Consider the following 57,209-nt stretch of genomic DNA (forward strand, 5'->3'; position numbering starts at 1 on the left):
AGGGCCAGGGCGGTGCCGAGGCGATGCTCGCCGACGGCTTGCTGGAGCGCTTCCCCTGTGATGCCCTGTTCGGCATGCACAACATGCCGGGGCTGCCGGCAGGGCACCTGGGCTTTCGTGAGGGGCCGATGATGGCCTCGCAGGATTTGCTCAGCGTAACCCTCGAAGGCGTCGGCGGGCATGGCTCGATGCCGCACCTGACCGTCGACCCGCTGGTGGCAGCGGCCAGTGTGGTGATGGCGTTGCAGACGGTAGTGGCGCGCAATATCGATGCCCAGGAAGCCGCGGTGGTCACTGTGGGGGCACTGCAGGCGGGCGAGGCGGCCAATGTGATTCCGCAGCAGGCAGTGCTGCGCCTCAGCCTGCGGGCGCTGAATGCCGAGGTGCGGGCGCAGACCCTGGCGCGGGTACGCGCGATCATCGTTAGCCAAGCCGAGAGTTTTGGCTGCAGCGCCAGCATCGAACACCGGCCGGCGTACCCGGTACTGGTCAACCATGCCGCAGAGAACGCCTTCGCCCAACAAGTGGGCGAGGAGCTGCTCGGTGCCGACGCGGTGGACGGCAACACCCGCAAATTGATGGGCAGCGAGGATTTCGCCTGGATGCTGCAACGTTGCCCAGGTGCCTACCTGTTCATCGGCAATGGCCTGTCGCGGCCGATGGTGCACAACCCGGCCTATGACTTCAACGATGACATCCTGCTGACCGGCGCCGCCTATTGGGGCGCGCTTGCCGAGCGCTGGCTCGAACCCGCCTGACCTTTCTTTGACGACTGCCGCTGGAACCTGGGCGCGGCTGCGCCTGGGTCATCACCCAACAGATGAATGGAGTGTTCCCTATGCAGACTTCGAGCACAGGCGTGTCGCGTACCCGGCAGGTGGTCGCTGCCGTCATCGGCAATGCGCTGGAGTGGTATGACTTTATCGTGTACGGCTTTCTGGCGAGCATCATCGCCCGGCAGTTCTTCCCCTCCGACGACGAATACGCCTCGCTGCTGATGGCCCTGGCCACCTTCGGCGTGGGCTTTTTCATGCGCCCGGTGGGCGGCGTGCTGCTGGGCATGTACGCCGACCGCAAAGGCCGCAAGGCGGCCATGCAGCTGATCATCCGCCTGATGACCGTGTCCATCGCCATGATCGCCTTTGCGCCCAACTACCTCGCCATCGGCATGGGCGCGCCGTTGCTGATCGTGGTGGCGCGCATGCTCCAGGGCTTCGCCACAGGGGGCGAATACGCCAGCGCAACAGCGTTTCTGGTGGAAAGCGCACCCGCCCATCGCAAAGGCCTGTATGGCTCCTGGCAACTGGTGGGGCAGTGCCTGGCGGTGTTCTCGGGGGCAGCGATGGTGGCGTTGGTGACGCACCTGTGCACGCCTGAGGCGCTGGACAGCTGGGGCTGGCGAATCCCGTTCGTGCTTGGCCTGCTGATTGGCCCGGTGGGGTTGTGGATTCGCAAGCACATGGAAGAACCCGAAGAGTTCCTCGAGGCGCGTAAACAGGCCAAGGGCCAGGCGCCGGGCCTGTGGCAGGTACTGCGTGAACACCGCCGCAGCCTGCTGGTGTCGATGGGCCTGGCGTGTGGCGCCACGGTATCGTTCTACGTGGTGCTGGTGAACATGCCGACCTTCGCCCACAAGAACCTCGGGTTGCCGCTGGACCAGGTATTGCTGGTGCAGATGCTTGCGGTGGGGCTGATGACCGTGGTCATCCCGCTGGCGGGGGCCTTGTCTGACCGGCTGGGCCGGCGCCCGGTACTGATGGCCTTCACCCTGGCCTTCTTCGTGATGGTCTATCCGTTGTACGTGTGGGTGGCGGCGGCGCCGTCGATCGAGCGCCTGCTGGTGATGCAGCTGCTGCTGTGCACCGCCATCGGCGGGTTCTTTGGCCCGGCGCCGACTGCCCTCGCCGAGCAGTTCCCGGTCGAGGTGCGTTCGACCGGGGTATCGGTGGCCTACAACGTGGCGGTGATGGTGTTCGGCGGCTTTGCGCCGCTGATCGTCACCTGGCTGAGCAAAGCCCTGAACACGCCGGTGGCGCCGTCTTTCTATGTACTGTTCGCTTGCCTGCTGACGCTGTTGGGCACTTACTGCCTGAAAGAAGCGCCACGTGCGGGTAAAGCTGTCGCGTTCAACCTTGGAGTGAAACCGTGAAGCCGCTAGCCATCGACCCAATCGTAGCGCTGGATGCCGAGGCGTTGTCCCGCGCAATTCATGCCCGCCAAGTATCGTGCCGTGAGGTGATGCTGGCGTACCTCGCCCATCTCGAGCGTTTCAACCCGCAGGTCAATGCGCTGGTGTCGCTGCGTTCGGCCGAGGCTCTGCTGGCCGAAGCCGATGAGCGCGACGGTGAGCTGGCGCGGGGGCAGTCAAGGGGCTGGATGCATGGCATGCCCCAGGCAATCAAGGACCTGGCTGCCACGGCCGGGCTGCGCACCACGTTGGGCTCGCCGCTGTTCGCCGAGCAGGTGCCCAAGTACGATGCGGTAAGCGTGGCGCGGGTCAGGGCCAGTGGGGCGATCATCGTCGGCAAGAGCAACGTGCCGGAGTTCGGCCTGGGCTCGCAGAGCTACAACACCCTGTTCGGCACCACCCTCAATGCTTACGACCCAAGCCGGGTGGCCGGTGGCAGCAGTGGCGGGGCCGCGGCGGCCTTGGCCCTGCGATTGCTGCCGGTGGCCGATGGCAGCGACATGATGGGCTCGCTGCGCAACCCGGCGGCGTTCAACAACGTGTTCGGCCTGCGCCCGTCCCAGGGGCGGGTGCCGCATGGACCGGCGCCGGAGGTGTTCCTGCAGCAACTGGCCACCGAAGGGCCGATGGGGCGCAGCGTGGTCGATGTCGCGCGGTTGTTGACGACCCAGGCAGGCTTCGATGCACGGGTGCCGTTGTCGCTGAGTGGCGGCAAGGTTGATTTCGCTGAAGGGTTGCAGCGCGACTTCAAGGGCGCGCGGCTGTGCTGGCTGGGCGATTATGACGGCTACCTGCCGATGGAAGACGGGGTGCTGAGCTTGTGCGAGTCGGCCCTGGCGGATTTTGCCGAGCTGGGTTGCCAGGTCGAGGCCTGCCAGCCGGCCTTTGATTTGGCGCGCCTGTGGCAATGCTGGCTGACGCACCGCCACTTCCTGGTGCACGGTACCCTCGGCGCGGCCTATGCCGACCCCGGCAAGCGCGCCCTGCTCAAGCCTGAGGCGCAGTGGGAAGTCGAGGGCGGTTTGCACCTGAGTGCGGCGCAGGTGTACCAGGCTTCTATAGACCGCAGTGCGTGGTACCAGGCTCTCGGTAGGTTGTTCGAACGTTACGATTTCCTGCTGTTGCCCTCGGCCCAAGTGTTCCCTTTCGATGCACAGCAGGCGTGGCCGAAGACGGTCGCAGGGCGAACGATGGACACGTATCACCGCTGGATGGAGGTGGTAATCGGGCCGACCCTGGCAGGGCTGCCGAGCATCAGTGTACCGGTGGGCTTCAGTACCACGGGGTTGCCGATGGGCCTGCAAATCATTGGCCCGGCCCAGGCGGACCACGCGGTGTTGCAACTGGCCCATGCCCATGAGCAACTGACCCACTGGGTCGAACGGCGGCCGCCGCCGTGCTTGCAACTTGCGTAAAGGCCCTGGGCAGGCGCGGTTCTTGCTGTGCATGATGACCAACCCGCCAAGTGACAGGGAGGTCAGACACATGGGCAACATGACAGACAGTGGTGGCGTACGCTCGGTGGAGCGGGCGCTGGCCATCGTCGACTTGCTGGGCGAACACCAGGCATTGGGGCTTGAAGAACTGCACTACCTGACGGCGCTGCCCAAGGCCACGGTCTCGCGCATGCTCGCCACCTTACAGGAGCAGGGGTGGGTCTACCGGGGCTTGAGCGACCGGCGCTATCGCCTGTGTGCTCGGCGCCTGTTCGGCGACCGCCAACTGCGCTTCAAGCGGCGCCTGGTGGAGCAGGCGGCGCCCTGGCTGCTGGAACTGAGCGAACGCACCGGGCTGGTGGCAGACCTGTCGTGCTTCGATGGCGAGCGGCTGGAGGTGATGGAAAGCGCCATCCCTCAGGTGTTGCGCAAGCGCTACCCGAACAACTGCCAGATCGTCGGCCACCATGCCAGCCTGTTCCATTCGGCGATGGGGCGCGCGTGCCTGGGGGAGCTGGACGGCGACGAAGTGCAGCGCTTGGCCAGCCACCAACGGTTGGGTGATGACAGCCTGTTGCGCGATATCGAGGAGGATGCGCACAAGGGCTTCGGCCAGCGAACCGAGGGGCATTGGGAATACCCGGTGCGGTTGCCATTTCTGATCCGGGCGATCGCCTTGCCGGTGCGGGTCGAGGGGCAACTGGCGGGCAGCATCGCCCTGCATTGGCCGGTGGACCAGGCGCCGGTGGAGCGGGTGTTGAGCCTGCACCTGGACCGATTGGCGGCGACAGTGGGCCAGGTGCAGCATGCGCTAGAGGCTTGAAGAAAGCCTTGGACTGGCCCGCGAAGAGGCCAACGCAGCGTCGCGAAACCCGCTCGGGCTCACCCCCGAGTGCTTGCGAAAAAACCGGCTGAAATACCCCACATCGACAAACCCCAGGTCGTGGGCAATCTCTTTCACGCTGAGGCTTGAATGCCCCAGCGCCCGTTTGGCCTCCAGCACCAACCGGGCATTGATGACATTCATCGGGGTCATGCCCAGGTGTTCCTGGCACAGCCGCCCCAGCGTGGCCAACGTCAGCCCGAGTTCAGCGGCATAAGCCCCCAACGACCAATGCTCGCGAAAGTGCATGTCCACCAGCTCGCGGAACCCGGTCAGTTGCTGGCTGCGCCTGGACGGTGGGCGACGCCCGTTACCACTGGCCTGTGGTTCGTGGCGCAGCGCCTGGATCAGCAGCGCCAGCAACAGTGACATGCTGCTGGCCACATGCTCGCGCGCGCGGTTGTGGTATTCCTCGTGCAGGGCCCGGCACAACGGCAACAGGGGGTCTTCGTCGGCTTCCCAGTGGGGCAGGGCGATCACCTGCGGTTTGCGGACCGTTGCCAGCAGGTTCGGCGCCAGTACCTGGGCGATGCTTTCCAGCGGGTGCTGCGCCGCCGTGATCACCTGGCCCTCGACCGCACCGGCCCAGTGGAAGCCATGCACCACCTGCGCCGGCACGTACACCACGCAGGGCGCCTGGGCCTGAATGCGGTCACTGTCGAACAGCACTTCACCGCCGCCGCGTTGCAGGTACAGCAACTGCAGCAGGCCTTCGTGACGGTGCGCGGCGATCTCCCAGTTGTGGGCACCGGAGCGTTTGGAGATCGACTCCACATGCAGCGACTCGTGCCACACCGGCTGTGCAGTCTCACCGTACAGGGCGTAATTGGGGATCTTGTTCATGGTGTTGTAATTGTTTTGATCGGTACCCGGCTACTGTGCCACAGCCGCTGAACAGGTTCAGGGGCGGTGCAGCAAATTGTCGGGAATGTGGGGCTGGTTGCAGGTTTTGTCCATTCTGCACGGGTGCCTGTCAGCCCTAGGCTGTTCGCCAGATGAAGCGACACTCTGGAGAGCAGCATGCATAACAACAAGATTAGCGCTCACTGGCTGGGCCTGGATTCAGCCGTTTGTGTAGTGACCGGCGCGGCCGGCGGCATTGGCGCGGCACTGGCTGCCGCGTTGGTCGAACAGCAAGCCCATGTGGTGTTGCTGGACCGCGACCTGGGCAAGTGCCGTGAGCTGGCGGCCAGCTTGGGCGAGCACAGTGTCGGCGAGGTCAGCGCGCTGGGATGCGACATCGCCGACCCCGATAGCGTAAGCCAGGCCGCCGCACAGGTGCAGGCGCTGCACGGCCGCTGCGATGTACTGATAAACAACGCCAGTGTGCTGCGCCCGGGTTCGCTCGACGTGCTGACCCTGGAGCAATGGAACCAGGTGTTGGCGGTCAACCTCAGCGGCTATCTGCTGTGTTCGCAGGCCTTCGGCAGCTTGATGCTTGCCCGAGGCCAGGGGCGCATCGTGCATGTAGCGTCGATCGCGGCCCATTACCCTCAACCCAACAGTGGTGCCTACAGCGCGGCCAAGGCCGGGGTCAGCATGCTGTCCCGGCAGATTGCCGTGGAGTGGGGGCCGCGCGGGGTACGCAGCAACGCGGTGTGCCCGGGGTTGATCCGTACGCCGCTGTCGGCGGCGTTTTACGCGGACCCGCACATCGAACGCCAGCGCAGCGCCATGACCGCCAACCAGCGCATCGGCGAGCCGCAGGACATCGCCGAGGCGGTGCTGTTTCTTGCCAGCCCGCGTGCCGACTACATCAACGGCGCCGAGCTGACGGTCGATGGTGGGCTGGAGAGCATGCCCATGGCGTTGATCCCGCGCCCCGGTTTCGAGGGCGTACGCGCATGAACACACGCACCTGCGATGTACTGGTGGTGGGGGCGGGGGCCGGCGGCCTGGCGACGGCGATCACTGCGAAAAAACACGGCCTGGATGTGGTCGTCATCGAAAAGGACGACTGCTTCGGCGGCACCACGGCGTTCTCCGGTGGGGTGCTGTGGGTGCCGGGCAACCGGCATGGGATGAACGACAGCGATGAGGCGGCGCTGACCTACCTGCGCAACGAAACCGGCGACTGTTTCGACGAAGTGGCGGTCAAGGCGTTTCTGCGTCACGGGCCAGACATGGTCGAGTTCTTCGAGCGCGAGACCGCCGTCAAATTCGTCCCCACGCTGTACCCCGACTATCACCCACACGTGGAAGGTGGCGTCGATGTCGGGCGCTCGATACTGGCAGCGCCCTACGACATCCGCGGCCTTGGGCCCGACATGGCACGCCTGCGGCCACCGCTCAAGACCATCACCTTCATCGGCATGATGTTCAATTCGTCGAATGCCGACCTCAAGCACTTCTTCAATGCCACCCGCTCGCTGACGTCGTTCGTGTATGTGGCCAAGCGCTTGCTGACCCACCTCAAGGAGTTGGCGCTGTACCGGCGCGGCACTCAGGTGACCAGCGGCAATGCCCTGGCGGCGCGGCTGGTGAAGTCGGCGCTGGACCTGGGCATTCCGATTTTGACCGGGACCCCGGCCAGGCACCTGTTGCGTGAAGGCAATCGGGTCACTGGCGTGTTGGCGAAACAAGGCGACAGCGAACTGCGCATCGAGGCGCGGCGCGGCGTGGTGCTGGCCTGTGGTGGGTTTTCCCATGACGTGCAGCGGTTGAAGCAGGCCTACCCGCATGTGCGTCGGGGTGGCGAGCACTTTTCGCCGGTGCCAGCAGGCAACACGGGTGATGGTGCGCGCATGGCTGAAACGATGGGCGCCAAGGTCGATATCCGCCTGCAAGCGGCGGCGGCGTGGATGCCGGTGTCCAAGGTGCCGATGGGGGCAGGGCGATTTGTCGCGTTCCCCCATTTGCTCGACCGTTACAAGCCCGGTGTGATCGGCGTGTTGCGCTCGGGCAAGCGCTTTACCAACGAATCCAATTCCTACCACGACGTGGGCGCCGCTTTGATCGAGGCGTGTGCAGAGCAAGCGGAAACCGCCATGTGGCTTGTCTGTGACCGGCGCACCCTGGCCAAGTACGGGCTGGGTTTCGCCAAGCCCTCGCCGATGCCGCTGGGGCCGTTGTTGCGTAACGGCTACTTGCTCAAGGGCAGCAGCCTCGCCGAGCTGGCGCGCAAGGCCGGGATCGATGCCGCCGGGCTGGAGCAGACCGTACGTGAGTACAACCTGGGCGCCGTTCAGGGTGAGGACCGCCAGTTTGGGCGAGGTACCACGCGTTTCAATCGCTACCTGGCCGACCCGCAGCACACGCCCAACCCGTGCGTGGCCCCAGTGGCCGAGGGGCCTTACTTTGCCGTGAAGGTGATCATGGGTGATCTGGGCACCTTCGACGGCATCCGCACCAGCGTGGTCGGCGAAGTGCTGGGTGCCGATCAGCAGGCCATCGACGGCCTGTACGCCGTCGGCAACGACCGCGCCAGCATCATGGGCGGCAATTACCCCGGTGCGGGCATCACCCTGGGGCCAATCATGACCTTTGGCTACATCACCGGGCGCCACCTGGCGGGCGTCGAACAAGGCCTGGCGACAGCGGGCAACGCGCGGGAGGTTGCATGATGGACAAGCCTGTCGTCGATCACAGGGTCTACACCATCCGCCCACGTGGCATGGCGGCCTTTCTCGAAGCCTTCGACCAGCTGGCGATGCCGATTCTGCTGCGCCATCTCGGTGCGCCGCTGGCGTTCTACACCAGCAGCATCGGCCCGCTCAACCAGGTGGTGCACTTGTGGGGCTATGACAGCCTCGATGACTTCGAAAAACGCAGCGCCGCGCGGGACGCTGACCCGGACTTCGCAGCCTACCTGCAGGCCACCCGCGATCTGGTCGTGGCCCAAGAGACCCGGATCATCCGGCCTGTGCGGTTGCCCAGCCTCGTTAACCGGTAATGCTGCCTGGGCCGCATGGCGGCCCACTGCCGATGCACCTTCATAAAAACAACAACAGGTGATACCCCATGAGCAACGCCATTGATGTGCGCCAACTGATCGACCAGCAACCCATCGGCCGCTACCAGAAATGGGTAGTCTTCCTGGGCTTTCTGATCATCGCCCTGGATGGGCTGGACGTCGCCCTCATCGGTTTCATCGCACCGCAACTGAAAAGCGATTGGGGCCTGGGCGCACAAAGCCTGGGCCCGGTGTTGAGCGCGGCCCTTATCGGCCTGGCGCTCGGGGCATTGATCGCCGGCCCCTTGGCCGACCGCTATGGGCGCAAGGCGGTCTTGCTGGGCAGTGTCCTGCTGTTTGGTGTGTGGACCTTGGCCTCGGCATTCTCGCCCGACCTCGAGACCCTTGTTGCTCTGCGTTTTCTGACCGGCCTGGGCTTGGGCGCTGCCATGCCCAATGCCAGTACCTTGGTCAGTGAATACGCGCCGGCGCGCAGCCGCTCGCTGCTGATCACCTTGGCCTTCTGTGGTTTCTCACTGGGTGCGGCGGCAGGCGGCTTTGTCAGTGCCTGGATGATCCCCAACCTGGGCTGGCGCAGCGTGCTGGTGCTGGGCGGCGTGCTGCCGCTGCTGACAGTGCCGTTGCTGTGCTGGCGGTTGCCCGAGTCGGTCACCTTCCTGGTCAGCAAGGGTGCTGACAAGCGTCGCATCCACGCCATCGTCAGCTGCCTGGCACCGGAGCGTGTCAACGCCGACAGTACCTTCATCGTACCGGCCAGCGCGCCCAGCAGTGGTGGGGCGATTGCGACCATTCTCTCGCCGCGCTACCGCTTTGGCACCTTGATGCTTTGGGCTGGCTACGTGCTGGCGCTGTTTCTGGTTTACCTGTTCAGCGGCTGGTTGCCCACCTTGGTCAAGGAGGGGGGCGGCTTCTCGGTAGCCGAAGCGGCCATCGTCACCGCCTGTTTCCAGATCGGCGGGCCGCTGGGGGCGATCTCGGTGGGCTGGGCCATGGACCGCTGCAACCCGCAACGGGTACTGATGCTGACCTTCTTGTTCAGCGGTGCGGTGATCTTTGCCATTGGCCAGGTGGCGGGGGATTTTGCCTGGCTGTGCGCGATTGCCTGGGCCGTGGGCTTTGGCCTCAATGGCGCGAGTGTGGGCATGAATGCTTTGGCGGCGGCGTTCTACCCCACCGAAGCGCGGGCGACCGGTGCCAGCTGGATGAGCGGCATCGGCCGCTTCGGCGCTATTCTCAGTGCGTTTGCCGGCGCCCAGATGCTGGCCATGGGCTGGAGCTTTGCACAGGTGTTCGCGTCGTTGCTGATCCCGGCGGTATTGGCTGCGCTGGCGGTGTTGTTGCAAGGGCGCCATGCTGGTTCAGGCCGGCGCGCCACCCGGCAAGCGGTGTAAATGTCGCTGGAACATGAACACCTGCAGGCCTTCGTTCAGTTTTCGCGGCTGTACATTCTGCATTCAGCCAGCAACGCCAGCAGGTTCGGCTCTCGTTCCCGCGCCTTCAAAAACACCACGCCAATGTGCTGTTGCAGGCGATAGCGTGGTTGCAGGGCGATCAACTTCACCCGGTTCTCGTAGACCGCAGCGATTCGCCCTGGCAGCAGGGCAAAGCCAACGCCGGAGCTGACCATGCTCAGCAGGGTGAAGATATCGTTCACCTGCATGGCCACCTTCGGTTCGAACCCTGCCTGCTCGAATACCCGCGCACCATCACGGTGGGTGGCAAAGCCTTGGGTCAGGGTGATGAAAGTGGAGTCGGCGAGGTCGGCCAGGTCCACCTCGGCGTGTTCGGCAAAGGGCGAGTCGGTGGGGACGGCAAGGAAGATGTCGTCGGAGAACAGCGGCAATTGCTCGCAGGCGGGGTCGCTGACGCTTTCGTCCAGCGACACCAGGATGGCCTCCAGTTCGTGGTTTTTCAGGCGTTGCAGCAGGTCGACGTTCGAGCCCAGGGTCAGGTCGATATTGAGTGCGCTACGGCGCAGTTTCAGGCCCATGACCAGCTTTGGCACGGTCTTTACCGTTAGTGAGTACAGGGCGCCCAAGCGGAAACGTTCGGCATAGAACCCCGCAGCCTCACGGGTCTGGCGGACCATCTGCTCGGCGTCCTGGATCAGCTGGCGGGCTTTTTTCTCCAGCACGTAGGCGCTTTCCAGCGGGATCAGTTGCCGGCCTTCGTGCTTGAACAGGGGGCAACGCAAGGCGCTTTCCAGCGAGTGGATGGCGCGGTGCACGCTGACAGCACTGGTGGACAGCTCGGCGGCGGCGCGGCCGAGGTTGCCACTGCGCATGAAGGCGAGGAAGGTTTCCAGCTTTTTGAGGGTCAGTTCTTCGTCGATGAGCATGGGCGGCCTGAGAGGTGGGGCAGCGGTTGAAGGTTATAGCATCGAGGTGCAGGGGGTTGAGTGTTGTGGCGTTTGTGAGATCGAGCGCCGCCCCCGCGGCGCTCGATCTCACGGGGGCCATAAACCTCAAGGCATGCACCAGCGCATCCAGCACACCTCACCCCATCGATTCAATCAACGCCCACAACCGCGCATCATCAAAGTCCTCGATCACCAGCCCAGCCCCCGCGTCCATCAGGCGTTCGGCAGTCTGTGTAGTCGCAACCCCAACCGTAAATATCCCCGCACCACTGGCAGCCTTGACCCCAGGCAACGAGTCCTCGAAGGCCAGCGACTGCCCGGCCTCGGCCCCGAGCCGCTGTAGCCCGGTGAGGTAGGGCAGCGGGTCTGGTTTGGCTCGCTCAAGCTCCTCGGCCACCAACACATGCTCGAAGCGGGCCCTCAGCCCCATGGCCTGCAACATGTGCTCGGCATTGAGCCGGGGGGCGTTGGTCACCACGCACATCCCCAGGCCACAGGCCTGGCCGTGCTCCAGCAAGCGCAACAGGCCGGGCATGGGCGCGAGCGACGGCGCCAGCGAGCGGAACAACGCCTCTTTGCGATCCGCCAGGGCCAGGCATTGCTGCGGGCTGGCATCGGCAAACAACTCGGCGAACAGTTCGCCGTTGGCCCGGCCACTGACCTGTGCATCGAACTGGGCCTGGCTCAGTTCACGGCCGTCATGCTCGCGCAGCAACTGGCGGAAAGCCTGCAGGTGCAGGGTATCGGTGTCGGTGAGGGTTCCGTCTAGGTCGAACAGCAGGGCAGTCAGCATCAGGTATCCAGGTATGAAAAATCACAAGCCCGACGATCATAACCAAAGCGGACGACGAAGGGGGCTGTTCAGTGTGTTGCGAAAAGAGTACAAATGTACTCCATGGACAATCTCACCCCCAAACGCCGCGCCATTCTCGAATTCATTCGTGAGCGCATTGCTGACCACGGCCAGCCACCGAGCCTTGCCGACATCGCCACGCGCTTCGGCTTCGCCTCGCGCAGCGTCGCGCGCAAACACATCACCGCCCTGTGCCAGGCCGGCCATATCGACGTCACGCCGAACCAGGCGCGAGGTATTCGCCTGGCTCAACCGCTGCGCCGCCCGGAAATCCTCGAAGTGCCGGTGCTGGGCCAGGTCGCGGCAGGTGCCCCGATCGGCCCGGACCTCGACATCCACGAGCAGTTGCTGCTCGACCCCAGCCTGTTCCGGCGCACGCCCGATTACCTGTTGAAAGTGCGCGGCGACTCGATGGTCGATGACGGCATCTTCGACGGTGATCTGGTCGGCATTCGGCAACAGGGCGAAGCCCGTGACGGGCAGGTCGTGGTCGCCCGCCTGGACAGCGAGGTGACCATCAAGCGCTTGCAGCGTCAGCCTGGCGGTTATCGGCTGTTGCCGCGCAACCCGGCCTATGCGCCGATCGATGTGGGCCCTGAACAGGAGTTCTTCATTGAAGGCGTGTTCTGCGGCCTGCTGAGGCGCGACTGATGGGCGCGGTGGTCGATCTCGACAGGCTGCTCGACCAGCGTCAGGTCTGGCGCGGGCGGCAGGTTCAGGCCCGGCCCCTGGGGTTGCAGCCGACCGGGCATGCCGCGCTCGACCAACGCCTGCCCGAGGGCGGCTGGCCGGCCGCGGCACTCAGCGAACTGTTGCTGGCCAGCCCGGGGTGCGGTGAGCTGCAACTGTTGTGGCCCTCACTGGCGCGCCTGACCGCAGACGGTGGTCGCGTGGTGCTGGTCGCGCCGCCGTTCATTCCCTATGCCCCGGCCTGGCAGGCAGCGGGGGTGGATCTACGCTGGCTGGCCCAGGTTAGCGCCACGCCTGCCGATGCACTGTGGGCGGCTGAGCAATGCCTGCGTTCAGGCAGTTGCGCCGCCGTGTTGTGCTGGCCAGAGCGCGCCGATGACCGGGCACTGCGGCGCCTGCAGGTGGCCGCCGAGACCGGCCAGGCGCTGGCGTTCGCCTGTCGCCCACAGCAGGCGGCACACAACCCGTCGCCGGCCGCTCTGCGTATTGCCATCGACACTCGGCCGGCACAGTGGCGTGTGCTCAAGAGCCGGGGCGGCATGCCGCCAGCGCTGCCCATCGCGCTGCCCGGCTGAGGCTGATGCACCATGCTCTGGGCCTGCATTCTGCTGCCACAGCTGGCGCTGGACACTGTTCTGCGCGAGCGTGACGACCCTGAAACGCCCCTGGTAGTGATTGGCGGCCCGACGCAGCGCCGTGTGCTACAGGCGGTCAACCCCGCTGCCGCAGCGCTCGGCCTGCGTGCCGGGCAAACCCTGACCACGGCGCGTGCCTTGGCCGATGGCTTCACCTGCGTAGAGGCCAATGACAAACGCATCGAGCAGTTGCAACAGCTGCTGGCAGCCTGGGCCTATCGCTTCAGCGCCCAGGTGAGCCTGCATTACCCAAGGGCTTTGTTGTTGGAGGTCGGCTCCAGCCTGCAGCTGTTTGGCCCCTGGCCGTTGTTCGAGGCACGCCTGCGCCAGGAGCTCAGCGCGTTGGGCTTGCGGCAGCGCATCGTGCTGGCCAGCAACCCGGTGGCGGCCCGCATGCTCGCCAACGGCCACGATGGCCTTGCGGTGACCTGTGCCGACGCCACCCGCGCCGTGCTGGCACAGATGCCCATCGACCGTATCGGCTTGCCGCTGGAGGCCGCCGAGGCCTTTGCCCGCATGGGGTTGCGCCAGTTGGGCCAAGTGCTGGCCTTGCCGCGCGATGCCCTGGCCAAGCGCTTTTCTGCGCAGGTCCAGTTGCACCTGGACCAACTGCTCGGCCTGCGCACCCTGGGGCTGGGCTTCTACCAGCCGCCGGACCGCTTCGAGTCGCGCCTGGAGCTGAACTTCGACGTGGAATCGCACCAGGCGTTGCTGTTCCCGCTGCGCAGAATGCTCAACGACCTCGGCGCGTTCCTGGCTGGGCGCGATTGTGGCGTGCAGCGTTTTTGCCTGCACCTGGAGCATGCCGAAGGGCCGGACACGTTGCTCAAGGTTGGCCTGCTGGCGGCCGAACGTGACCCTGCCATGCTCTTCGAACTGGCTAAAGGACGCCTGGAGCCGCTGCAAATCCCCGCCCCGGTACGCAACCTGTGCTTGGTCGCCGATGACCTGCCACCCTTCGTGCCCCAGCACCAGGCGCTGTTCGACCCCCGCGCCCAGCAGGCGCAGCCCTGGGAGCAGTTGCGTGAACGCTTGCGCGCACGGTTGGGCGATGAGGCCGTCAAGGGGCTGAGCGCCGAGGCCGATCACCGCCCCGAATGTGCCTGGCAGGCGGCAGAGCAGGGCGCACAAGGCAGCCTGCCGGTGTTGCCGGGTAGCCGCCCCGGCTGGCTGTTGCCGGCGCCCGTGGCGCTGGAAGCGGCCGGCCACCGTGTGCTGGGGCATGCCGAGCGCATCGAGTCGGGCTGGTGGGACGGGGGCGACGTGCGCCGTGACTACTACCGCATCGAAACCCGCGACGGTCTGCGCGGCTGGGCCTACCGCGACCTCAGCCAGCCAGGCCCTTTGTGGTTGCAAGGCTGGTTTGCATGAGCCGGTTCGGGTATGCCGAATTGCACTGCCTGTCGAACTTCAGCTTCCAGCGGGGTGCGTCGAGTGCCGATGAGTTGTTCAAGCGTGCGCGCGAGCAGGGCTATGACGCCCTGGCGATCACCGATGAGTGCACCTTGGCCGGTATCGTCCGCGCCTGGCAGGCCGCCAAGGCGCACCAACTGCGGCTGATTATCGGCAGCGAAGTCCGCTTGCAGGATGGCCCGAAACTGGTGCTGCTGGCGGAAAACCTCACCGGTTACCAGAGCCTGTGCGCGCTGATTACCCGTGCGCGACGGCGGGCGGAAAAGGGCGACTACCAACTGTTCAGCGAGGACCTGCGCGAGCATCATCAAGGCTTGCTGGCGCTGTGGGTTGCCGAGGATGCCGACGACCCTGCACCCGGTGAGGGTTTGCGCACGCTGTTCGCCGAGCGGCTGTGGCTGGCCGTGCACCTGCACCGTGGCAGTGATGACGAGGTGCGGCTTGGCAAACTGCGGCAGTTGGCGAGCAAGGCCGGTATACGCGCAGTGGCCTGCGGTGACGTGCACATGCATGCACGTGGTCGCCGTGCCTTGCAGGATTGCATGACTGCCATCCGCCAGCATTGCCAGGTGGCCGAAGCGGGTCGCTACCTGTACGCCAATGGCGAGCGTCACCTGCGCAGCCCTGAGCAGTTGCAGGAACTGTACCCGGCCGACCTGCTGGCCGAGACCCTGGTCATCGCCGAGCGCTGCCGTTTCGACTTGAGCGAACTGAAGTACCAGTACCCGCGTGAATTGGTGCCAGACAGCCACACCCCAGCGAGCTGGCTGCGCGAGCTGTGCGAGCGCGGCTTGCCGATGCGCTGGCCGGGCGGGCCGAGCGACAAGGTGCGCGAGGTGCTGGCAAAGGAGCTGGCGCTGATCGAGGAACTGGCCTACGAAAGCTATTTTTTGACCGTGCACGATATCGTCGCCTTTGCCCGCAGCCAGCATATCCTCTGCCAGGGCCGGGGCTCGGCCGCCAACTCGGTGGTGTGTTTCGTGCTGGGGATTACCGAACTCGACCCCATGGAGCACCGTTTGCTGTTCGAGCGCTTTCTGTCCCGCGAACGCAATGAGCCGCCCGACATCGACGTGGACTTCGAGCACGACCGCCGCGAAGAGGTGATCCAGTATGTGTTCCGGCGCTATGGCCGGCACCGGGCCGCACTCACCGCCGTGGTCAACACCTACCATGCTGCCGGTGCGGTGCGTGATGTGGCGCGGGTACTGGGGCTGCCGGCCGACCAGGTGGATGCGCTGGCCAAGTGCTGTGGCCGCTGGAGTGATCGCATCCCCGATGCGCAACGCCTGGCCGAGGCCGGTTTCGAGGCCAGCAGCCCGTCGCTGCGGCGGGTGCTGGTCCTGGCCGGTGAGCTGATCGGTTTTCCCCGGCACCTGTCGCAACACCCTGGCGGTTTTGTCATCTCGCAGCAGCCGCTGGATCAACTGGTGCCAGTGGAAAACGCCGCCATGCAAGACCGCACCGTGATCCAGTGGGACAAGGACGACCTGGACATGGTCGGTTTGCTCAAGGTCGATGTGCTGGCGCTGGGCATGCTCAGTGCCTTGCGCCGTTGCTTCGACCTGCTGCAGCGCCACCGGGGCCGGCAATTGACGCTGGCAAGCATCCCGGGGGAGGACCCAGCCACCTATGCGATGATCAGCCGAGCCGAAACCATGGGCGTGTTCCAGATCGAGTCTCGGGCGCAGATGGCCATGTTGCCACGGCTCAAGCCCGTCACGTTCTACGATCTGGTCATCGAGGTGGCCATCGTGCGCCCCGGGCCGATTCAGGGTGATATGGTCCACCCGTATTTGCGCCGGCGCCTGAAGCAGGAGCCCGTGACGTACCCCTCGCCTAAATTGCAGGAAGTGTTCGAGCGCACCCTGGGTGTGCCGTTGTTTCAGGAACAGGTGATGGAGCTGGCGATGGTGGCTGCCGACTACAGCCCGGGCGAGGCCGACCAGCTACGCCGCAGCATGGCGGCCTGGAAGCGCCACGGCGGGCTAGAGCCGCACCGCGAACGGCTGATTCAAGGCATGTTGCGCAATGGTTACGAACGGTCGTTCGCCGAGCGCATCTTCGAGCAGATCAAGGGGTTTGGCAGCTATGGCTTCCCCGAGTCCCACGCGGCCAGTTTCGCCTTGCTGTGTTACGCGAGCAGCTGGCTCAAATGCCATGAGCCGGCCATTTTCACCTGCGCGCTGGTCAACAGTTGGCCGATGGGCTTTTACAGCCCCGACCAGCTGCTGCAGGACGCCCGTCGCCAAGGCGTCGAGGTGCGGCCGGTGGATGTGTTTCACAGCGAATGGGATTGCACGCTTGAACCGGTGGGTGAACAGGCGCTGGCCATACGCTTGGGGCTGCGGCAGGTCCGTGGTTTTGCCGAAGCCGATGCTCATCGTCTGGAGCAGGCGAGGGCGCAACGGCCTTGGCGCGATGTTGAAGACTTGTGCCTGCGTGCAGGGCTCGACCACCGCGCCCGTGCCCGCCTGGCTGACGCCGGGGCCCTGAGGGCTTTGGCACGTGACCGTCATCAGGCGCGTTGGCAGGTGGCGGCGGTGCAGCCACAGTTGCCCTTGTTCGCCGAGGTCGAAGCGTTGCCTGAGGCCGTGGTAGCGCTGCCTGCACCGACTGTCGGCGAGGACCTGGTTGCCGACTACCAGACCCTGGGCACCACGCTTGGGCCCCACCCGTTGCGGCTGCTGCGCCCTCGTTTGCGAGCGTTGGGTTGCCGCAGTTCGCACGAGCTGTCAGCTGTCGAGCATGGCGACAACATTGCCGTGGCCGGGCTGGTGGTGGGCAGGCAACGTCCGCAGACGGCCAGTGGGGTGACGTTCGTGACGCTGGAGGATGAGTACGGCATGGTCAACGTGGTGGTCTGGCGTGACTTGGCCGAGCGGCAGAGGCGGGCGTTGGTGGGGGCGCAATTGCTCAAGGTGAGCGGGCGGCTGGAGCAGGAGAACGGGGTGCGTCACCTGATTGCAAGGCGGCTGGAGGATATCAGCCCCTTGCTGCAGGGGCTGGATGTGCGCAGCCGCGATTTTCATTAGCCTGCCACCAAGGGCTTCAGACCATCGCCAAGCGTTGCTTGCGGGTCGGTGCGGGGAATGCCCGGTCAATCGCCCGCAGGTCTTCGCTGCTCAGGGTCAGCAAGCCGGCCGCCGCATTCAGTCGCACATGCTCTGGGTCTACCGCCTTGGGAATGGCAATCACCCCCTCATCACGGGTCACCCAGGCCAGGCTGACCTGGGCCGGTGTCGCACCGTGGTGCTCGGCGATCTCGGCCAGCACAGGGTGCTGCAACAACTGCCCGGCCTGGGCCAATGGGCAATATGCCATGGTCGGCAAGGCGCGTTTCTGGCTCCACGGCAGCAGGTCGAATTCGATGCCGCGTTGCACCGGGTTGTACAGCACTTGGTTAGTGGCGCAATCGGGGTTGTGCAATTCGCGCAAGTCATCGACATCGAAATTGGACACCCCCCAACGCTTGACCTTGCCTTGTTCGCGCAAACGCTCGAACGCTTCGACGGTTTCCTCCAGCGGATGCTGGCCACGCCAGTGCAGCAGGTACAGGTCGATGCAGTCAGTGCCCAGGCGTTTGAGGCTACGCTCGCAGGCGGCAGGCACGCTGCGCTGGCCGGCATTGTGCGGGTAGACCTTGCTGACCAGGAACACCTGGTCGCGGCGCCCGGCGATGGCGTGGCCAACCACCTGCTCCGCGCCGCCCTCGGCATACATTTCAGCCGTATCGATCAGGCTCAGGCCCAGCTCGATACCTTGTTGCAGGGCTGCCACTTCGGCGGCCCGGCGGCCAGGGTCTTCACCCATGTACCACGTGCCCTGGCCTATGGCCGGCACCTTCGAACCTGCCAGTTTCACGTATCGCATGTCACCTCCGGGATCTGGGTATGGGAAAGCAGTACCTCGAGCAGCGCTTGCGCTGCGGTGGACAGTTTGTGCTCACTGAGCGCGATGACCCCCATGCGCCGCTCCACGGCGGGCTCGACCAGCGGCACGCAGCGGGCACCGAGCTCCTGCATCTGGTTGATGCACAGGGCCGGCACCGCGCTGACGCCCAGGCCGCTGGCGACCATGCGGCCAACGGTCGACAGTTGATGGCTCTCGAATGCCACCGCCAGCTTGCCATGGCTGGCCGCGACGTTCTGTTCCATCAACAGGCGGACCGCCGACGGGCGCTGCAAGGCGATGAAGTCTTCGGCCAGCAGTTGCGTCCAACTGACCTGGGGCAGCACGGCCAGGGGCGAGTCGGCGGGCACCACGGCGACGAAGCGGTCCATGTACAGGGGGTAGAAGTCCAGGCCATCGGTGTTGTCCGGTTCGAAGCCGATGCCCAGTTCGACGCGACGGTGGCGCACCAGTTCCTGTACCTGCTCGTTGATCACGTCATGCACGGTGACGTTGACTTTCGGGTAGCGCTGGCGAAACACCTTGAGGGCGTGCGGCAGCAGGTTACCGGCGAAGGCCGGTATGGCCGCCACCGAAACACGCCCCAGTTGCAGGGTGAAACGCTGGCGCAGCATTTCTTCGGTGTCGTCCCAGTCGGCCAGCAGGCGCCGGGCCAGCGGCAGCAGCACCTCACCTTCGGCAGTCAGGCTGACACTGCGGGTGGTCCGGCTGAGCAGGGCGCCGCCGAGGTTTTCCTCTAGCGCCTTGATGGTCAGGCTCAACGCCGGTTGCGATACATGCAGGTGTTCACCCGCTTGGGCGAAGCTCTGGTACTTGGCCACGGCGACGAAGGCGCGGAGTTGCTTGACGTTCATGACGGCCCTGATCGTTGTTTTGAAAAAGTTATCAATCGATGATGAAAACAAAATTAACAAATCAGTCGACTAAGGTGAAGATGGGGACACACGCTCACCGACAGCCTCGTCGGTTCAACAACTACAAAAGGCGGATCAACATGGCCGGACTGGACAAGCGCGTAGCAACGTATGAAGAGGCCCTCGACGGCCTGACCGACAACATGACGGTATTGGCCGGTGGTTTTGGCCTGTGTGGCATCCCGGAAAACCTCATCAACGAGATCAAGCGCCGGGGCGTCAAGGGCTTGACCGTGGTGTCGAACAACTGCGGTGTCGACGGTTTCGGCCTCGGCGTATTGCTGCAAGACCGGCAGATCCGCAAGATGATCGCCTCCTATGTCGGCGAAAACGCCGAATTCGAACGCCAACTGCTCAGTGGTGAGCTCGAAGTCGAACTGACCCCGCAAGGCACCCTCGCCGAGAAAATGCGCGCCGGTGGCGCTGGCATTCCGGCGTTCTACACCGCCACTGGCTACGGCACCCCGGTCGCCGATGGTAAAGAGGTGCGTGAATTCAAGGGCCGCCACTACATTCTCGAAGAGTCCATCACCGGCGACTTCGCCATCGTCAAGGGCTGGAAGGCCGACCACTACGGCAACGTGGTGTACCGCAACACCGCGCAAAACTTCAACCCGCTGGCGGCCACGGCCGGCAAGATCACCGTGGTCGAAGTGGAAGAGATCGTCGAGCCGGGCGTGCTGCTGCCCAGCGAGATCCACACCCCGGGTATTTTCGTTGACCGCGTGATTGTCGGCACCTTCGAAAAGCGTATCGAAAAGCGCACCGTAAAGGCCTGAGCGCCATCCTTCAGAACAACAAAGAGATCCTGACCATGGCACTGACCCGCGAACAGATGGCGCAACGCGTCGCCCGTGAACTGAAGGACGGCTACTACGTCAACCTCGGCATCGGCATCCCGACCTTGGTGGCCAATTACGTACCCGCTGACATGGATGTGATGTTGCAGTCGGAAAACGGCTTGCTCGGCATGGGCGAATTCCCCACCGAGAGCACGATCGATGCCGACATGATCAACGCCGGCAAGCAGACCGTCACCGCCCGCCGTGGCGCGTCGATCTTCGATTCGGCGCAATCGTTCGCCATGATCCGCGGTGGCCACGTCGACCTCACCGTGCTCGGCGCCTTCGAAGTGGATGTGCAAGGCAACATCGCGTCGTGGATGATCCCCGGCAAGCTGGTCAAGGGCATGGGCGGCGCCATGGACCTGGTGGCCGGTGCCGACAACATCATCGTGACCATGACCCACGCGTCGAAGGACGGCGAGTCCAAGCTGCTGCCGCGCTGCAGCCTGCCGCTGACCGGTGCCGGTTGCATCCGCAAGGTGCTGACCGACCTGGCCTACCTGGAAATCGACAATGGCGCCTTCATCCTGCGCGAGACAGCGCCGGGGGTGAGCGTTGAAGAAATCATCGAGAAGACCGCCGGCAAGCTGATCGTGCCGGATGATGTGAAAGAAATGACCTTCTAACCCGCAAGCGGGTCATTCAACCTGTAGGGGCAGCACAAGGCTGCGCCTACAGGTTTTTTGCGTTGCTGTAGAAATGTCCGATAAAACCAATAAAAGGAAGTTGATCGTGGCCGCTGAAATCCAAGACAGCCGCTCCGCCCGCTTTGCCCTGCGCTGCTCCAACTGGGCCGAACGCTGGTTCCCTGATTCCTGGGTATTCGCTGCCCTGGCCGTCGTACTGGTGTGCGTGGGGGCCCTGGCCATGGGCGCCAAACCGACCGACACCGCCAAGGCCTTTGGTGATGGCTTCTGGAGCCTGATCCCGTTCACCATGCAGATGGCATTCGTGGTCATCGGCGGCTACGTGGTGGCAAGCTCACCGCCTGCCGCGCGGCTGATCGACCGTTTGGCCCGCATTCCCAAGAACGGCCGCTCGGCCGTGTGCTGGGTGGCGCTGATCTCGATGCTGGCCTCGTTGCTCAACTGGGGCCTGTCGCTGGTGTTCGGTGGCTTGCTGGTGCGCGCCCTGGCTCGGCGCAGCGACCTGAGCATGGATTACCGTGCAGCCGGTGCTGCGGCATACCTGGGCCTTGGCGCGGTATGGGCATTGGGCCTGTCGTCTTCGGCGGCGCAATTGCAGGCCAACCCGGCTAGTTTGCCACCGTCGATTCTGTCGATCACCGGGGTGATTCCGTTCACCGAGACCATCTTCCTTTGGCAGTCCGGCGTCTTGCTGGCGGTGTTGGTGATCGTGTCGCTGGTGGTGGCCTATGCCACCGCACCAGGCCCCAACAGTGCCCGAACCGCTCAACAATGCGGTGTAGACCCAAGCTTTACCGCGCCGCCACCGGCCCAGCGCAGCCGGCCCGGTGAGTGGCTGGAGTACAGCCCCATCCTGACCTTGCTGCTGGTGGCCCTGGCCGGTGGCTGGTTGTATCAGGAGTTCGCCACCAAGCCCGCCATCACGGCCATCTCGGGGCTGAACACCTACAACTTCCTGTTCATCATGCTGGGTGCCTTGTTGCACTGGCGCCCGCGCAGCTTCCTCGATGCTGTGGCCCGCGCGGTGCCGACCACCACCGGGGTGCTGATCCAGTTCCCGCTGTATGGCTCGATTGCGGCGGTCCTTACCCAGGTCAAAGGGGTGGACGAACAGACGCTGGCCCATCACATCTCCACCTTCTTCGTGCAGATCGCCTCCCACGACACCTACGCGGTGCTGATGGGGGTGTACTCGGCTGTGCTCGGCTTCTTCATCCCTTCGGGCGGTGGCAAGTGGATCATCGAGGCGCCCTACGTGATGCTGGTGGCCAATGACCTGCAATACCACCTGGGCTGGGCGGTGCAGATCTACAACGCCGCCGAGGCGCTGCCAAACCTGATCAACCCGTTTTACATGCTGCCGTTGTTGGGGGTACTGGGCCTTAAGGCGCGCGACCTGATCGGCTTCTCGTTCGTGCAGTTGCTGGTGCATGCGCCCCTGGTGCTGGTGCTGCTGTGGGCACTGGGCACGACCTTGCAGTACGTGCCGCCCGTGATGCCGTGAGAATTTGCCCGGTCAAGGCCAGCATTTCGCGCGCACTCCACGTATCATCGGTGTGCGCGAGCCTTGCATCTGCCTTCGCCTGGGAAACTGCTTCACATGTCGATCCGATTGAAACTGCTGAGAAAGAAACTGGGTATCACCCTGGAAGTGCTGGCCGACAAGACCGGCATGACCAAAAGCTACCTGTCCAAGGTCGAGCGCGGCTTGAACACGCCGTCGATCGCTGCCGCGCTGAAACTGGCGCGGGCGCTGAACGTCAATGTCGAAGAGCTGTTCGCTGAAGAACACACCGCGCAGAGCCGTTACAGCCTGGTGCGCCACGCTGAACGCCAGGCGCTGGTGGGCGACGGCGAAGGGCCGGGCTATGCGGCGCTGACCAGCCAGGTAGGGCAGCGCAGCTTGCTGCCGTTTCTGATTCAGCCGCCCACCGAGTTCAGTGACCCGACGTTCAAGGAACACCAGGGCGAGGAGTTTCTGTTCGTCCATGCCGGGCAGGTTGAGGTCGATTTCATGAACGAACGGGTGCTGCTGGAGCAGGGCGACGCCTTGCATTTCAACGCCCAGACGCCTCACCGCTTGCGTTCGGTCGGGCCGCGCCCGGCGCAGTTGCTGGTGGTGGTACACGACAACGGCGAATGAGGGCAGGGCGATGATCGAGGAGTCGCGGTTCTGGCGCGATCCAGCATTGCCCTTCGTCGAGGCTCGGCGGGTCGGGGACGGGCGCCAGGTGTGTTATGCCGCCCATTCCCATGAGAGCTTTTCCATCGGCGCCATCACCGGTGGCCGCAGCACCTACCTGAGCGGTGACAGCCGGGTCGAAGTCAGCGCGGGCACCACGGTGCTGATCAACCCTGGGGTGGTGCACACGTGCAACCCCATTGAGGGCGAAGCCTGGTCCTACCTGATGCTGTTCGTTGACGAAGCGTGGCTGCAGGGGCTCGGATTCCGGTTGCCGGTGCAGGTTGTCAGCACCTCGCCGGCCCTCTACAGCGCCTTGCTGCAAGTGTTTGCCGACCTGTTCGATGACAACCTGCGGGATCGCGAAGCGCGGCTTGCGGCGTTCTTCCAGAGGCTGTCGAACGTGCTGGGTGGCGAGCCTGGGGCACCCAAGCCGGACCATCCTCGGCTGGAGGCCGCCGCGGCCTTCATCCGCGCACACCGTACCGACCCGCTAGACCTTGAAGTCATCTGCCAAGCCTGCGGCTTGTCCCGCGCCTACCTGATCCGCGCGTTTCGCCAGCGTTTTGGTTTGACGCCCCACGACTACCTGCTTGACCAGCGTGTGCAGTGCGCGCGCGCGCAACTGCGCCAGGGCAGCTCGATTGCCGACGCAGCCCTGGCAGCGGGCTTCGCCGACCAGGCGCACCTGCAGCGTGCTTTCAAGCGGCATTTGGCTGCGACGCCGGGGCATTATCGCAGCAGGTAAACCGCACTGCCCACCAGCAATATGGCCAGCCCGCGGTTCAACAAACGCATGCGCCCCGGGTTGCCCAGGCATTGGCGAATCACACTGCCAGCCCATGCCCAACTGGCCACCGAGACAAAACAGATCGGCCCATAGATCCAGGTGAACAACCACAACAGTTGCTGGTCGCCCCCTGTGTAGGCGCCGACACCTGCCACCGCCGCCAACCATGCCTTGGGGTTGAGACACTGCATGGCCGCGCCCTGCCAGGCAGACGGGGCGCGCTGTGCATGATCGCTGCCCAAGCGGCCATCGTCGCGGGCCAGCTTCCACGCCATGTACAGCAAAAACGCGACACCTCCCCCGTGCAGCAGCACCCCCAGCAGCGGCCAGCGCAACAGCAGTTCATGCAGGCCCAACCCAACCAGCACCAGCAGCAAGCAGAACCCCAGCGTGGCCCCGGCCACGTGGGCCAGGCTTGCGCGCAAGCCATGCCGGGCACCGCTGCCCAGCGCGACAATGTTGACTGGGCCAGGGGAAATCGAGGCGGCCAGCGCAAAGGCGGCCATGGACAAAGACAGGCTCATGGGGGTAATCCAAGTGGTGGAAGTTGACGCTATTCTTCAGGCGCAGGGCGTCAGCTGTATTGAATGAAAGTCCCCCGTTACAGGTTTTGTAATAGTTTCTCACTGTCAGAAAAACCGGCTGTGATTGTAGGATCTCTTACCCAATTTCTATTCAGGTACCTATGAGCACCTTCGCGGAACCCCCCTGTCCTTGGCCTTCTCGGCCGCCTTTCACCTGTCCTTGTGACGCTTCCCTCGTGAGTACCCGCAAATGGAATGGCTAGCCGACCCCACGGCCTGGCTAGGCCTGTTGACGCTTATCGTCCTCGAGCTGGTGCTGGGTATCGACAACCTCGTGTTCATCGCCATCCTGGCCGACAAACTGCCGCCGCATCAGCGTGACCGTGCGCGGATCATCGGTTTGAGCCTGGCGCTGATCATGCGCTTGGGCCTGTTGGCGAGTATCTCGTGGATGGTGACGCTGACCGCGCCGCTGTTCGAGGTATTCGGCAAGAGCTTCTCGGGGCGTGACCTGATCATGCTGTTCGGCGGTGTGTTCCTGCTGTTCAAGGCCACCATGGAGCTGCACGAACGGCTTGAAGGGCATGTTACTCAGGCCAGCGGTGCGGTCCGCCACGCGGCGTTCTGGCCGATCGTCGCGCAGATTGTGGTGCTCGATGCGGTGTTCTCGCTGGACGCTGTGATCACGGCCGTCGGCATGGTCGAGCAGTTGTCGATCATGATGATCGCGGTGATCTTCTCGATCGGCATCATGATTGTCGCCAGCAAGCCGCTGACCCGCTTCGTCAACGCCCACCCGACGGTGATCATGCTGTGCCTGGGCTTCCTGATGATGATCGGTTTCAGCCTGACCGCCGAAGGCCTGGGCTTCCATATCCCGAAAGGCTACCTGTATGCGGCCATCGGCTTCTCGATCCTTATCGAAGTGTTCAACCAGCTGGCCCGTGCGCGCCGCAAGCGCAGCCTGCAGCAGCACAAGCCACTGCGTGAGCGCACGGCCCATGCGGTACTGCGCCTGTTGGGCGGCCGTCGGGTCGAGGCTGACGAGGTCGGGGAAGAAATCGCCGACCTGGTCGAGGGCGGTGGCGAAGAGGTGCTGTTCGACCGCCGTGAGCGGGTGATGATCAGCGGTGTGCTGAACCTTGCCGAGCGGCCGATACGCACGGTGATGACCGCGCGCACCGAGGTCGATGTGATTGACCTGGCGCTGCCGGCCGCAGCCATTACCGAAGCCTTGGCCAATTCGCCGTACTCGCGCCTGCCGCTGATCCGCGACGGCCGCATCGATGAACCACTGGGCTTCGTGCACAAGAAGGAGCTGCTCAAGGAACTGCTGTCAGGCAGCCAGCCAGACCTGGAGCGCATGGCCCGGGCGCCGTTGAACCTGCTGGAAAGCTTCAGCATCCTCAACGCCCTTGAGCAGATGCGCGGTCAATCGACCCATATTGCCTTCGTGGTCAACGAATTCGGTGACTTCACCGGCCTGCTGACCATGACCGATATCCTCGAGTCGATCGCCGGTGAACTGCCGGATGCGAGTGAGGTAGAAGGGCCGGGTATCGTCGAAGAAGGGGATGGCTTTGTCGTCAGCGGCGCCCTCAACCTCAGCCAGGTGCAGGCGCGTACCGGTTTCAGCGCGCGTGCCACCGAGGACTACCAGACCCTCGCGGGCCTGGTGATGAGCTTGCTGGACCGCCTGCCGATGGTGGGGGATCGCCTGGCCTGGAATGGCTGGACGCTGACCGTGGAGGCAGTTGAGGAGCGGCGTGTGCGCCAGGTGCGGCTTATACCGAGCGGCGACGCTGACGCAGCAGGTGCTTGAAGCCTTCGAGCACCAGCACCAGCACTGCGGCCCAGATCGGCAGGTAGGTCAGCCACTGATCCGGGCCGATGCTTTCACCCAGCAGCAGGGCCACGCCCACCAGTAATACCGGCTCGACGTAGCTGAGCAGGCCAAACAGGCTGAACGGCAACAGGCGGCTGGCCAACACGTAGGCGATCAGGGCCGAGGCGCTGATCGCCCCCAGCACCGGGATCAAGGCGTAAAGGCCGGGGTGCGCCTGCAGGTCCGCAGGTGACAACGGCCCCTGGATCACGAAGTACAGGGCCCACGGCAACAGCAGGCACATGTCGCACCACAAACCGCCCAGGTGGTCGGTGCGGCAGCGTCGGCGCAGCACGAAGTAGATCGGGTAACCGATCATCACCACCAGGGTTTCCCAGGCGAAGCTGCCATGTTGGTACAGCTCGTGCCCGACACCCAGCGCAGCGCAGCACACGGCGATTTTCTGCAAGTGCGACAGGCGCTCGCCGTAGACCAGGCGCCCGGTCAAGACCATGGTCAGTGGCAGCAGGAAGTAGCCCATCGACACCTCCAGGCTACGCCCGTGCAACGGCGCCCAGAGGAACAGCCACAGTTGCACCCCCATCAGCCAGGACGTACCGACCATCCCCAGCAGCAGCACCGGGGTACGCCTTACCCGCCCCAGCAGCTCACCAACACGCTGCCAGTCCTTCGATACCAGCATGAACAGCGTCAGGCAAGGCAGCGTCAGCAGCGTACGCCAGCCAAAGATTTCCTCACCATCGAGCGGCGTGAGCAGGGAGGTATAGAAGTACATCACGGCGAACAAGCACGACGCCATGACTGATGAAAGGATGCCTTTTGACACGAATGCCTCGAATGGGAGAGTTGGGCGGCTGGATCAGCCGCGCATGATCTCAGGGGGCGCGTCCTGCGGCAACCGCGAGACGCCTTGGCGAGCGGCCAGCGCTTCGAGGAACGCCTCAGCCGGCATGGGCTTGGCGAACAGGTAGCCTTGCTGGAAGTCGACGTTATGCCGGGCCAGGTAGTCGCGCTGGGTCTCGGTTTCGACGCCTTCGGCGACGATGCCCAGGCCCAGCTTGCCCGACAGCTCGATAATGGTGTCGAGGATGTGCAACGACAATGCGTCACCCCCGACCATGGCAACGAAGCTTTGGTCGATCTTCAGGTAATCGACCTTGAACTGGCGCAGGTAGTTGAGGCTCGACTGGCCCGTGCCGAAATCGTCCAGCGCAATCATCACGCCCATTTCATGCAGCTTCTCGAACAGGTCCAGGGTCACCGGCGTGGCTTCGATCAGCTTGCGCTCGGTCAGTTCCAGGGTTAGCGCCACACGGCCTGGCGGGAAGTGCTGAAGAAAGGTCCGGCAATCGTCGAGCAGGCTCAGGTCGCGGCAATGGTCAGCGGTGATGTTGATACCAATGTGGAAGCCATCCTCCAGCAGCGCGGCATACGGTGCCAGGCTCTGCGCAGTGTGCAGCATCAATGCGCGGGTCATGGCGACGATCTGGCCGCTGTGCTCGGCGTAGGGGATGAACAGGTCGGGGCGCACCAGGCCTTCGCGGGGGTGGTTCCAGCGCATCAGCACTTCGGCACCGGCCCACTGGTAATCACCCTTGCGTACCACCGGCTGGAAGTACGGCAGAAACTCGTCGGCCTCCAGGGCGCGCTGCAGTTCGGCACGCGGCGAAGTGGCGCGGCGGACCTGCCAGTGGCACACCGCCCCGGCCACCGCACCGAGTATCAGCAGCAGGCTGAGCAGGGCGGGGTAGTGGCTGAGCAGCAGTTGGCCTTGCTTGTCGGCGCCATAGCCGCCGTACACGCTGAACGGGTAGCGGGTCGAGCTCAACGTCACCGCGGCAGTCGCTGCCGTGGGCGGTGAGCCTTCGTGAACAGCACCGTCCTTGCCCATCCAATCATTACCGACGCGGATCTGCAGCGTTTCGTCCGGGCCGATCAGGCGCAGTGCCGTGAGCAAGTGGTCGCCATCGACGGTAGTGATCGCGCCGCGATCGCCGTCGCTGGCCCGATACACCAGCAGCGCGTGGCCCGGCGTTACCGAGTTGCCATTCATCAACCACAGCGTGCCGTTGGCGTAGTCGCCAGCGTCGACGGCCTCATCGAACTCACCGAACAGCGAGGAGCAATACAGCGTGTTGTGCTGGAACAGGTTGGTGGAGCGCACAAAGGCGTTACGCGTGACCTGGCCGCGCAGGGCCAGTTGCACCTGCGCGCACGGGTCGCCTGCCAACGGCAGCAGCGCTTGTGCCGTACTGGACGCCGTGTCGAGAATACGCTCGACATGGTCAATCACCTGAGCGGCAGTAGCATGGCTGTTGGCGTGCAGTTCACGGTCGATCTGCCAGTTCATCACCCCCAGGCCGCAGGCCACCGGGAGCACGCCGATCGCCCAAGGCAGCAAGGTGCGCCAACTCCAGCTGGCGCGGCGTTTACGGGTGAGGGGCATACTGGCCTAATCTGTTGAAGAGAACGTGCAGAGGATAGCCGTTTGTCGGGGGCGCGGGCGAACTAAAGCGCGACAAACCGATTTACGCACTGTAGAATCCAGTTACGAATACAACAATAAGGTTCTCCACATTCGGGAGAATCAAGCCCGCCGAGAATGGGTCCATATGACAAACCATGGGTTCAAACTGATCATTGGTGGCTTCCTCGCTCGCAGCGTGCGTGGCATCCCGTGCTCACCGCCTGTTCTGTTCTACATCCCCGGAAATCACTAATTTTTCGCTGTAGATGAGGACAAGAACATGGCTGATATTTTCGAAAATCCAATGGGCCTGATGGGCTTCGAGTTCATCGAGCTGGCATCGCCGACCCCAGGTGTGCTCGAGCCGGTTTTCCAGATACTCGGTTTCACCAAGGTCGCCACCCACCGCTCCAAAGACGTGCACCTGTACCGTCAGGGCGGCATCAACCTTATTCTGAACAACGAACCCAAGAGCATCGCCTCGTATTTTGCCGCCGAACACGGCCCGTCGGTCTGTGGCATGGCGTTCCGCGTTCGCAATGCTCACGAAGCCTATGCCCGCGCGCTTGAACTTGGCGCTCAGCCTGTCGAAATCGAAACCGGCCCGATGGAGCTGCGCCTGCCCGCGATCAAGGGTATCGGTGGCGCGCCGCTGTACCTGATCGACCGCTTTGAAGAAGGCAGCTCGATCTACGACATCGACTTCAACTTCATCGAAGGCGTAGACCGCAACCCGGTGGGCGCAGGCCTGAAGATCATCGATCACCTGACCCATAACGTTTACCGTGGGCGCATGGCCTACTGGGCCGGGTTCTACGAGAAGCTGTTCAACTTCCGCGAGATCCGCTACTTCGATATCAAGGGCGAGTACACCGGCCTGACCTCCCGTGCCATGACCGCACCCGATGGCATGATCCGCATCCCGCTCAACGAAGAATCGTCCAAAGGCGCCGGGCAGATCGAAGAGTTCCTGATGCAGTTCAACGGCGAAGGCATTCAGCACGTGGCCTTCCTGACCGACGACCTGCTCAAGACCTGGGATGCCCTGAAGGGCATCGGCATGCGCTTCATGACCCCGCCGCCGCAGACCTACTACGAGATGCTCGAAGAGCGCCTGCCAGGTCACGGTGAACCTGTCGACCAACTGCAAGCGCGCGGCATCCTGCTCGACGGCGCTGCAGAGCAGGGCGACAAGCGTTTGCTGCTGCAAATCTTCTCGGAGACCTTGCTTGGGCCGGTATTCTTCGAGTTCATCCAGCGCAAGGGTGATGATGGCTTTGGCGAAGGTAACTTCAAGGCCCTGTTTGAATCCATCGAACGGGACCAGGTTCGCCGCGGTGTATTGAGCACCGATTGATAGGTGCTGGTACCGCCGTCATGCCGCTTCGGCGGCGGTACCACGCTTGTTGCGACGCGCCCTGAACAGGCCCCAGTAGACGATCGAGCCGGTCACGATGCCTACCAGTACCAGGGAAGGCAGGACCTGCAACATCGATTGGCGGATTTCTTGGGCCGTATAGCCTCTGGCATAACCGCCCCTCACCGCATACCCATACTTCTCGGAGATTGCCCTTTGGGCATACTCGGGCTGCGAAGGCCGATGCGGGTCGCGGCTGTCTCCATGGCTCCAGATGTATTGGTCGCCGAACTCCAGAAGCAGTGTCAGGCCATCCTGAAATGCCCGCAGCTCGTTGCGCAGTTCAGTGGCATAGCCTGTCACGATCACGCTCGGGTTGTTGCCCGGTTCCTGAAAATGGGTCACCAGCGTAGTGGGTAATGCTGGCGAGTCGAGCGCGAGTTCAACCTGTTGCCCAGACTGGGCGAAGGCCGAAAGATGGTCGAGGGAGTCCGAGTGGGTGCTGCAATACGCTTCCTGGTCGCGCACCAAGGTCAACGAGCGTAGCAAAGGGTCACGGGCTACCTGATTCTGCAGGGTGCTCTGGACTTCGGCGCACGCCTTGCCTGCAACAGGCTGGGCGAGGATAACGGTGCTTTGCATGCGGTCCAGCACTTTATCGATGGTGAATACCGCTTCCTGGACGGAGATCTGTGCGTTTTCCTCCAGCTTTTTCTCCAACTGAAACACCATGACCAGCAACCCGGACACCACCGGCACCAGCCCGATGGCCATGATGAGCAGCAATTCCAGCAAACTGCGCCCGGCATGCATGATTTTCGACATAGCCTATTGTTCTCCAGTCTGATGCTGCCCGTGGTGGGCAGGTAGTCTGGGAGCCTATGTAATCAATTGCGTGTCGGATGTAGTCCGCGTGCGGCCCGCGCTTCGAGAAACGATGTAATCAGGCGTAAGCCGTCACTTTGCCTCGAGTCTTGCGAGTACCTTTTCAGCCAACGTTGCAGTGGAATCTGGGTTTTGCCCAGTAATCAGCCGATCGTCGCTCACCACGTAAGGTTTCCACGGGTCATCGTGCTTGCTGTAAATACCGCCCCGAGCAACCAGTTCGTTTTCGGTGAGAAAAGGCACAACCTTGTCCAGTTCCACCAGTTGTTCCTCGATGTTGGAAAAACCGGTGACCTGACGGTCTTTCAGCAGCAGGCTGTTGTCACTGAGCTTGATGTTCAAAAGGCCGACAACGCCGTGGCAAACGGCCGCCACAATGCCTTTATTCTCATAGATTTTGCGCGCGAGCTCTTGCAGCGGCTGGTTATTGGCAAAGTCGTACATCACCCCGTGCCCACCGGTGTAATAGATGACGCTATAGTCGTCAGCCTTGACCTGCCCGGGGCTGAATGTTTTACCCAGGCGTGTCATGAAATGCTTGTCGTCATACCATTGCCAGTCCAGCTCAGGTGCCATTTGCAGGCTGTGCGGGTCGATAGGCACGTAGCCGCCCTCGGGGCTGACATAGTCGACGTCGTAGCCTGCGTTCTGGACCTTTTCGACAAAATGCACAGCCTCGCCCAACCACAGCCCGGTTGCCCGATTGAGGCTCGGGTACTTGGCCGTATTGGTCAGCACTACCAGCATCTTCTTGCTCATGACCACACTCCCATCGGCAACCTAAAGGGACCGCTATTCCATGGCTCAGTGGAAAACCTAATCAGCATAGCTGCCACCTGCCGGTACGCCATAAATGCAGCGCATGCTGTGCTAACGTGAACAACGTCGCCACCCATCAGCCATTGGAGTCTTGAGATTGGTCGCAAACGGTACCCCGCGCGAAGTTGAGCCGCAGGTCACCCTGCTGGCGTCCAACCCGGCATCAGCTGATCCCATGGGTGAACGCATTGCCCAATTCGATTGGGGCCGTACGTCGCTAGGGCCGCTGCCACGCTGGCCGGCCTCGCTGCGCATTGCCGTCGACATGATGCAAGGCTCGCCATTCCCGTGTGCGGTGGTGTGGGGGGCGGACCTGAGCGTGGTCCATAACGACGCCTATCGGATGCTCCGGGGCGGTGGCCAGGATGCATTGGGGCAGGCGTTCGACGTGCTCTGGAACGATGCCTGGCAGGGCATGGGGCCTTGGGTGTACAAGGCGCTTGAAGGCCGTTCGAGTTTCGTCGAAGACCCGCCGCTGCGCATCGAGCGTGGCAACGTCAACGACCCCTTGTGGTGTGCCTTCGGCTACTCGCCGATTCGGGACGAGCAGGGTGGCGTTGCGGGTTTTCTGCACACGGTCATCGAAACCAAGGCCAGTGCCGAGGCGCACCATCATTGGCGCGAGCAGGCGACGGCCTTTGAAAAACAGCTCGAACGCTACATGGCCGATCGGGAGCAGATCTGGCAATTGTCCCGCGATGCCATGATGATCGTTACACGCGAGCTGACGCTGCACGCGGCCAACCCCGCCTGGTACCGCATCCTGGGCTGGAGTGAGGCGTTGGTACAGAACATGTCGATACTGGAGCTGATCCACCCAGCGGACCGCGCTGAAGTGCAGGTGGCGGTCTCCAGCTTTGTGCAGGGTCAGGAGGCTGAACAGATCGATATCCGCCTGCGCCACCAGGACGGCCACTACCGCTGGTTTAGCTGGTCCGCTAAATTCGATGGCAACTTACTGACCGCCGTCGGCCGCGACATCACCGCAGACCGCGAAGAAGCCATGCGCCAGTCCGAGGCCTTGTTGCGCAACAGCGAGCGCCTGGAGGTGGTTGGCCAACTGGCAGGCGGCATGGCCCATGAAATGAACAACTTGCTGTCCGGCATCGGTGGCAGCCTCGAGTTGTTGCAACGCCGCTTGCTGCAAGGGCGCCTGGAGCGCATCGAGACCTATGTGGAACTGGCGCGAGACTCTGTGCAACGGGCCATGAACCTCACCCACCGGCTTTTGGCGTTTTCCAGCAACCAGCCGCTGGAGGCCAGGCCACTGAATGTCAACCGACAGCTGTCTCTGATCGAGCCCTTGTTGCAGCAGGCGCTGGGCGCGGAAATGAGCCTGCAGTGGCAGTTGGATGTCACCCCCTGGGCTGTCAGCGTCGATGTCACCCAGTTTGAAAATGCCTTGATCAACCTGTGCGCGAATGCCCGTGAAGCGTGCCTTGAGCGCGGCAGCGTCTCGATCAGAACGGTCAACGAACGCTTGGCGACGCATTTCCCGGATGAGAACGGGCTGCCGCCAGGCGACTATGTGGCCTTGCATGTTGAGGATGACGGCCACGGGATGTCGGCCGCAGAGGTCGCCAAGGCCTTTGAACCGTTCTTCACGACCAAGCCCCTGGGACGGGGATCGGGGCTTGGCTTGCCGATGGTCTATGGCTTTGTCGGGCAGTCGGGTGGCTATGTGTGGATAGAGTCGACCCAAGGCCAAGGGACGAAAGTCTCCATGCTGTTTCCGCGTAGCCTGGCGCCGGTTCCGGAAGAGCCACTGGTATGCCTGCCAAGCGTTAATCGCGCGCAAGGCCAGCGCGTGTTGTTGATCGATGACGAACTCAACTTGCGAGCACTGATGCGCGAATTTCTCACCGAGCGCGGGTTTGCCATCTGTGACGTTCAAGATGCCAACTCAGCGCTGGATCGCTTCCGCCATGACGGGCCTTTTGACCTGGTAATCACGGATATCGGCTTGCCGGGCGGCTTCAGTGGGCGGCAAGTGGCCAAGGCAATCCGCATGATCGTGCCGTCGCAGAAGATTCTGTTCATCACCGGTTACACCGACCAACCGATTGAAGCCCAATTGCTCGATCAGCCGGGCACTGCATTGATGCTCAAGCCGTTCGCGCTGGAGCACTTGGCGAACCAGGCCTTGCACATGCTAGACGGTTGAACCGGTTCAGGGCTTGCCGAGAATCTGCGTCACCTGCGCCTGCAACTGCTTGAGCTCGAATGGCTTGCAGATAAGGTGCATGCCAGCGCCGAGGAAGCCCTCGCGAGCCATGGCCGTTTCCGCGTACCCGGTAATGAACAGCACCGGCAGGCGTGGCCGCAGGGTACGTGCGATCTCCGCCAGTTGCCGCCCATTCATGCCCGGCAGGCCAACATCGCTGACCAACAGGTCGATCCGTTGCGATGACCGCAGGATCTGCAGGGCTTCATTGGCGTTGGCGGCGGTTTGGCAGGGGAAGCCGTCTTCGCTCAGTGCCTGACACAGTAATTGGCGGACATGGGGGTCGTCTTCGACCACCAGCACATGGTGGCCCGTGCTGTCAGGCGCAGGTGCGAGGGCTGGGCGTTTGGGCATTGCCTCGCCGACGTGCCGCGGCAAGTACAGGTCGACCTGGGTGCCATGGCCGATCTTGCTCTGCAGGGTGACATGCCCATGCGACTGCTTGCTGAAGCCATACACCATAGAAAGGCCAAGGCCGATGCCCTGGCCGACGGGTTTGGTGCTGAAAAACGGCTCGAAAGCGTGTTCCAACGTGCTCTGCGACATACCCTGGCCGTTGTCGATGATGCGCAGGCGCAGGTAATCACCGCTGTTCAGGGCGCCGTCGGCGAACTGCTTGGCCTCAATCTGCTGGTTGCTGGCCTCGATACGCAGCAGGCCGCCGGTGGGCATGGCTTCGCAGGCATTGAACAGCAGGTTGTCGAGGGCTTCGCGCAGTTGCCCATCATCGGCCTCCACGGCCCACAGGTTGTTGGGCACGTGCAGTTGCAGTGTCACCGAATGGGTCAGGCCAGCGTTCAGGCGCTTCGGCTCTAACAGTGCATGCAGGTCGACCCGCTGGCTGTGCAACGATTGCCGGCTGGAAAAGGCCAGCAGCCGATGGGTCAATTTTCCTGCGCGTGACACGGCCTCCTGGCCCATGCGCAAAATGCCTTCCAGGCTGTCGCTTCGGCCTTTATTCAAGCGTCGCTCGATCAGTTCGAAGCTGCCGCCGATACTGGTCAGCAGGTTGTTGAAATCATGGGCAATGCCACCGGCCAACTGGCCGACAGCTTCCATCTTGCGAATTTGTGTGCGGGCAAGCTCGCTGCTGTGCTGTTCCTGGCTGCGGGCGTCCATCCGCTGTTGCAGTGCTGACAATTGATCCCGCGCCAGGTATTGATGGCGGCGGTTGCGCTGGGCGATACGCGCCAGCTGCAGCACTTGCCCGTCATCAAGCGGGCAGAGCAACTGCATCAGGTTACCGTCAGGTGGGTGAGAAGGCCGGGTGGCAGTGGCGGCCAAGTCCATGATCAACAAGATGGGCAGGTCGGACCAGCTGGGCTGTTGGTCGATAAACCCCTGCAACGGTACGCTGGGGCCATTGCTGAAATGTTGTTCGGCGATGATGACCAAGGCTGCGCCTTCAATCAGGCAGGCGTGCAGGTTGGCGATGTCGAGGGTGCACTGGCTCTCGATGCCAGCGGACGCCAGTAGACGCGCGGTATCCGCGGCAAGTTGCGGGGGTGCCAGGATCAAGGCACGTTCGTCCAGCGCCAACGAACTGGCCAAAGCGACGCTCCTGTGACAGTGGGCAGGGCCGAGGTTGGCCTGCCGCCAGTGGTTCGATACTCACTGGACCACAGGCTGCCGCTTAGGGTTCAACGAATTAGGGGCGGGGCCTACAGGCCCTGTTGCAGCACCGGATCGTCCGGGTTCTGGCGCTCTAGTTCGGCCAGTAGCACCTGGACGTTCTGCAGTTGACCGGTCTCTTTCCAGTACTGGATCAGCAACAGCCGGGCCCGGCGATTGGCCGGCTGCCGATTGAGCACGGTTTCCAGCTGCTTTTGCGCAGCGTCGACCTGGTCGAGTTCATGCAAGGTCATTGCCAGCGAGTAGCGGTAGTCGGCGTTGTCCGGGTCCAGCTCCACCGCACGCGATAAGGCCAGCAGGGCGTACTCACGCTGTTCGTGGCGATTGAGCCAGAGCCCGAGCTCATATTGCAGAAAGGCGGAGTCGGGGCTCAGCAGCAAAGCCTTGGCCAGCACTTGGCGGGAGGCGTCGTGATGGCCTTGGCGCTCCAGCAGGCGTACTTGGGTTGCCAGCGCGTCCAGATTGCCTGGTGCAACCTGAAGGGCGCGTTGCAAGGCCGTAGCAGCCTGGGTGTAGTCGTTTTCGTGCAAGTACAGGCGCGCCAGGTGCACCTGCGCGTCGGCGTCTTCGGGCTGCAGCTCCAGCGCCTGCTGATACTGCTCAAGGGCGGCCTGCAAGGGGCCGAAGTACAGGCCTATGGCGTCCGGGTCTAGGCCCAGCAGGGCGTCCACGGCAGCGAAACGGACACTTTGATCCGCATCATCCAGCAACGGGCCCAGCACCAGGCTGCGTTGCGCGGCGGGGAGCAGGCGGCGGATACCGGCGATGGCGGCTCGGCGTACCAGCGGGTCGGCATGCTCCAGGTCCAGGCGCGCGAGTTTCAGCGCCTGTGGGGAGGGGTAGTTGGGCAGCTCGGCATACAGGGCCGCACGGCGGATGGGGGCCAGGTCGTTACGTTGCAACTGCTGGTACAGCACCCGCGCCGCCCCCGGCAAGCCTTCATGGGCCTGGCGCAAGGCCTTGGCGTAGCTGTGCGCGGGCAGCGTAGGCGGGGCCGGCTGGTCGTCTCGCGGCAGGTAGCTGATCATGGCCGACACCAGAATCAGCAGCAGCAAGGCGATCAGGTAGCGGTTGCGTCTGGGCATCGGACGGTCCGTGGCGGCAGGAAGGGCAGAGCTTGGGGCAGCGAGGGGGCAAATGCAACCGCTGAAGGCTTGGCGGTGCCACGGCCGTCACAGCCCGTGCAAGGCACCAAAAAAAGCCCCGCAGGCCGAGGCCAGCGGGGCAAACGGTTGGGGGAGGATCCAACCAAAGGAGTCGATAAAGCGGGTGAAATCAGCGCGTGCTGGCCACCGTTTCAGGTTGCCAGCCACCGCCCAAGGCTTTGTAGATCGAGACGATACCGCGGTACAGCTCGACCTCACCTTGGGCTTGGGCATCTTCAGCGCTGAGGCGTTCACGTTCAGCGTCGAGCAACACCAGGTAGTCCACCGTACCTTCGCGATAACGGATCGACGCCAGCTCCGCAGCCTTACGGCTGGCGTCACTCTGGCGCATCAGCGACAGCAGGCGCTGCTGCGTTTTGTCGTAATCGCTGAAGGCATTGGCCGACTCTTCCAGGGCCAGCAGCACCTGCTGCTCATAGTTGGCCAGGGCGCCTTCGGCGTCTGCCTTGGCACCGCGCAGGCGGGCGCGTACGCTGCCCAGGTCGAAGGCTGCCCAGGTGATGCTCGGGCCGAGGCCCCAGGCATTGGCTGCCGAGGACCCGATCTGCGAGCCGCGTGCGGCGGTAAAGCCGAGGAAGCCACTGAGGCTGACCCGCGGGAACAGGTCAGCGGTGGCGACACCGACGTTGGCCGTGGCGGCCGCCAGCTGGCGTTCGGCACTGCGGATATCCGGGCGGCGCCGCAGCAACTCGCCAGGGTCGCCCACCGGTAGCGCTTTGGCGATCGCCGGCAGGGCCTTGGGCGACAGGTCGACGCTCAGTGCATCCGGGCGTTGGCCAAGCAGGGTGGCGATCCGATGGCGGGCGCGCGCCTGTTCGGCCTGCAGCTGCGGCACGGTGGCCTCGACGCCGGCCAGGCGCGCATCGGCCCGGACCACGTCGAGTTCGTTGCCGACCCCGGCATCGCGCAGGGTTTCGGTGATGCTGCGCGATTCTTGCTGGGTCTTGAGGTTGGCCAGGGCGATGTTCTCGCGCAATTGCGCGCCACGCAGTTGGCCGTAGGCGTCGACCAGTTCGGCGATCAGGCTGACCTGCAACTGCTGCAAGTCGGCTGCGGCAGCGGCTTCCTGGGCTTCGCTGGCTTCGATCTGGCGCTGGATACGGCCGAACAGGTCAAGCTCCCAGGCCATGTCCAGGCCCAGGTCGTAGCGTTCGCTGTTAACCCGCTGCTCAGTCTGGCCGGGGACCTGGCCTTTGCCGATTTCGCTGCTGGCACGGCTGGTGACCACCGGCAACTGGTCGTTCGAGGCGTCCTCACGGATCGCACGGGCCGACTTCAGCCGGGCAAAGGCCACTCGAAGGTCGCGGTTGCCGTCGAGCGAGGCCTGCACCAGTTGGTTCAGCACCGGGTCGTCGAACTGCTTCCACCAGATGCTTTCGAAGCGGCTGCGGTCGTAGGCCTTGGCCTGCATTTCAGTGTCAAAATGGGCAGGCTCGGTGGTCGGCGTCTTGTAGTCCGGGCCCACCGCACAGGCTGCCAGGGCCAAGGCCAACAGGCTCGGGGTCAGGGGCTTGAGCATATTCATGCGTGGCTCTCCAGCGATTGAACGCGTTCGGCCTTGCGGGCTTGGCGGCGTTCGACGAAACGGCGGATCAGGAAGAAGAACACAGGCGTCAGGAACAGCCCGAATACAGTGACGCCGATCATCCCCGAGAACACCGCGACACCCATGGCGTGGCGCATTTCCGAGCCGGCACCGGAGGAGAACACCAGCGGTACCACGCCCATGATGAAGGCGATCGAGGTCATCAGGATCGGCCGCAGGCGCAGGCGGCAGGCTTCCAGTACCGCAGCCAGCGGGTCGAGGCCCTTGGCCTGTTCATCCTTGGCGAACTCGACGATCAGGATCGCGTTCTTGCACGCCAGGCCCACCAGTACGATCAAGCCGATCTGGGTGAAGATGTTGTTGTCGCCACCCGAGATGATCACCCCGGTAATGGCCGACAGCAGGGTCATCGGCACGATCAGGATCACCGCCAGCGGCAGGCTCCAGCTTTCGTACTGGGCGGCCAGCACCAGGAAGGCCAGCAGCACGCAGAGCGGGAAGACGAACAGCGCGGTGTTGCCCGAGAGGATCTGCTGGTAGGTCAGGTCGGTCCACTCGAAGGTCATGCCGTTGGGCAGCTCTTCCTTGAGCAGTTTTTCAATGGCTGCCTCGGCCTGGCCAGAGCTGTAGCCCGGTGCCGCTGCGCCGTTGATCTCGGCAGTGATGAAGCCGTTGTAGTGCATGACGCGGTCAGGCCCGGAGGTGTCGCTGACCTTGAGGAAGGTCGCCAGCGGGATCATCTCGCCCAGGTTGTTGCGCACCTTCAACTGGCCAATCTGCTCGGCGTCGAGACGGAACTGTTGTTCTGCCTGAACGTTGACCTGGTAGGTACGGCCAAAGCGGTTGAAGTCGTTGGTGTACAGCGAGCCCAGGTAGACCTGCAGGGTGTCGAAGATGTCATTGATCGCCACGCCGTGGGTCTTGGCCTTTTCGCGGTCGATGGCTGCATCGACCTGAGGCACGTTGACCTGGTAGCTGGTGAACAGGCCAGCCAGCTCCGGCACGTTGTGGCTCTTGGCGATGATGTTCTGGGTTTCTTTGTACAGCGCTTCGTAGCCCAGGTTGCCGCGGTCCTCGATCTGCAGGCGGAAGCCGCCGATGGTGCCCAGGCCTTGAACCGGCGGAGGCGGGAAGATCGCGATGTAGGCGTCTTGGATGTCGGCGAACTGGGCATTCAGCGCGGCGGCGATGGCGGCTGCCGACTGGCTCGGGTCTTTACGCTCGTCGAATGGCTTGAGCGGGGTGAACACGATGCCGCTGTTCGGGCTGTTGGTGAAACCGTTGATCGACAGGCCTGGGAAGGCCACCGAGTCGGCAACACCCGGTTGCTTCAGGGCGATTTCGCTCATGCGCTTGATCACCGCCTCGGTGCGGTCGAGGCTGGCGGCGTCCGGCAGCTGGGCGAAGGCGACCAGGTACTGCTTGTCCTGGGCCGGTACGAAACCGGTCGGGGTGGACGAGAAGCCCAGGTAGGTCAGGCCCATCAGGCCGGCGTAGACGAACAGGGCGATGCCGCTGGAGCGGATGACCCGGCGCACGCCGCCAACATAGCTGTGGCTGGCACGGTCGAAGAACCGGTTGAACGGCGAGAACAGCCAGCTGCCCAGCAGCTTTTCCAGCAACCGCGAGAAACGGTCCTTGGGCGCGTGGTGGTCTTTGAGCAGCACAGCCGCCAAGGCTGGCGACAAGGTCAGCGAGTTGAATGCCGAGATCACGGTCGAGATGGCGATGGTCAGGGCAAATTGCTTGTAGAACTGGCCGGTAAGCCCGGAAATGAACGCCGCAGGCACGAACACGGCGCACAGCACCAAGGCGGTGGCGATGATCGGCCCGGTCACTTCGCTCATGGCCTTTTGTGTGGCTTCCAGCGGTTTCAGGCCAAGCCCGATATTACGCTCGACGTTCTCCACCACGACGATGGCGTCGTCCACCACGATACCGATGGCCAATACCAGCCCGAACAGCGACAAGGCGTTGAGCGAGAAGCCGAACAGGTGCATCACGGCAAAGGTACCGATCAGCGACACCGGCACGGCCAGCAGCGGAATGATCGAGGCGCGCCAGGTCTGCAGGAACAGGATCACGACCAGGACGACCAGGATCAGCGCTTCGAACAGCGTGTGCACTACCGCTTCGATCGAACCACGGACGAACACGGTCGGGTCATAGACGATGCTGTAGTCCATCCCCTCAGGGAAGTCCTTCTTCAGCTCGGCCATTTTCGCCCGCACTTCGTCGGAGATGTCGATGGCGTTGGAGCCTGGGCGCTGGAAGATCGGGATCGCCACCGCCGGCTGGTTGTTCAGCAGGGAGCGCAGGGCATACTGGCTGGAGCCCAGTTCAACCCTGGCGATGTCTTTCAGGCGGGTGATTTCGCCATCGGCACCGGCACGGATGATGATGTTCTCGAACTCTTCCTCATTGACCAAGCGGCCTTGGGTGTTGATCGACAGCTGGAAGCTGGTGGAGCCGGGGGCGGGCGGGGCGCCCAACTGGCCGGCCGCAACCTGGCGGTTCTGCTCACGGATGGCCGCAACGACGTCGCTGGCGGTCAGGTTGCGCGAAGCAGTCTTGTTCGGGTCGAGCCACACACGCAGCGAGTAGTCGCCCATGCCGAACAGCTGCACATCACCCACGCCACCCAGGCGCGCCAGCTCGTCCTTGATGTTGAGGATGGCGTAGTTGGACAGGTAGAGCATGTCGTAGCGGTTATCCGGCGACGTCAGGTGTACGACCATGGTCAGGTCGGGCGAGGCCTTGTCGACGGTGATACCAATGCGCGTCACTTCCTCCGGCAGCTTGGGCTGGGTACGGGTGACACGGTTCTGGACCTGCACCTGCGCGTTGTCCAGGTCAGTGCCCAGGGCGAAGGTGATGGTCAGTGTCAGCTTGCCATCGGCGGTGGACTGGGAAGACATGTACAGCATGTTCTCCACGCCGGTGATGGCCTGCTCCAGCGGCGCGGCGACCGTTTCACCGATCACCTTAGGGTTGGCGCCCGGGAAGTTGGCACGCACCACTACTGTAGGTGGCACCACCTCGGGGTATTCGCTGATCGGCAACTGGAACAGCGAGATCGACCCTGCGATCAGCAGTACCAGCGACAGTACCGCCGCGAAGATCGGCCGGGTGATGAAGAATTTCGAGAAGTTCATCGGTGTGGTCCCTTAACCGCGTGGCGCTTGGGCGCTGGCGACTTTTACAGTGGCGCCCGCTACCTTCGGCGCCGGGTTGCTGGCCTCTAGGGCCTGGCGCTGTTGGGCGAGGGCGGCGAGGGTCTGCTCGCTGGCCATCGGGGTGTCTTCCGGGGTTACCGCGGAGCCTGGGCGCACACGCTGCAGGCCCCTGACCACGATGCGGTCGTCCTTGGCCAGGCCGCTGCGCACGATGCGCAGCCCTTCTAGCTTCGGCCCCAGCTCTACCGCGCGGTAGGCGGCTTTGTTGTCCTTGTCCATCACCAGCACGAACTTCTTGCCAAGGTCGGTGCCGACGGCTTCGTCGTTGATCAGCACGGCGTCGTACTGGGCGCTGCCGACCAACTTCAGGCGGGCATACAGGCCAGGGGTGAACTGGCCGTCGCGGTTGTCGAACACGGCGCGGCCACGGATGGTGCCGGTGCGCGGGTTGACCTGGTTGTCGACGAAGTTCATCTGGCCCAGGTGCGGGTTGCCGGTTTCGTTGGTCAGGCCGAGGTACACCGGGGTGGCCTGGCCGCGCTGGCCTTCACGCGCCAGCTGGGTGTACTTGAGGTACACGCGCTCGTCGGCGTCGAAATAGGCGTAGACCTTGTCGGTGGAGACCACGCTGGTCAGCGGGGTGACATCGGCGGTGACGATGTTGCCGGCAGTGAACTGGGCACGGCTGACCCGGCCGCTGATGGGCGCGGTCACGCGGGTGAAGCTCAGGTTCAGGCGGGCCAGGTCGAGTTGGGCCTGGATCGCATCGACCCCGGCGCGGGCTTCGGCGGCGGCGCTGCTGCGCGACTCGGCAAGTTCGGCGGAGATGGCGTTGCTATCACGCAGGCGCTCGCCGCGGCGGGCTTCGTTGGCGCTGCGGATGGACGTGGCCTTGGCTTGCTGCAGTTGGGCTTCGAGGCGGCGGACCTCTGCCTGGAACGGGCGTGGGTCGATCTGGAACAGCAGGTCGCCTTTCTTGACCTGCGCGCCCTCGGTGAAACCAACCAGGTCGATCTGGCCCGAGACCCGTGGCCGCACTTCGACGGTTTCCGGGGCTTCGAGGCGGCCGGTGAACTCGTCCCATTCGTTGATCGGCTGCTCGATCACCTTGGCCACGCTGACCTTGGGCGCGGCGGGCGCCTGCACGGCGTCGGGGGTTCGACCGCAAGCGCTGAGCACTACGACTGCCAAGGCAGCGAGTGGAAAGCGCAAGGGTTTGAGTGATTGTTCCATGGAGAACTCCGCCAATGTATTAGTAGTGGGCGGAGTGTGAGTGTCTTGCGCGTGAGGCACGAATCGAACGGGGCGAAGGTTATTATCACGCTGAATGATATGTCGGGATATTTCATCGATGGTGGGCATGGTAGGGTGCCTGTGCCGGCCCTTTCGCGGGGCAAGCCCGCTCCCACAGCAACCGCGTCAATTCTGAAGGTGGCGCATTTCCTGTGGGAGCGGGCTTGTCCCGCGAAAGGGCCGGTGCAGACACCCTCGTATGTGACTCAAGGCCTCGTAGTGAAAAGCACCCCCCAATTCCCCAGGCCCCTCGGCATCGTCTGCCTGGGCATCCTGCAAATCCTGGTCTGGGGCGGTTCGTTCTTCCTCATGGCCGTGATGGCCGACCCGATCAGCCGTGACACTGGCTGGCCCAGCCAGTGGGTGTACGGCGCGTTGTCGCTGAGCCTGATGGTCTCGGCGCTGTGCGCCCCGTTGTCCAGCCGCCTGGTCGCCCGCTACGGCGGCCGCCCGCAAATGGCGGCCAGTGGTGCGGTGGTTGCAGTGGGCCTGCTGATCATGGCTGCCAGCCACAGCCTGGTGGTGTTCCTGCTGGCCTGGGCGGTGATCGGTGTGGGCATGGCCATGGGGCTTTACGAGGCCTTGTTCTCGACCCTGGGCGGCCTGTATGGCGAAGGCGCTGGCAAAGCGATCACTGGCATCACCCTGATTGCCGGCTTTGCCTCGACCCTGTCGTGGCCGACCGTAGCCTTGGCCATCGAGCACCTGGGCTGGCGCATGACTTGCGTGTGTTATGCGGTTGTGCTGCTACTGGTGGTAGCCCCTTTGTATTGGCGTGTATTGCCGCCAGGCGGGCAGGTCGAGGTGCGCAAGGCGCAGCAGAACAGCGCTGCAGTCGGGGTAGATCGCCAGCTCTACCTGCTGTTGACCTGCATGTTCGCCATTGGCGCGATCATCATGACGGCGATTGCCGTGCAGTTGGTCGCCGTGCTCCAGGGCCTTGGGCATTCGCTGCCGGTGGCGATCGGCCTGGCGGCGATGCTCGGCCCCAGCCAGGTGGCCTCGCGGGTGCTGCAGATTCTGGCGGGCAAGCGCCACCCGATCTGGACGGCGCTGGCCTGGGTAAGCCTGGTGCTGGTGGGCTTGCTGCTGGTGACGCTGGTGCCGGCGGCCACGGCCGTGGGCCTGCTGGTATTCGGCTGCGGTAACGGCTTGCGAGCGATCGTGCGCGGGCTATTACCGCTGGCAATGATGCCGCCCGCGCAGTATGTGCTGCTGATGGGGCGCATGTCGCGGCCTTCGCTGATCGGCCAGGCCTTGACGCCGCTGCTGGGTGGATATCTGTTTGAGCACTTTGGCTCGATGGGGGTATTGGTGACCTTGTGTCTGCTGGCACTGGTCAATGTGGTGCTGGTGGGCATTGTGATGCGGCGGGTACGTGCTGGCGCTAAGAGTTGAGTCCCTTTGAGATCAAGCGCCAGCAGCATTTGACGCTGCTAGACCTGCTGCGCGCCAAGGTTGAACGCCCCGGCTTCGCCGTTGTTTACAGCTTTCAGCAAGCGTTTGGCGCGTTTGCGCAGGTCGGTCAGATCGAGCAGGCCGTGATGACGGGAAGCATGGATGGCGGGCATGCCAACTCCTTTGGGGCTCGGTCCGCCGACAAGCCGGGAGCTGGAATGAAAATGAGATGAAGCGTGGCTTGGGCACCCCTTCGCGCGGACCGCAGGCGCAGCGAACGCCTTAGGGCGGACTCTAGCGGCTAGTGGGCGGTGAAGCAATGGCCTGCCGCGTATCTGAGCGGTTGATCGGGAACTTCGATGACATGTTCAGGTCGATAGCGTCTTCTTTCGAACCAGGCCCACCTGGACCCGTCGAGTGCGTTCCTCATGCCAAGCAAGCGTATGCTGTCGGCCTTAACCCTGTTGTTCAGTATCACCGCGTGCGATTTCATCACCGCCGGTGAGCGCACGGCGCCTGCAAGCAGTAACACGGCCTCGACCCTGCTGATCGAAACAGCCTCCAGGCAGTACGCAGAAGGCAAACTGGACCAGGCTGCCGCCTCGCTGGAGCGGGCGCTGCAAATCCAGCCGAACAACCCCGCCACGTTGCACTACCTAGGTGTGCTGCGCCTGCAGCAGGGGCAATACGAACAGGCTGAAGTGTTAGCGGCGCGCTCCAACCTGCGGGTTGGACGCAACGTGGCCTTGCGCAATCGCAATCTGCAATTGATCGAGGCGGCGAACCAAGCCCGGATTTCGGGTACGCCGCCGGGTGCTGTAAAGGCGTCGGCCGTTCAAGTAATACCCGCAGAGGCCAGCCCGGAGCCTGCGCGATCAGTCTCCCTGGCTGCTGCCCAGCAACGCCAGGGCGTTGCCGGTCAGCAGCGAGTGGGCATGGCTGAATACCTCATGGACGATGCTGCTTTCGAGGTACCGCGGGGCCACGGGCCGCCGCCAGGCAAATGCCGAATCTGGTACCCCGATCGCCCACCTGGGCACCAACCCCCGCCGGGCAAATGCAAGAAGCTGCAAAAGCATGTTCCTGCGGGTGCCTACCTACTGCGTCACTGATGACCGGGGCGCACGTTAACGGACAACATGAAACCCATGCGTACCGTCGCGCTCCAGTTGGGCGATCAGGCCGAACTCCCAGTCCAGATACCCTTGCATGGCTTCACGCGGGTTGTCGGTGCCTTCATACGGCCGGCGATAACGGTCGCTGCGCGCCACTGCCAGGTGGGTTTCCCCACTCTCTAGCGGTTTGCCTGCGGCAATCCAGCGCGCAGTACCGCCCTCCAGCACATACACCGGTGTGTGTGTCAGGGCCTGCAAGTCGACCGCCGCAAAGCGCGCCAGCAAGCTGCTGCCGCAGGTGAGCACGTAGCGTTCGGCAACCGGCAGTTGCTCCAGCACCTGCGGCAACTGCGCTCGGATCGCCCAATGGGCACCCGGGATGTGGCGTTTGACGTAGTTGGCGCTGGTGGTGAAGTCCAGCAGCACCGTGCCTGGCGCTTGCAGCCAGGTGTGCAACTGGTCGACGTCGATCTCGTTCACCTGGGGCTGTTCCGGCAATGGCGCCTGCCAATCGCCGAGCTCGCTGAAATCCGCTGTCGACAGGCCGTCCAGCACGGCGACCTGCCAACCCATCTGGGCCAGCCACGAGGCACTCATGTTGGCCCGCACACCGTCGTCATCCACCAGCACGACGCGGGCGCCGCGCACGCTGGCGACATGGTCGGTCTCTTGCACCAGTTGCCCGCCGGGGACCGAGCGGCTGGCCGGCAGGTGGCCCTGGGCAAACTCTTCAGGGCTACGCACATCGAACAGGTAGGTGGTGCGGTGGGGCTCTGCCTGCCAGGCCGCCAGGCCTTCGCGAGTCAGCCGCGCGACTGCGGCACGGTCGGCCACGGCGCGGGCACGGCCGGCGGCGCTGGCGCGGGTTGTGTCGCTAACGGGGGCAAAGCTGCGTTGCTGGCCGTGAGCCAGTTGCTGGCCGGCAAGCGTCCAGCCGATGGTGCCATTGCGCAGTGCCGCCACCGGGTTGGGGATGCCGGCGTTGACCAGTGATTGGGTGCCGATGATGCTGCGGGTACGCCCCGCGCAGTTGACGATTACCTGGGTGGCGGGGTCCGGCGCAAGCTCGGCCACGCGCAATACCAGTTCGGCCCCCGGCACACTGATGCCGCCGGGGATGCTCATGGTCTGGTACTCGTCGAAACGACGGGCGTCGAGCACCACCACATCGGCCTTGGCATCGAGCAATGCCTGCACCTGCTCGGCCGCCAGCGACGGCGTGTGCCGCTCGCTTTCGACCAGTTCGCCAAAGGCCTTGCTTGGCACGTTGACGTCACGGAACAACTCGCCGCCAGCCGCGCGCCAGCCAGCCAGGCCGCCCTCGAGCAGTGCCACATCGCTGTAGCCCAACGCTGACAGGCGCGCGGCAGCCAGCGCTGCCAGCCCTTCACCGTCGTCATACAGGGTGATGGCGGTGTCACGCCGCGGCACCCGGGCGAAGACTTCCAGCTCCAGCTTCGACAGCGGGATGTTGGCGGCAAACAGCGGGTGTTCCTGGGCGAACGGGTCTTCCTCGCGAACATCGATCAACGCCAGCTCTTCATGGGCCAGCAAGGCCCGGCGAATGTCATGGAAGGAACGGGTGGCGACAGTACTCATGGGGCTGGATTCTCTTTGGACAGGTCCCAGATGTTGGGCAGGAGGGTATTGGAGTAGCCGGAGATGAAGGGTTTTTCAGTGCCGTCGGCCAGGTACACCGCCCGGCTGACCGCGCCGATATTGGCGCCGTAGACGTGGATGCTGATCGACACCTGGTCGTCGAAGGCGTTGCTGACCTGGTGAATGTCGCCGATACGCGGCGAAACCGCTTCGACATGGCCAGGGTCGATCCGCACCGGCGCACCGGCCGGCAGCAACGCACCGTGCTCGCTGCGGGCGAAACCCTGCGAATATTCAGCGCCGCGCAGCATGCCGATCAGCCCCCAGACTCGGTGATCGTGAATCGGTGTCTGCTGCCCTGGCCCCCAGACGAAGCTGACGACAGAGAAGCGTTGGCGCGAGTCGCAATGCAGCAGGTATTGCTGGTAGCGGCTTGGGTCCGGTTGGGCGAGGGCTTCGGGTAACCAGTCGTCATGGGCGACCAGGCTGCGCAACAGGCCTTGGCCTTGGTCGAGGAGGGTGGCTTCGTCGGGTGCTCGGTCGAGCAGCTCCGAAAGCGCACCGATGAAGTGTCGCAGGCGCTCCAGGCGCAGGGGTTGGCTCATGGTTCAGGCTCGGCTGACGGTTTCGGTTAACCCTAGCAAACTCGCTGAATATTCACCAAGGTAAAATTAATCATAAGCTAATATGCAAAATATGCATTTACAGACTCGCCTATCTGTTTTGAAATAGGCCACCGTCGAAGGCATTAGGTTATGCCTAGAACGAATTTCCCACAGGCTTTATACATCTATAACTTATAAGAAAGGCGCTGGTTAGATTCAAAGCGCATACCACTGTTATTTATCAAAGCGAGACCGCACGGGCGGATCGACTACCTAGTTGCGCCTTTATTGGCCCTGGAGACGAACGTGCGATACCTCAAGCAACTGGCCGCCGGTGTGCTGGCCACCTCACTGAGCCTGGCCGCCGCTGCGCAGACCCTGGTGGTCGGCGACCAAAGCTTCAATGCCCGTGCGGTGATGGAAGCCGCCGGCGTGCTCGATGACGTGCCCTATACCCTGGAATGGAAGCAGTTCACCGCAGGCTCCCCGGTGGCTGAAGCCTTGAATGTCGGCAGCCTCGACATTGGCCTGCTGGGCGATGCGCCGCCGCTGTTCCTCGGTGCCTTGGGGGCACCGATCAAGGTGATTGCGGTGAGCCGGCAGAACCTCGACGGGGTCGCCATCCTGGCGCGCAAGGACTCAAACATTCACAGCCTTGAAGACCTGCGCGGCAAACGCGCGGCCCTGTGGAAAGGCTCCTGGAGCCAGCAACTGTTGTTCAGCGCCCTGGACAAGGCCGGCGTGCCCCGCGATGCCTTGGAGCTGCGCTACCTCAGCGCGCTGGATGCCTCGCACGCCCTGGATGGCGGTTCGGTGGACGTGATCGCGACCTGGGAGCCCTATGTCACCCAACAGGAGCGCCAAGGCGCCAGGGTGCTGGCCACAGCCGAAGGCTTGATTCCGGCCCAGAGCTTTGTGGTGGCCAACGCCAAGGCCGTCGACGCCAAGCGTGCGCAGATCACTGATTTTCTGCAGCGTTTGAAGAAGGCCCGTGATTGGACCTTGAACAATCCAGACAACACCGAGGCCTATGCCGACGCCTGGGCCAAGCGCACCCGCGCCGACCGTGACATTGCCCGGGCCTGGTTCGCCCGCGCGCGCACCGACGTGGCGCCACTCAACCCCCAGGTGATTGTCGATGCGCAGAACACAGTGGACTTCTTTGCCGGGCTTGGGCTGATCAAGGCCTACCCGGCAGCGAGCCTGTTCGACACCTCGTTTGCAGCGGCGCTGGCCAACGACCATTGAGTTTGGCTGTGCCGGCCTCTTCGCGGGCAAGCCCGCTCCCACAGGAAAAGTGCCACCTTCAGAATCGGCGCGGTCCCTGTGGGAGCGGGCTTGCCCGCGAAGAGGCCGGTACTGCCCCATCACTTCAGAGGACTCCCCATGACCACCCGCAAAATCAAACTCGGCGCCCTGACCATGGGCTGCGGCGGCCCTGGCCGCCATAACCTCTGGCTCGACCCCGAGCTGCCGGCCGATGCCAGTATCAACATCGACTGGTACATCGACATCGCCCGCCAGGCCGAGGCTGCGCTATTCGACTTGATATTCATCGTCGACAGCCAATACATCACCCCCGGCTCACCCTCGCATTACCTCAACCGCCTGGAGCCGCTGACCCTGCTCTCGGCCCTGGCCGTCACCACCCGGCATATCGGCCTGGTCGGTACCCTGACCACCTCCTACAACGAGCCCTATAACGTCGCCCGTCGCCTGGCCTCGCTGGATCTGATCAGCAAAGGCCGCGCCGGCTGGAACGTGGTGACCAGCGGCGATGCCGGCACCGCTGGTAACTATGGCCGTGACGAGCATTACGACTACGACACCCGCTACGCCCGCGCCGAGGAACACGTGCAGGTGGTGCAGGGCTTGTGGCATTCCTATGAGAACGGCGCCTTCCCGCGCGATCGCGCCACGGGCCAGTTCCTCGACCCCTCGAAGCTGCATGCGCTCAACCACAAGGGCGAACACTTCTCGGTGGTGGGGCCCTTGAACATCCAGCGTTCGCCCCAGGGCCAACCGGTAATCTTCCAAGCTGGCGACTCGCAGCAGGGCCGCGACCTGGGCGCCGCCACCGCCGATGTGATCTTCACCCACGCGGCCAGCATCGAGCAGGGCCAGGCCTTCTATCGTGACGTCAAGGAACGTGCAGCGCGCCTGGGGCGAGACCCGGAGCAGTTGCTGGTACTGCCAGGTGCAGAAATCTATGTGGGCGACACCGATGCTCACGCCCGTGAGATCGAGCGCCACTACCACCAGCAGGACCACAGCTTCGAACTGGCACTCAAGGAGTTCGGGCGCAATTTCGGGTGGCACGATTTCACCCAGTACGACCTTGATGCGCCATTCCCTCAGGAGAGCCTGGAGCATGCCCGTAGCAGCTTCTTCACCAATGCCAAGCGCATTGCCGACCAGGCGCGGGCGCAGGGCTTCAGCTTGCGCCAGGCGGTGGAGTTCGGCCGCCAGCTACGCCCGGGGGCATTCGTCGGCTCCGCCGAAACGGTGGCGGCAAAAATGACCGAGTGGTTCGAGGCGCGGGCGCTGGATGGCTTCAATATCTACATTGGCCATCCAGGCCAGTTCCGCCGTTTCACCGAAGAAGTGGTGCCATTGCTGCAGGCACGTGGCGTCTACCGCACCGCGTATGAAGGCACGACATTGCGCGAAAGCCTCGGCCTGAGCCTTCAGTGAATGCTCGAGGCCAGTTCGAAGATCGGCATGTACATCAGGATCACGATAAAGCCGATCAACAGGCCAATGAACGTCATCAGCAGCGGCTCGAACAGCTTCACGAACCACTCCACCCAGCGGCCAATCTCCTGGTCGTGAAAGTCGGCGCAACGCTCAAGCATTTCGCCAAGGTTGCCCGACTGCTCACCGGCGCGCAGCAGCCGCAGCGACACCGGCGTCACCAGTTGCCCAACTTCCAGCGCGTCGGACAGCGGCAACCCCTCGGCCACGCGCTGGCTGGCCTGTTCAAGGCCCTGCGCGGCGGCGCTACCCAGCAGCCCGCGGGCCATGCCCATGGCTGTGAGGATAGGAATACCGCCTTGCAGGAGGATGCCCAGCGAGCGGTAGAAGCGCGCCAGTTCGTACATCATCAGCCGCTGGTGCAGCGCTGGCATACGCCTGAGCTGGCGCGCTGCCCAGCGCCGCACCAGCGGGTGGCGGCGCAGCAGCACCAGGGCGGTGATGCCCGCCACGCTGCCCAGCGCCAGCGGCAGTTGCTGGGCATGCAAGAACAACCCGATCTGCATCAGCAGGCGTGACAGCCACGGCAGCTCGGTACCCATGCCTTCGAACACCTGGCTGAAGCGCGGCACCACGTAGCCGAGCAAAAACAGTACCACGCCACCACCGACCAGCAACAACAGCAGTGGGTAAACCGACGCCCCCACCAGTTTCTGCCGCACCAGGTCCAAGCGTTGCCGGTAGGCGATATAGCGGCCGAGGGCGTCGCCGAGGGCGCCGGTGCGCTCGCTGGACTGCACCAGCGCCACGTACAGGGCCGGGAATATCCTGGGCTGGCGGCCCAGCGCCTGAGACAGCGAGTGCCCCTCGTACAGCTGGCGTACCAGTTCGCCGAGCACCTTGCGCGAGGCCGCAGCGGGGGCTTTTTCCGCCAGGCTTTCGAGGGCATCGATCAATGGCAAGCCAGCGTTGAGCAGGGTCGACAGCTCCTGGCTGAACAACACCAGGTCAAAGCTCGCCTCGCGGCGCCAGGCCATGCCGCGCAAGGCGCTGCCCTGGCCCTTCACGCTGACCACCCGCAAGCCTTGGTCCTCGACCTGGCGGCGCGCCTGGTCGGCATCTTCGGCGTCGATCTGCAATTGCACCACGCCCTGTCTGCCCAGGGCCTTGAGGCTGTAGCGCATGGCCGAGCTCCTTATTGCCAGCTGGTGATTTCGGCGTTCTCACCGTCGCCACCGGGCTGGCCGTCCTTGCCCATCGACAGCAGGTCGTACTCGCCGCCGTTCTCACCGGGTTGCCGGTAGATGTAGGCGCGGCCCCACGGGTCTTGCGGCACGGCCTTCTGCAGGTACGGGCCGGTCCAGCGGGCCTCGCCGCTAGGGGCGATGACCAGTGCCTGCAAGCCTTGTTCACTGTTGGGGTAATGCCCGACTTCCAGGCGATAGAGGTCCAGGGCTTTGCTCAAACCCTCGATCTGCGCCCGCGCCACCTTGACCTCCGAGCGGCCAAGTTGGCTGAAGTACTTGGGCGCGACGATGCCGGCCAGCAGGCCGAGCACAACCAGCACCACGAGGAGTTCGAGCAGGGTGAAGCCACGTTGGGGGTTGGATCTGCGCTGCATGGTGATGCCCTCCACTGCGTAGGAACATGCTGTGGCAGGCACCATGCAACAGCCGTGCACGTCTGCCTCGGGGCCTTGCGCCATGCGGTGCAGGAAGCGGCACAGTGCTTGCGTCGTGGTCTGCAACCTCGGGTTTTCCGGGGCATTTCCCCCACATCGGGGGCCACGACGAAGAGGCGACCGACATGCGTGGACTTATCCTGGGTTTGATCTGGCTGGCGGCGGGTGCCGCCCAGGCCGATGTGTACATCTCCATCGATGCCAAGGGCGGCTACGTACTGACCAACGTCCATCGGCCCGGGCGCCAGTATCAGCGGGTGATCAGCGAACCGCTGGCCCAGGCGGGTGCTGCCGGTGCGCAAATGATCACCGGGCGGCCCTATGCCGAGCTGGTGGCCGCTGCAGCGTTGGCCCACAACGTGCCGCAAGCACTGCTGCATGCGCTGATCAAGGCAGAGTCCGGCTACAACCCCAAGGCTCGCTCGCCGGCGGGCGCGGTGGGGCTGATGCAGCTGATGCCCGATACCGCGCGGGAGATGGGCGTGGAAAACGCCTTGGACCCTGAGGACAATGTGCAGGGTGGGGCCCGCTACCTGAAACGCATGCTGACCCTGTTCGACAATGACATCACCCTGGCCGTGGCCGCCTATAACGCCGGCCCCGACGCGGTGTTGCGCCGGGGCGCAGTGCCGCCGTACGCCGAAACCCGCCGCTACGTGCCCAACGTGCTGCGCGATTACCGCAAGCTGCAAGGGCTGGCGGACGACTCGCCGCTGTAGGCGCGCGACGTGGCCGAGCAGCGCGGCGGCCACCCTTCGGCGGATGACATCAATTTAGAACCATGGTTCCCCCAACTCTGGGCTATAACCTTCAAAGGTGCCCAGCTGTGGAGTCCGCCATGGACATCGCCCCCCGTTCCGACGCCCTTGGAGTGCCTGCCGGTACCGAGGCGACAGCCCCACGCAAGCCGTTCAACCTGCTGCGCTGGTATGCCTGGGTCAGCCTGGCCATCATTCTCTCGGTGGCGGTCGGGTTGGGGCTGATCTCCAGCCGTTTCATCATCGATGAAAGCGTCGAGCGCGATGCGCTGTTGTCCGCTCAGTTCATCACCTCTATCGCTGATGCTGAAGTGCGCCATGTGTCGATTCCCAATGTGCGCACCATGGGCGAATTGCTGGACCCGCGTACCGATCGCACGGCGCTGCCGGATGTCGACCCCGATGCCCGGCGCAAGGCTAGGGGCGAGTTCCTCGACCATATCGCCCACCTGCCGGACATGCTGCTGGCCAATATCTATGCGCCCGACCGCACGGTGATCTGGTCGACCAACCCGGCGCTGATCGGCAAGTTGATCGAAGGCGACGACGACCTGGACCGCGCCTTCGAGTACAAGATGCGGGTCTCGGCCAGCTACCACGACTTCGAGCGGGCACGCGAAGAGCAAAAGTTCGTGACCCCGCCTGAGCAGCTGTTCATCGAAAACTACATTCCGTTGTTCGACGCCGATGGCGAGCACGTCACGGCCATGGTGGAGATCTACAAGGAACCGCATGACCTGATCGTGCGCATCGAACATGGCCTGATCCTCATCTGGCTGGCGATCACCGTCGGCGCCGGGCTGGTGTATATCGGCCTGTACGGCATCATGCGCCGGGCGGCCAAGCTGCTGGCGGTGCAACAGAAACGGCTGATCAACAATGAAACCTACGTGGCCCTGGGCGAGGTGTCTTCGGCGGTGGCACACAGCTTGCGCAACCCGCTGGCGAGCATCCGCTCCAGTGCCGAGCTTGCACAGGCGTTCGACGAGGGCCCGGCGCAAAGGAACATCAACGACATCATCAGCCAAGTCGACCGCATGTCGCAGTGGATCCGCCAGCTGTTGCAGTCACTGCGCCCGCTCAATGACGAAGCGGTGGCGGTGGACCTGCCGCAGGCGCTGCAGGAAAGCCTGCAGACCTTTGCCGTGCCGCTGGCGCGCAGTGGCGTCACCCTCGACCTGCAACCGTTACCGGCGGTTCAGGTGTTGGGGCACCCGGCGTTACTGCGGCAGATTTTCAGCAGTTTGATTGCCAACGCATTGGAGTCGATGGAGCAGGGCGGTAAGTTGCGTGTCGAGGTGGTGCGCCACGACCGGTGCGGCCTGACGCTGCGCCTGTCCGATAGCGGCAAGGGTATGACCGAGCAACAGCAGCGCATGGCCTTCAGGCCGTTCTTCACCACCAAGCAGGGCGGGCTGGGCGTTGGCTTGGTTTTGGTCAAACGCATCATGGAGCGCTTTGGTGGTGCGGTGAGGTTGAGTAGCAGCCTAGGGCATGGCACCCGGGTTTCGCTGAATTTCAGGTTGGCGAAATGTTCTTAGTGGGCTTTAGGTTATGCTCGTAACTACATGATTTATAACAAATAGCTCTTTTTTGGGTAATTGTTACCCAAAAGTGGGGACTGAAGCTTGACCTGGGTTTAATAAGTTCTTTCAAGTGACTGAAAAATATGAATATGTCTTTTCTTTCGTCGGCTGGCTGATTTTTTGCAACGTGAGCATGGCAACAACGGGTCGCCTTGGCGGCCTGGGTGAAGTGCCATTAAATTGCTACTAATCGTGGCAAGGGTGCGCTTCAGAACGGACGCCCAGCGCGGGAACCCCTCAATGCAGATGCTGGAAAACGAAGTGCCCGACAAAGCGTCTGCGGCCACCAGTGGTTTTGCGGCGCCATTGCGCGAGTTCAACCTGTTGCGTTGGTTTTCGATCATCAGCCTGTTGATCATCGCCTCGGTGGCCGGTGGCTTGGGCTATGTGTCGACGCGCTTCGTGGTGCGCGACAGTGTGGAGCGCGATGCCATGCTCACCGCCCAATTCATCCAGGCCATGGCCCAGGCCGAGGTCCGCCATTCGCAACTGCCGCCGGGCACCACCATGGGCGAACTGCTCGATCCGCGCCTGGACCTGCAGCACCTGCAGTTCACCCCGGCGTTGGCCGAATCGACCCGTGTCGAATTCCTCGACCACGTCGAACACCTGCCCGATACCCTGTTGGCCAACGTCTACGCCCGCGACCGGACCATTGTCTGGTCCACCAACCCTCAGTTGATTGGCGAGCGGATCGAGGAGGATGGCGACCTGGAGCGCGCGTTCCGTTCGCGCAAAGCGGTGTCTGCCAGCTACCACCAGGCCGAGGACGACCGTGAAGAACAGAAGTTTCTGCGCGAACCCAAGTACCTGTTCATCGAGAACTACATCCCGCTGTTCGACAGCCAAGGCGAGCAGGTGCTGTCGATGGTGGAAATCTACAAGGAGCCGCAGGACCTGATCCGGCGTATCCAGCGCGGTTATGTACTGATCTGGGCCTCGACCCTGGTGGGTGGCGCGCTGATTTACTTTGGCCTGTTCTGGATCGTGCGCCGGGCGGCGCTGATGCTCAACCAGCAGCAAGACCGCCTGGTAGCCAGTGAAACCTACGTGGCACTGGGCGAAATGTCCTCTGCGGTGGCCCACAGCCTGCGCAACCCGTTGGCCAACATCCGCTCCAGCGCCGAACTGGCCCAGGAGATCGCCAACCCCACCGCACAAAAGAACATCACCGACATCATCAGCCAGGTCGACCGCATGTCACGTTGGGTGCGCGACTTGCTGGTGTCGTTGCGCCCGACCAGTGACGAGCCCGAGGCCGTGGACCTGGTCGCATCCATCGAGGACACCCACCTGGCCTTCGCTCAGCAGATGGCGCGCAACGGCGTGCAGTTCTGCTACGAGGGCCCTGACGTACAGTGTGTGGCCAGCCAGCCGCTGCAGCTGACGCAGATCCTCAACAGCTTGTTTTCCAATGCCCTTGAAGCTATGCCGGCAGGCGGTGTGCTGCGCGCAGAAGTGAGCGTGCAGGACGGCCAGCGCGCCGTGCTGCTGCTCAGCGATACCGGCAAGGGCATGAGCCAACAGCAGGAACGGATGGTGTTCAAGCCGTTCTTCACCACCAAGCAGGGCGGCCTCGGTGTTGGTCTGGCCCTGGTGCAACGCATCATGGAGCGTTTTGGCGGCTCGGTCAGCCTGAGCAGCCGCGAAGAGGAAGGAACCCGCGTAAGCCTTACTTTCAATATCGCAGCGGGAGGGGACCATGGAACACAGCATCCTGGTAGTCGAGGATGATGAAATCCTTGCTGACAACATTCGCACCTACCTGAGCCTCAAGGGTTACGAGGTGACGGTCTGCCACAGCGCGGAGCTTGCGCTGGAGCAGATCAAGCAGGCCCAGCCCGATGCGGTGCTGACCGACAACTCGTTGCCAGGTATGAGTGGGCATGACCTGCTGCGTGTGCTGGTGTCGCAGGCGCCGGCGCTGAAGGTCATCATGATGACGGGCTATGGCAATGTCGAAGACGCGGTACAGGCGATGAAGGAGGGCGCCTTTCATTACCTGACCAAGCCGGTGGTGCTGGCCGAGCTTAAACTGACCCTGGACAAGGCCCTGGCGGCTGAACGGATGGAACGCACCTTGTCGTTCTACCAGGAGCGCGAGGCGCAGAAGTCCGGGCTGCAGGCACTGATTGGCGAATCGCCGGTGATGCACAGCCTCAAGCACACCCTGCGCCAGGTGCTGGATGCAGAGCGGCGCATGGCCAGCGACGACCTGCCGCCGGTGTTGGTCGAGGGCGAGACCGGCACTGGCAAGGAACTGGTGGCCCGGGCCCTGCATTTTGATGGCTCGCGCAGCAAGGGCCCATTCATCGAATTCAACTGCGCATCGATCCCGGCCAACTTGCTGGAGGCGGAGTTGTTTGGCCATGAAAAAGGCGCGTTCACCGATGCCAAGGAGCGTCGCGTAGGCCTGGTCGAGGCCGCAGATGGCGGCACGCTGTTCCTCGATGAAATCGGCGAGATGGACCTTGTGCTGCAGGCCAAGCTGCTCAAACTGCTGGAGGATCGCAGCATCCGCCGCATTGGCGCGGTGAAGGAGCGCAAGGTCGACTTGCGGGTGATCAGCGCTACCAACTGCAACCTCGAACAGATGGTGCAGCAAGGCAAGTTCCGCCGCGACCTGTTCTTCCGGCTACGCATCATCGCCTTGAAGGTACCGCGGCTGTATGCCCGGGGGCAGGATATCCTGCTGTTGGCCAGGCATTTTTTAGCGCACCACGGGCGGCGCTATGGCAAGCCGAATTTGCGTTTTTCCGCCGAGGCAGAGGCCCTGATGCTGGGCTACAGTTGGCCTGGCAACGTGCGCGAACTGCGCAACATGCTGGAGCAGACGGTATTGCTGGCACCCAATGAGGTGGTGCAATCGCATCAGTTGAACCTGTGCATGACGCTGATCGACGAGCCGTTGATACAGCAACAGGCACCCGCCGTATTCGAGATGCCACGGCATGAGCCAGAACCGGGTACCAGCCTGCCGGACATGGAGCGGGATTTGGTGTGCAAGACCTTGGACCGAACTGACTGGAATGTGACCAAGTCGGCGCGGATGCTGGGGCTGTCGCGGGATATGCTGCGTTACCGGATCGAAAAGCTGGGGTTGACCAGGCCAGACAAGCGGCATTGGTGACTTCACGGCTTCGGCCATGCGCGATCTGGGTACGATTTGTGTAGGAGC

48 protein-coding genes (1 of these 48 only partly in view) are annotated in these 57,209 nt (G+C 63.6%); 28 read left to right on the forward strand and 20 right to left on the reverse strand.

Translation table 11 applies throughout. The annotated features are described in order from the left end of the window. The 4 genes from MFF34_RS11355 to MFF34_RS11370 all read left to right on the forward strand — a co-directional run. Positions 1 to 758: the 3' portion of a M20 aminoacylase family protein gene (locus MFF34_RS11355; RefSeq protein WP_238213635.1), read on the forward strand. It extends 418 nt beyond the left edge of the window; the window shows 758 of its 1,176 coding nt (coding positions 419-1,176); its start codon lies beyond the left edge, outside the window; its stop codon occupies positions 756 to 758. A gap of 80 nt (positions 759 to 838) precedes the next feature. After that, positions 839 to 2,149 (forward strand): citrate-proton symporter, encoded by a 1,311-nt coding sequence (locus MFF34_RS11360; protein WP_186703780.1) that lies wholly within the window; start codon positions 839 to 841, stop codon positions 2,147 to 2,149. Next, positions 2,146 to 3,603: an amidase gene (locus MFF34_RS11365; protein WP_238213638.1), complete on the forward strand. Its 1,458-nt coding sequence runs from the start codon at positions 2,146 to 2,148 to the stop codon at positions 3,601 to 3,603. Before MFF34_RS11360 ends, MFF34_RS11365 begins: the two co-directional genes overlap by 4 nt. A gap of 70 nt (positions 3,604 to 3,673) precedes the next feature. Next, entirely contained in the window at positions 3,674 to 4,447 is a 774-nt protein-coding gene (locus MFF34_RS11370; RefSeq protein WP_238213640.1) for an IclR family transcriptional regulator, read from the forward strand. On the opposite strand, the gene MFF34_RS11375 is transcribed toward MFF34_RS11370, so the two are convergent. Further along, positions 4,436 to 5,350, reverse strand: a complete 915-nt coding sequence (locus MFF34_RS11375; protein WP_238213642.1) for a helix-turn-helix domain-containing protein — start codon at positions 5,348 to 5,350, stop codon at positions 4,436 to 4,438. The two genes, MFF34_RS11370 and MFF34_RS11375, sit on opposite strands and share 12 nt — an antisense overlap. A gap of 177 nt (positions 5,351 to 5,527) precedes the next feature. Here MFF34_RS11375 and MFF34_RS11380 point away from each other — a divergent pair, with 177 nt between their 5' ends. The 4 genes from MFF34_RS11380 (at position 5,528) to MFF34_RS11395 (ending at position 9,811) form a co-directional block, all read left to right on the forward strand. Then, positions 5,528 to 6,355 (forward strand): SDR family NAD(P)-dependent oxidoreductase, encoded by an 828-nt coding sequence (locus tag MFF34_RS11380; protein WP_238213644.1) that lies wholly within the window; start codon positions 5,528 to 5,530, stop codon positions 6,353 to 6,355. Beyond that, positions 6,352 to 8,070, forward strand: a complete 1,719-nt coding sequence (locus tag MFF34_RS11385; protein ID WP_238213646.1) for an FAD-dependent oxidoreductase — start codon at positions 6,352 to 6,354, stop codon at positions 8,068 to 8,070. Before MFF34_RS11380 ends, MFF34_RS11385 begins: the two co-directional genes overlap by 4 nt. Continuing rightward, a complete protein-coding gene (locus MFF34_RS11390) occupies positions 8,070 to 8,399 on the forward strand; it encodes an NIPSNAP family protein (RefSeq protein WP_027593442.1) in 330 nt (109 codons plus the stop codon). The genes MFF34_RS11385 and MFF34_RS11390 overlap by 1 nt, the downstream gene beginning before the upstream one ends. A 68-nt stretch (positions 8,400 to 8,467) precedes the next feature. Continuing rightward, positions 8,468 to 9,811 (forward strand): aromatic acid/H+ symport family MFS transporter, encoded by a 1,344-nt coding sequence (locus MFF34_RS11395; RefSeq protein WP_238213648.1) that lies wholly within the window; start codon positions 8,468 to 8,470, stop codon positions 9,809 to 9,811. Between the two features lie 35 nt (positions 9,812 to 9,846). Here MFF34_RS11395 and MFF34_RS11400 read toward each other — a convergent pair whose 3' ends face one another. Further along, positions 9,847 to 10,758 (reverse strand): LysR substrate-binding domain-containing protein, encoded by a 912-nt coding sequence (locus MFF34_RS11400; RefSeq protein ID WP_027593440.1) that lies wholly within the window; start codon positions 10,756 to 10,758, stop codon positions 9,847 to 9,849. Between the two features lie 157 nt (positions 10,759 to 10,915). Continuing rightward, positions 10,916 to 11,572: an HAD family phosphatase gene (locus MFF34_RS11405; protein WP_238213650.1), complete on the reverse strand. Its 657-nt coding sequence runs from the start codon at positions 11,570 to 11,572 to the stop codon at positions 10,916 to 10,918. A gap of 93 nt (positions 11,573 to 11,665) precedes the next feature. Between MFF34_RS11405 and lexA the strand changes: the two genes are divergently transcribed. Genes lexA through MFF34_RS11425 form a run of 4 tightly spaced genes read left to right on the forward strand, consistent with a single transcriptional unit; the run spans position 11,666 to position 17,405 of the window. Further along, positions 11,666 to 12,283, forward strand: coding sequence for a transcriptional repressor LexA (lexA, locus tag MFF34_RS11410; RefSeq protein WP_238213652.1), 618 nt, complete (start codon positions 11,666 to 11,668; stop codon positions 12,281 to 12,283). Further along, entirely contained in the window at positions 12,283 to 12,897 is a 615-nt protein-coding gene (gene imuA, locus MFF34_RS11415; protein ID WP_238213663.1) for a translesion DNA synthesis-associated protein ImuA, read from the forward strand. The genes lexA and imuA overlap by 1 nt, the downstream gene beginning before the upstream one ends. Positions 12,898 to 12,909: 12 nt before the next feature. Continuing rightward, positions 12,910 to 14,328 carry a DNA polymerase Y family protein gene (locus MFF34_RS11420; protein ID WP_238213665.1) on the forward strand — a complete coding sequence of 473 codons (1,419 nt, stop codon included), beginning with the start codon at positions 12,910 to 12,912 and terminating at the stop codon, positions 14,326 to 14,328. Then, entirely contained in the window at positions 14,325 to 17,405 is a 3,081-nt protein-coding gene (locus MFF34_RS11425; protein WP_238213667.1) for an error-prone DNA polymerase, read from the forward strand. The genes MFF34_RS11420 and MFF34_RS11425 overlap by 4 nt, the downstream gene beginning before the upstream one ends. Before the next feature lie 16 nt (positions 17,406 to 17,421). Here MFF34_RS11425 and MFF34_RS11430 read toward each other — a convergent pair whose 3' ends face one another. Both MFF34_RS11430 and MFF34_RS11435 read right to left on the reverse strand, forming a co-directional pair. Continuing rightward, complete coding sequence (locus tag MFF34_RS11430) at positions 17,422 to 18,243, reverse strand: aldo/keto reductase (RefSeq protein ID WP_238213669.1); 822 nt, start codon at positions 18,241 to 18,243, stop codon at positions 17,422 to 17,424. After that, positions 18,231 to 19,136 carry a LysR family transcriptional regulator gene (locus MFF34_RS11435; RefSeq protein ID WP_238213671.1) on the reverse strand — a complete coding sequence of 302 codons (906 nt, stop codon included), beginning with the start codon at positions 19,134 to 19,136 and terminating at the stop codon, positions 18,231 to 18,233. Before MFF34_RS11435 ends, MFF34_RS11430 begins: the two co-directional genes overlap by 13 nt. A gap of 140 nt (positions 19,137 to 19,276) precedes the next feature. Here MFF34_RS11435 and MFF34_RS11440 point away from each other — a divergent pair, with 140 nt between their 5' ends. From MFF34_RS11440 to MFF34_RS11460, 5 genes are all read left to right on the forward strand, one after another. Continuing rightward, complete coding sequence (locus MFF34_RS11440) at positions 19,277 to 19,975, forward strand: CoA transferase subunit A (RefSeq protein ID WP_027593432.1); 699 nt, start codon at positions 19,277 to 19,279, stop codon at positions 19,973 to 19,975. A 35-nt stretch (positions 19,976 to 20,010) separates the two neighbouring features. Next, entirely contained in the window at positions 20,011 to 20,667 is a 657-nt protein-coding gene (locus tag MFF34_RS11445) for a CoA transferase subunit B (RefSeq protein WP_027593431.1), read from the forward strand. 73 nt (positions 20,668 to 20,740) lie between these two features. Next, positions 20,741 to 22,192, forward strand: coding sequence for a short-chain fatty acid transporter (locus MFF34_RS11450; protein WP_238213674.1), 1,452 nt, complete (start codon positions 20,741 to 20,743; stop codon positions 22,190 to 22,192). Between the two features lie 96 nt (positions 22,193 to 22,288). After that, complete coding sequence (locus MFF34_RS11455) at positions 22,289 to 22,831, forward strand: helix-turn-helix domain-containing protein (RefSeq protein ID WP_099454296.1); 543 nt, start codon at positions 22,289 to 22,291, stop codon at positions 22,829 to 22,831. A 10-nt stretch (positions 22,832 to 22,841) separates the two neighbouring features. After that, on the forward strand, positions 22,842 to 23,618 hold the full coding sequence (locus tag MFF34_RS11460) for an AraC family transcriptional regulator (RefSeq protein ID WP_238213676.1): 777 nt from the start codon (positions 22,842 to 22,844) through the stop codon (positions 23,616 to 23,618). On the opposite strand, the gene MFF34_RS11465 is transcribed toward MFF34_RS11460, so the two are convergent. Then, the gene (locus MFF34_RS11465) at positions 23,603 to 24,184 is read right to left on the reverse strand and encodes a LysE family translocator (protein ID WP_238213678.1); all 582 of its coding nucleotides are present in this window, start codon (positions 24,182 to 24,184) and stop codon (positions 23,603 to 23,605) included. The two genes, MFF34_RS11460 and MFF34_RS11465, sit on opposite strands and share 16 nt — an antisense overlap. Positions 24,185 to 24,434: 250 nt before the next feature. On the opposite strand from MFF34_RS11465, the gene MFF34_RS11470 reads away from it, so the two are divergent. Further along, complete coding sequence (locus MFF34_RS11470) at positions 24,435 to 26,006, forward strand: TerC family protein (protein WP_027593426.1); 1,572 nt, start codon at positions 24,435 to 24,437, stop codon at positions 26,004 to 26,006. Here MFF34_RS11470 and rarD read toward each other — a convergent pair. Continuing rightward, positions 25,969 to 26,856 (reverse strand): EamA family transporter RarD, encoded by an 888-nt coding sequence (gene rarD / locus MFF34_RS11475; protein WP_027593425.1) that lies wholly within the window; start codon positions 26,854 to 26,856, stop codon positions 25,969 to 25,971. The two genes, MFF34_RS11470 and rarD, sit on opposite strands and share 38 nt — an antisense overlap. Positions 26,857 to 26,889: 33 nt before the next feature. Then, a complete protein-coding gene (locus tag MFF34_RS11480; RefSeq protein ID WP_238213680.1) occupies positions 26,890 to 28,476 on the reverse strand; it encodes an EAL domain-containing protein in 1,587 nt (528 codons plus the stop codon). A 301-nt stretch (positions 28,477 to 28,777) separates the two neighbouring features. On the opposite strand from MFF34_RS11480, the gene hppD reads away from it, so the two are divergent. Then, entirely contained in the window at positions 28,778 to 29,854 is a 1,077-nt protein-coding gene (gene hppD / locus MFF34_RS11485; RefSeq protein WP_027593423.1) for a 4-hydroxyphenylpyruvate dioxygenase, read from the forward strand. Between the two features lie 18 nt (positions 29,855 to 29,872). On the opposite strand, the gene MFF34_RS11490 is transcribed toward hppD, so the two are convergent. Together MFF34_RS11490 and MFF34_RS11495 are read right to left on the reverse strand one after the other, a co-directional pair. Continuing rightward, positions 29,873 to 30,679 carry a CSS-motif domain-containing protein gene (locus MFF34_RS11490; protein WP_238213682.1) on the reverse strand — a complete coding sequence of 269 codons (807 nt, stop codon included), beginning with the start codon at positions 30,677 to 30,679 and terminating at the stop codon, positions 29,873 to 29,875. A gap of 132 nt (positions 30,680 to 30,811) precedes the next feature. Next, positions 30,812 to 31,498 carry a type 1 glutamine amidotransferase domain-containing protein gene (locus MFF34_RS11495; protein WP_238213684.1) on the reverse strand — a complete coding sequence of 229 codons (687 nt, stop codon included), beginning with the start codon at positions 31,496 to 31,498 and terminating at the stop codon, positions 30,812 to 30,814. Between the two features lie 157 nt (positions 31,499 to 31,655). Between MFF34_RS11495 and MFF34_RS11500 the strand changes: the two genes are divergently transcribed. Beyond that, complete coding sequence (locus MFF34_RS11500; RefSeq protein ID WP_238213693.1) at positions 31,656 to 33,722, forward strand: PAS domain-containing sensor histidine kinase; 2,067 nt, start codon at positions 31,656 to 31,658, stop codon at positions 33,720 to 33,722. Positions 33,723 to 33,728: 6 nt separating this feature from the next. Here the strand turns inward: MFF34_RS11500 and MFF34_RS11505 are convergent, their stop codons facing one another. The 5 genes from MFF34_RS11505 to mexE form a co-directional block, all read right to left on the reverse strand. Then, on the reverse strand, positions 33,729 to 35,333 hold the full coding sequence (locus MFF34_RS11505; RefSeq protein ID WP_238213707.1) for a response regulator: 1,605 nt from the start codon (positions 35,331 to 35,333) through the stop codon (positions 33,729 to 33,731). A gap of 110 nt (positions 35,334 to 35,443) precedes the next feature. Further along, a complete protein-coding gene (locus MFF34_RS11510) occupies positions 35,444 to 36,499 on the reverse strand; it encodes a tetratricopeptide repeat protein (RefSeq protein ID WP_099429211.1) in 1,056 nt (351 codons plus the stop codon). A gap of 190 nt (positions 36,500 to 36,689) precedes the next feature. Next, a complete protein-coding gene (locus tag MFF34_RS11515; protein WP_027593417.1) occupies positions 36,690 to 38,105 on the reverse strand; it encodes an efflux transporter outer membrane subunit in 1,416 nt (471 codons plus the stop codon). Continuing rightward, positions 38,102 to 41,281, reverse strand: a complete 3,180-nt coding sequence (locus tag MFF34_RS11520) for an efflux RND transporter permease subunit (RefSeq protein WP_238213708.1) — start codon at positions 41,279 to 41,281, stop codon at positions 38,102 to 38,104. Before MFF34_RS11520 ends, MFF34_RS11515 begins: the two co-directional genes overlap by 4 nt. A gap of 12 nt (positions 41,282 to 41,293) precedes the next feature. Further along, a complete protein-coding gene (mexE, locus tag MFF34_RS11525; protein WP_238213710.1) occupies positions 41,294 to 42,535 on the reverse strand; it encodes a multidrug efflux RND transporter periplasmic adaptor subunit MexE in 1,242 nt (413 codons plus the stop codon). Positions 42,536 to 42,865: 330 nt separating this feature from the next. On the opposite strand from mexE, the gene MFF34_RS11530 reads away from it, so the two are divergent. Next, on the forward strand, positions 42,866 to 43,993 hold the full coding sequence (locus tag MFF34_RS11530; RefSeq protein ID WP_238214419.1) for an MFS transporter: 1,128 nt from the start codon (positions 42,866 to 42,868) through the stop codon (positions 43,991 to 43,993). Positions 43,994 to 44,031: 38 nt separating this feature from the next. On the opposite strand, the gene MFF34_RS28090 is transcribed toward MFF34_RS11530, so the two are convergent. Then, the gene (locus MFF34_RS28090; protein WP_283236621.1) at positions 44,032 to 44,166 is read right to left on the reverse strand and encodes a hypothetical protein; all 135 of its coding nucleotides are present in this window, start codon (positions 44,164 to 44,166) and stop codon (positions 44,032 to 44,034) included. A 255-nt stretch (positions 44,167 to 44,421) separates the two neighbouring features. Between MFF34_RS28090 and MFF34_RS11535 the strand changes: the two genes are divergently transcribed. Then, the gene (locus MFF34_RS11535; RefSeq protein ID WP_238213712.1) at positions 44,422 to 45,105 is read left to right on the forward strand and encodes a lipopolysaccharide assembly protein LapB; all 684 of its coding nucleotides are present in this window, start codon (positions 44,422 to 44,424) and stop codon (positions 45,103 to 45,105) included. A gap of 15 nt (positions 45,106 to 45,120) precedes the next feature. Here the strand turns inward: MFF34_RS11535 and MFF34_RS11540 are convergent, their stop codons facing one another. After that, complete coding sequence (locus MFF34_RS11540; protein WP_238213714.1) at positions 45,121 to 46,707, reverse strand: rhodanese-related sulfurtransferase; 1,587 nt, start codon at positions 46,705 to 46,707, stop codon at positions 45,121 to 45,123. Continuing rightward, positions 46,704 to 47,312: a cysteine dioxygenase gene (locus MFF34_RS11545; RefSeq protein ID WP_085272930.1), complete on the reverse strand. Its 609-nt coding sequence runs from the start codon at positions 47,310 to 47,312 to the stop codon at positions 46,704 to 46,706. The genes MFF34_RS11540 and MFF34_RS11545 overlap by 4 nt, the downstream gene beginning before the upstream one ends. Before the next feature lie 306 nt (positions 47,313 to 47,618). Between MFF34_RS11545 and MFF34_RS11550 the strand changes: the two genes are divergently transcribed. Beyond that, positions 47,619 to 48,560, forward strand: coding sequence for an ABC transporter substrate-binding protein (locus tag MFF34_RS11550; RefSeq protein WP_238213716.1), 942 nt, complete (start codon positions 47,619 to 47,621; stop codon positions 48,558 to 48,560). Between the two features lie 138 nt (positions 48,561 to 48,698). Next, positions 48,699 to 50,006, forward strand: coding sequence for an LLM class flavin-dependent oxidoreductase (locus tag MFF34_RS11555; RefSeq protein WP_238213719.1), 1,308 nt, complete (start codon positions 48,699 to 48,701; stop codon positions 50,004 to 50,006). Here the strand turns inward: MFF34_RS11555 and MFF34_RS11560 are convergent. Both MFF34_RS11560 and gspG read right to left on the reverse strand, forming a co-directional pair. Then, a complete protein-coding gene (locus tag MFF34_RS11560; protein ID WP_186678194.1) occupies positions 50,000 to 51,190 on the reverse strand; it encodes a type II secretion system F family protein in 1,191 nt (396 codons plus the stop codon). The genes MFF34_RS11555 and MFF34_RS11560 overlap by 7 nt on opposite strands. 11 nt (positions 51,191 to 51,201) lie before the next feature. Further along, entirely contained in the window at positions 51,202 to 51,627 is a 426-nt protein-coding gene (gspG, locus tag MFF34_RS11565; RefSeq protein WP_027593406.1) for a type II secretion system major pseudopilin GspG, read from the reverse strand. A 185-nt stretch (positions 51,628 to 51,812) separates the two neighbouring features. On the opposite strand from gspG, the gene MFF34_RS11570 reads away from it, so the two are divergent. The 4 genes from MFF34_RS11570 (at position 51,813) to MFF34_RS11585 (ending at position 57,161) form a co-directional block, all read left to right on the forward strand. Further along, entirely contained in the window at positions 51,813 to 52,406 is a 594-nt protein-coding gene (locus tag MFF34_RS11570) for a transglycosylase SLT domain-containing protein (protein WP_027593405.1), read from the forward strand. A 119-nt stretch (positions 52,407 to 52,525) separates the two neighbouring features. Beyond that, positions 52,526 to 53,986: a sensor histidine kinase gene (locus tag MFF34_RS11575; RefSeq protein ID WP_238213721.1), complete on the forward strand. Its 1,461-nt coding sequence runs from the start codon at positions 52,526 to 52,528 to the stop codon at positions 53,984 to 53,986. Between the two features lie 285 nt (positions 53,987 to 54,271). Next, a complete protein-coding gene (locus tag MFF34_RS11580; RefSeq protein WP_238213730.1) occupies positions 54,272 to 55,765 on the forward strand; it encodes a sensor histidine kinase in 1,494 nt (497 codons plus the stop codon). Next, a complete protein-coding gene (locus tag MFF34_RS11585) occupies positions 55,734 to 57,161 on the forward strand; it encodes a sigma-54 dependent transcriptional regulator (protein ID WP_238213732.1) in 1,428 nt (475 codons plus the stop codon). Before MFF34_RS11580 ends, MFF34_RS11585 begins: the two co-directional genes overlap by 32 nt. Positions 57,162 to 57,209: the final 48 nt, after the last annotated feature.

Source organism: Pseudomonas sp. PAGU 2196 (genome assembly GCF_022179005.1).
GTDB classification, from domain to species: domain Bacteria; phylum Pseudomonadota; class Gammaproteobacteria; order Pseudomonadales; family Pseudomonadaceae; genus Aquipseudomonas; species Aquipseudomonas kermanshahensis.

Coding starts and splice junctions, on each gene's coding strand:
- MFF34_RS11465 (WP_238213678.1), bottom strand. CDS start 24,184: ATGAGCCTGTCTTTGTCCATGGCCGCCTTTGCGCTGGCCGCCTCGATT.
- MFF34_RS11495 (WP_238213684.1), bottom strand. CDS start 31,498: ATGAGCAAGAAGATGCTGGTAGTGCTGACCAATACGGCCAAGTACCCG.
- MFF34_RS11375 (WP_238213642.1), bottom strand. CDS start 5,350: ATGAACAAGATCCCCAATTACGCCCTGTACGGTGAGACTGCACAGCCG.
- MFF34_RS11445 (WP_027593431.1), top strand. CDS start 20,011: ATGGCACTGACCCGCGAACAGATGGCGCAACGCGTCGCCCGTGAACTG.
- MFF34_RS11580 (WP_238213730.1), top strand. CDS start 54,272: ATGCAGATGCTGGAAAACGAAGTGCCCGACAAAGCGTCTGCGGCCACC.
- MFF34_RS11450 (WP_238213674.1), top strand. CDS start 20,741: ATGTCCGATAAAACCAATAAAAGGAAGTTGATCGTGGCCGCTGAAATC.
- MFF34_RS11555 (WP_238213719.1), top strand. CDS start 48,699: ATGACCACCCGCAAAATCAAACTCGGCGCCCTGACCATGGGCTGCGGC.
- MFF34_RS11435 (WP_238213671.1), bottom strand. CDS start 19,136: ATGAACGTCAAGCAACTCCGCGCCTTCGTCGCCGTGGCCAAGTACCAG.
- gspG (WP_027593406.1), bottom strand. CDS start 51,627: ATGCAGCGCAGATCCAACCCCCAACGTGGCTTCACCCTGCTCGAACTC.
- MFF34_RS11460 (WP_238213676.1), top strand. CDS start 22,842: ATGATCGAGGAGTCGCGGTTCTGGCGCGATCCAGCATTGCCCTTCGTC.
- MFF34_RS28090 (WP_283236621.1), bottom strand. CDS start 44,166: ATGCCCGCCATCCATGCTTCCCGTCATCACGGCCTGCTCGATCTGACC.
- MFF34_RS11535 (WP_238213712.1), top strand. CDS start 44,422: ATGCCAAGCAAGCGTATGCTGTCGGCCTTAACCCTGTTGTTCAGTATC.
- MFF34_RS11510 (WP_099429211.1), bottom strand. CDS start 36,499: ATGCCCAGACGCAACCGCTACCTGATCGCCTTGCTGCTGCTGATTCTG.
- MFF34_RS11395 (WP_238213648.1), top strand. CDS start 8,468: ATGAGCAACGCCATTGATGTGCGCCAACTGATCGACCAGCAACCCATC.
- MFF34_RS11585 (WP_238213732.1), top strand. CDS start 55,734: ATGGAACACAGCATCCTGGTAGTCGAGGATGATGAAATCCTTGCTGAC.
- MFF34_RS11405 (WP_238213650.1), bottom strand. CDS start 11,572: ATGCTGACTGCCCTGCTGTTCGACCTAGACGGAACCCTCACCGACACC.
- MFF34_RS11440 (WP_027593432.1), top strand. CDS start 19,277: ATGGCCGGACTGGACAAGCGCGTAGCAACGTATGAAGAGGCCCTCGAC.
- MFF34_RS11560 (WP_186678194.1), bottom strand. CDS start 51,190: ATGCGCTACAGCCTCAAGGCCCTGGGCAGACAGGGCGTGGTGCAATTG.
- MFF34_RS11490 (WP_238213682.1), bottom strand. CDS start 30,679: ATGTCGAAAATCATGCATGCCGGGCGCAGTTTGCTGGAATTGCTGCTC.
- MFF34_RS11400 (WP_027593440.1), bottom strand. CDS start 10,758: ATGCTCATCGACGAAGAACTGACCCTCAAAAAGCTGGAAACCTTCCTC.
- MFF34_RS11370 (WP_238213640.1), top strand. CDS start 3,674: ATGGGCAACATGACAGACAGTGGTGGCGTACGCTCGGTGGAGCGGGCG.
- MFF34_RS11390 (WP_027593442.1), top strand. CDS start 8,070: ATGGACAAGCCTGTCGTCGATCACAGGGTCTACACCATCCGCCCACGT.
- MFF34_RS11455 (WP_099454296.1), top strand. CDS start 22,289: ATGTCGATCCGATTGAAACTGCTGAGAAAGAAACTGGGTATCACCCTG.
- MFF34_RS11470 (WP_027593426.1), top strand. CDS start 24,435: ATGGAATGGCTAGCCGACCCCACGGCCTGGCTAGGCCTGTTGACGCTT.
- MFF34_RS11360 (WP_186703780.1), top strand. CDS start 839: ATGCAGACTTCGAGCACAGGCGTGTCGCGTACCCGGCAGGTGGTCGCT.
- MFF34_RS11430 (WP_238213669.1), bottom strand. CDS start 18,243: ATGCGATACGTGAAACTGGCAGGTTCGAAGGTGCCGGCCATAGGCCAG.
- imuA (WP_238213663.1), top strand. CDS start 12,283: ATGGGCGCGGTGGTCGATCTCGACAGGCTGCTCGACCAGCGTCAGGTC.
- MFF34_RS11425 (WP_238213667.1), top strand. CDS start 14,325: ATGAGCCGGTTCGGGTATGCCGAATTGCACTGCCTGTCGAACTTCAGC.
- MFF34_RS11420 (WP_238213665.1), top strand. CDS start 12,910: ATGCTCTGGGCCTGCATTCTGCTGCCACAGCTGGCGCTGGACACTGTT.
- MFF34_RS11540 (WP_238213714.1), bottom strand. CDS start 46,707: ATGAGTACTGTCGCCACCCGTTCCTTCCATGACATTCGCCGGGCCTTG.
- MFF34_RS11545 (WP_085272930.1), bottom strand. CDS start 47,312: ATGAGCCAACCCCTGCGCCTGGAGCGCCTGCGACACTTCATCGGTGCG.
- MFF34_RS11385 (WP_238213646.1), top strand. CDS start 6,352: ATGAACACACGCACCTGCGATGTACTGGTGGTGGGGGCGGGGGCCGGC.
- hppD (WP_027593423.1), top strand. CDS start 28,778: ATGGCTGATATTTTCGAAAATCCAATGGGCCTGATGGGCTTCGAGTTC.
- MFF34_RS11380 (WP_238213644.1), top strand. CDS start 5,528: ATGCATAACAACAAGATTAGCGCTCACTGGCTGGGCCTGGATTCAGCC.
- lexA (WP_238213652.1), top strand. CDS start 11,666: ATGTACTCCATGGACAATCTCACCCCCAAACGCCGCGCCATTCTCGAA.
- MFF34_RS11520 (WP_238213708.1), bottom strand. CDS start 41,281: ATGAACTTCTCGAAATTCTTCATCACCCGGCCGATCTTCGCGGCGGTA.
- MFF34_RS11570 (WP_027593405.1), top strand. CDS start 51,813: ATGCGTGGACTTATCCTGGGTTTGATCTGGCTGGCGGCGGGTGCCGCC.
- MFF34_RS11515 (WP_027593417.1), bottom strand. CDS start 38,105: ATGAATATGCTCAAGCCCCTGACCCCGAGCCTGTTGGCCTTGGCCCTG.
- MFF34_RS11575 (WP_238213721.1), top strand. CDS start 52,526: ATGGACATCGCCCCCCGTTCCGACGCCCTTGGAGTGCCTGCCGGTACC.
- MFF34_RS11480 (WP_238213680.1), bottom strand. CDS start 28,476: ATGCCCCTCACCCGTAAACGCCGCGCCAGCTGGAGTTGGCGCACCTTG.
- mexE (WP_238213710.1), bottom strand. CDS start 42,535: ATGGAACAATCACTCAAACCCTTGCGCTTTCCACTCGCTGCCTTGGCA.